The sequence below is a fragment of the Candidatus Microthrix subdominans genome (assembly GCA_016719385.1).
In the GTDB taxonomy this organism is placed as follows: Bacteria; Actinomycetota; Acidimicrobiia; order Acidimicrobiales; family Microtrichaceae; genus Microthrix; species Microthrix subdominans.
In genome coordinates this window covers 230,686-288,356 of the sequence record JADJZA010000010.1, presented here as the reverse complement: position 1 = coordinate 288,356, position 57,671 = coordinate 230,686, and the positions used below count along the sequence as shown (strand labels likewise).

Below are 57,671 nucleotides of genomic sequence, written 5' to 3'. Positions count from 1 at the left end.
ACCTCGGCCCCGGAAAAGATCCTGGGTGACTACGACCTCGTGCTCGCCCAAGGGCGCTCCGCCATCGAAGCCATGGCCGCCGGGGCATCGGTCATGATCGGATCCAGCCGTGCGTTCGGACCCCTCGTTCGACCGGACAACGTGGAGCGGCTCCGAGAGCTCAACTTCGGCATCCGAACCCAGACCCTGCCGGTCGCTGCATCCACCATCACCTCGCAGCTGGCTGGGTACTCCGCCGCCGACGCTTCCGAGGTGTCGTCGTGGATCCGAGACCGGGTCGGCGTTCCGGATGCCGTCAGACAATTGATCACGATCTACGAAGAGGCGATCGGAGCCTTCGACCCGGCGTCGGAGGACGCCGACGAGGCCGCCCGAGCAACCGGCCGGTTCCTCACGCAAGCCACGGCTCAATTCCACGATGTACTTCATAAACCCCCCAACCCCAACCGCCGCCCCCCGGAGGAGGGCCAAACACACCCCAGGCCCCAACGCCACCGGGGGAACAACCCACAAACCCGGGGCGGCCCCGGGGGGCCGGGCGACACGGGCGGGGCGGCCAAAAAGCGGGCGCCCACAAAGGCACGGGGGAAAAACCGGGGGACCAACAACACCGGGGGCGCACCAGGAACCCCGGCCCCAAAGGGAAAGGGGGAACACGCCGGGGGCCCAACACCGCCGGGGGGGCCCCAACAAAAAAAACCGCGCACACCGAAGGGCCCCCAACCGGGGGCAAAGGCGCGGGGGAACCGGACCAAGGGGGGGGGGGCGGCCACGGGGGGGGGGGGGGGGGGGGGGGGGGGGGAGGGGGTGGGGGGGGGAGAGGGGCCCGGGGGGGGGGGGAAGCTTCAGGGAAAGGGGAGGGAGTCCAGGGGGGTACAACGCCGCACGCCCCCAGGCTCGACTCGATGCACGAGGCATGAAGCTTCAGGTCCGGGCGCAGGGGGAACGCAACGACCTCCGAGAACAACTCACCAAGGCCCGCTCCGACCTGGGGCGTGAACGCAGAACCGTCAAACAGTTGCAGCAACGAGTCGATGCTCAGCAGGCCCGTCTCGACGGACTCTTGGCCTCCCGGGCGGTTCGGGCCCAGCGCCGGGTGCGCTCGACCCCGGCGCTCACCAACGCCTACCGAGGGCTGTTGGGCGCACTCGGTCGCCGTTGAGGTCCGCCCACCTCCCGTTGTGTTCGACGATCTCACCCCCCGGGGGCTAGCATCGTCGGGTCGTTCCTCCGGCTTCCTCCACACCCTCGGCGAACCGGATGTGCCAAGCCCCGACATCGAGTACTCGTCGTCCCCCTTTCAGGAGCCCACCCGTGGCAAACATCAAGAGCCAGATCAAGCGCAACCGCCAGACGATCGTGATCCACGAGCGCAACAAGGCCGTGCGCAGCGAGCTTCGCAGCCGCATCAAGGCCGCGGTCACGGCCGCCGACGCTGGCAGCGACGACGCCGAGGCACTGGTGCGCGAGGCTCAGAGCCGCATCGACCGCGCCGTTCTTCGGGGCGTGCTGCACAAGAACACCGCTGCGCACCGTAAGGCCCGCCTGGCGAAGCACCTCGCCGACGCCCAGGCCTGAACCGCCGACGATCCGGCCGTTCGACGGCGGATCGAATTCACCTCAAAGCGCGATCGTCCTGCGCCGGTGTGCCACGCTCCCATGATGGATTGGTCTCCGCTCCACGCGGTTCTCTTTGATCTCGACGGTGTCATCACCCCGACCGCCGTCGTTCACCTTCACGCCTGGACCGAAATGTTTGATGAGTTTCTTGCCGGGTGGGGCAACCAACGGCCCTTCACCGACGCCGACTATGTCGACTTCGTCGACGGCAAACCACGCACCGACGGGGTGCGCAGCTTCCTGCACTCGCGAGGCATCGAGCTTCCCGAGGGCGAACCCGACGACCCGCCGTCCGCCGAGACCGTCACCGGGTTGGGGGCACGCAAGAACCTGCGTTTCAACGAGGTGCTCCAACGCGACGGCGTCATCGCCTACCCCGGATCGGTCACCCTGCTCGACCGGTTGGCCGACACCGACCTCGAGCTGGCGATCGTGAGTTCCTCGCGCAATGCCCGCCAGGTGCTGGACGCCGCAGGCCTCCTCGACCGCTTCGAAGTGATCGTCGACGGCAACGTCGGCGCCGACGCCCACCTGCCCGGCAAGCCTGCGCCGGACTTCTTCCTGCACGCCGCATCGCAGCTGGGCTGCGCAGCGGGCGACGCCGTGGTAGTCGAGGACGCCATCTCCGGCGTGGCGGCCGGAGCCGCCGGCCACTTCGGTCTGGTGATCGGCGTCGACCGGGGCGCAGGCGCCGACGCCCTCCGCACCGCCGGGGCCGACGTCGTGGTCGACGATCTGGCCGAGCTGCTGCCCAGCGCCCCGAAGGGCCAAGCCGACGAGACCTCATCGTGAGCCGCGGCCCCGGGAGCCCGGGCGAGGTCGACCCGGACTACCCCTTCGACATCGATGGCGCCCTCGACCCCGGCCGTTTCCCCATCGACGAATGGGCACTCGAGGAGACCGAGTTCTCCTCCGACGATCTGGGCACCACCGAGACGCTCTTTGCGGTGGCCAACGGTTACCTGGGCCTGCGGGGCAACGTCGAGGAGGGACGTATTGCCCACACCCACGGCAGCTTCGTCAACGGGTTCCACGAGACCTGGCCGATCCAGCACGCCGAGGACGCGTTTGGATTTGCCAAGGTTGGCCAGACCCTGGTGCACGTGCCCGATCCCAAGTTGATCAAGTTGTACGTCAACGACGAGCCCCTGCTGCTGTCCGAAGCCGACTGTGAGGAGTACTCCCGGCGCCTCGACTTCCGCACCGGCAGGTTGGAACGCGACCTGGTGTGGCGCACGCCGAGTGGGGTCCGCCTGCGGGTGCGCTCCACGCGGCAGGTGAGCTTCACCGAACGCCACCTGGCGCTGATGACCTTCGAGGTCACCATGCTCGAGGGGGTGGCGCCGGTGACGATCTCGTCGCAGCTGTTGAACCGCCAGGACGGCGAGGACGAGTACCACGTCGCCTTGGCCGCGCTGGGCGAGGGTGACGATCCCCGTCAGGCCCACGCCCTCGACCATCGCGTGCTGCTGCCCCGCCTGAGCAAAGTCCGGGGGGATCGGGCCTACCTGGGCTATCGGTGCGCCCACTCCGGGATGACCCTGGCCTGCGCCGTCGAGCATCAGGTCGAGTCCGAGGGCGACGCCCGGGTCGACACCGAGGCCGACGACGATCGCTCCAAAACGATCATCCACACACGCATGTCGCCGGGGCAGACGCTGAAGGTCACCAAGTTCGCCGCCTTCCACTCCTCTCGGGGTGTGCCCGCCGATGAGTTGGCCGATCGCTGCGCCCGTACCCTCGACCGCAGCGTCGAGCGGGGCGCATCGCTCCTGGCCGCCGATCAGCGACGCTGGCTCAACGACTTCTGGGCCCGCTCCGACGTCGAGGTGACCGGCCGGCCGCGAACCCAGCAGGCGGTCCGCTGGAACCTGTTTCAGCTGGCCCAGGCGACCGGACGGGTCGAGGAGCACGGCGTGGCAGCCAAGGGGGTGACCGGAGACGGCTACGGCGGCCACTACTTCTGGGATACCGAGATCTATGTGATGCCGTTCTGCTCCTACACCAACCCCCGACAGGCCCGAAGCCTGCTGCGATTCCGCTACATGATGCTGCCCAAGGCCCGGGAGCGGGCGTCGGAGCTTTCCCAACGCGGCGCCCTGTTCCCGTGGCGCACGATCAACGGGGATGAGGCGTCCGCCTACTACGCCGCCGGAACAGCGCAGTACCACATCAACGCCGACGTGGTTCACGCGGCCAGCCAGTACCTGGAGGCCACCGGCGACTGGGACTTCCTCACCCGGGAGGGGGCCGAGCTGGCGATCGAAACCGCTCGGCTGTACGCCGACCTCGGCTTCTACAAGCCCAACGGCACCAAGAGCTTCCACATCTTCGGGGTGACCGGGCCCGACGAGTACACCACCGTCGTGAACGACAACCTGTTCACCAACCTGATGGCCCGCTTCAACCTGCGGCGGGCCGCCGAGGCCATGGAGGTGATACGGGAGGCGGATCCGGTCGCGTACCAGCGCCTGCAGCGGGTCGTCGGCCTACGCGACGAGGAGATCGACGAGTGGCACAAGGCCGCGTCCGCCATGTTCATCCCCTACGACGACGTCCTGGCGGTGCACCCACAGGACGACGCCTTCCTCGACAAGGAGGTGTGGGACCTGCTCGACACCCCGGAGGAAAAGCGCCCCCTGCTTCTGCACTACCACCCGCTCGTCATCTACCGGCACCAGGTGCTCAAGCAGGCCGATGTGGTGCTGGCGATGTTCCTCCAAGGCGAGTACTTCTCCCAGGACGAGAAGCGGCGCAACTTCGAGTACTACGACCCGATCACCACCGGAGACTCGTCGCTGTCCGCCTGCGTGCAGTCCATCCTGGCCGCCGAGGTCGGCTACTCCGAGCTGGCGCTCGAGTACTTCAAACGGGCGCTGTTCGTCGACCTCGCCGACCTGCAGGGCAACACCGTTGACGGGGTACACGTCGCTTCGACCGGCGGGGTGTGGGCCACCTTGGTGCAGGGCTTCGCCGGCATGCGCGACACCTGGGGCGTGCTCAGCTTCGATCCCCGTTTGCCCGCCGACTGGGACCATCTGGGGTTCTCGTTGCACCGGCAAGGCGCACGGCTCCGGGTGGACCTGACCCAGAGCGAGCTCACCCTGACGCTGGTCGGTGGTGGGCCGCTGCAGGTCCGCGTGGTCGACCAGCGGGTGACCGTCAGCGGCGACGCCCCCACCGTGGTGACGCTGGAGGACCAGGGTCCGGTGATCCGGGGCCGGCCGCCTCGCCTGGCCGACATCGGGGTGGTGCCCCACGGCGCACACGACCTCGAGATCGACGACCTCCACCTTCCGGCCACCTAACGTCCGACACGCCCCAGCGCGAGGCTGACCCGCTGACCCGACGCATCGCAGACCGCTGGGGGCGCGAGCTAACCGATCCAGCCCTTCACCTTCTCGATCAGACGGGCCTGACCGTCGAGATCGTTGGCGATCGGCGTGACGTTGAGGACGGTGACGCCAGAGTCGGCGTACCGCTGGATCTGGTCGCGCACAAAACCCTCGTCACCGGCCAGCGAGGTTTCGGCCAGGAACGACTCCGGCACCGCCGCTGCGGCCTCCTGCTTCTTGCCGTCGAGGTACAGGTCCTGAATCTCGGCGGCGGCGTCCTCGTACCCGTAGCGCTGAAACAGGTTGTTGTAGAAGTTCTTGTCGCGTGCGCCCATGCCGCCCACGTACAGCGCCACCATCGGTCGGGCGAAGTCGCGGACCGCCTCGGCGCCCTCGCCGACCGCCAGCAGGCCGCCGGCGATCACGTCCATCGTCCCCAGCCCGGCGTCCCGCTTGGCTTCGCCGGCAGCCAGGTCGGCGCCCCACACGTCTGCGGCCCGATCCGGGTGATACAGGATGGGCAGCCAGCCGTCGGCGATCTCGGCGGTCATCGCCACGTTCCTCGGGCCCAGCGCGGCGACGTGGATCGGGATGTTGGGTCGGGGCGGCTTGGTGATGATCTTGAGCGGCTTGCCCAGGCCTGTGCCCTGGTCCTCGGGCAGCGGCAGTTGGTAGTAGCGGCCGTCGTGAACCACCGGCTCCTTGCGGGCCCACACCTGGCGGCAGATCTCGACGATCTCGCGGGTCCGTCCGACCGGCGCGTCGTAGGGAACGCCGTGAAAGCCCTCGATCACCTGCGGGCCGCTGGCACCGAGGCCGAGAATGCACCGCCCTTTGGACAGCTCGTCCACGCCGGCTGCGGTCATCGCCAGAAGGGTCGGGGTGCGGGTGTAGATCGGCAGGATGCCGGCGGCGATCTGCACGGTGTCGGTCTTGGCCGCCAGGTAGCCCATCAGGCTGACCCCGTCGTAGCCGTAGGCCTCGGCGACATAGACGATGTCCATGCCCGCCTTCTCCAGCGCCTGCACCTGGGCGACCGAATCCTCGAAGCCCCCCGAGTAACCGATCTGCATGGCCAGTTTCATGTCGTCCCCTTCAGTGTTGATCGAGATGGTCGACCAGGTGGGTGAGCCTGCCAGATTGGGCGACCGACGGTCGACTGCTGGATTGGCACCCCGGCGGCGACGGGGCTCAGCCGACCTCGAACCAGTCGGGGCGGGAGGCCAAACAGGCGGCCTCAAAGGCCTCGGCCAGCTCTTGGGCCCCGTCGTCGAGGATCGCCTCGCACTGGAAGTAGTGATCGGCCGAGTCGTCCCAGCGCAGCACGATCACCGTGGTTCCGAACGTGTCTTCGACGATCCGCACCACCCCCGCCGAGCCGGTGACGTCGCGTCGCTCGACCACGTTGTCGCCCTCGTCGAGCATGGTCAGGTAGCCGTCGGGGCCGGTGAGCCGCTCCTCCCAGTCGGTCACCTCGCACAGTCCGTCGCACCCGGCGTCAACCTTCATACGGGTGAAAAACCCGAGGTCGGCGTCGGCCTCCGGCTCGAACTGGACGCCGATGAACACCCTCGAGCTCCAGCCGATCGGGGCGACGAGCGACGCCGAAGCATCGCCGTTCTCGTCGAGGTCGAAGTTGGCCGACTCGAACTCCAGCTCCATCCCGGCCGGCACTGCGTCGTTGGCAGCGGTGGCGTCGACGCCGTCGCTCGGTCGTCCCGAGGGTCGGGCCGGGGGAAACGTGTCGACCGTGATGTCGTCGTCGCCGCCCGTCACGGTGACGGCAGGATCATCGGAGGGTTGGGCGGTGGTCTCCCCGAGCCCCGTCGAGCAGGCGGTGAACGCCATGATCGATGGCACCACCACCGAAGCGGTCCACGCCACCAGCTTGAGTCGTCGCATCAAAGGACCATAGGACGGCCCCGCCTCGAAGGTCGGCCCCCGGCCTGCACCCACCGCTCGATCGACCGGAACCTGGCGTCGGCGCCCGCTGTTGTGCATCGCCTACCGTGACGATCGGAGCGTAACGACGAGGGGGCGACGAGATGGCACACGACCTGGTGATCACGGGCGGCACGGTGGTGGACGGAACCGGGGCCGACCCGGTGCGCGCCGACGTGGCGGTCGACGGCGACCGCATTACGGCGGTCGGCACGATCGATGCCGCCGGGGCCGGACGGGTGATCGACGCCGAGGGCCGACACGTCACGCCCGGGTTTGTCGACCTGCACAGCCACCTCGACGCCCAGGTGGCGTGGGACCCGCAGATGAGCTCGTCGTGTTATCACGGCGTCACCTCGGTGATGATGGGCAACTGCGGCATGACCTTCGCCCCGATGCGGCCGGGCCAGGCCGAGGTGTTGGCCAACGCGATGGAGTCGGTTGAGGACATCCCGGCCTCGTCGATCCTCGAGGGGTTGAGCTGGGAGTGGGAGAGCTACGGCGACTACCTGAACGCCATCGACGCCGTGCCCAAGGGAATCAACGCGGGCGGCTACGTGGGCGACGTCGCCATCCGCCTGTACGTAGCGGGCGACGCCGCCTGCGAGCGCGACTTTGCCGCCACCCCCGAGCAGTTGACCCAGATGGCCGCCCAGGTGGACGAGGCGGTTCGCGCCGGGGCGTTCGGCTACTCGATCAGCCGCAGCCTCTTCCACCGGGTACCCGACGGGCGCAACGTCCCCGGCACCTGGTCGGACCCCTCGGAGTTCTTCGCCACCGCCGCCCCGCTGGGCACGATCGGTCGGGGCGTGCTCGAAAGCGCCCCCCGCTACAACTTCGAGAACGAGCCGGGCGACCGGGTGGACGAGGAACTGGCCTGGATGGCCGAGATCAGCCGCGCCCTCGGCAGGCCGTTCAGCTTCAACCTGCAACAGATCGCCAGCCTGGGCGACCACTACCGCCGGGTGATCGACCTGGCGGCGGAGGCCAATCAGGCCGGTTCGCAGCTGCGCCCCCAGATCACCCCCCGCAGCGTGGGCGTGCTGTTCAGCCTGGCCGCCAACACCCTGATCGACGACCTGCCGGCCTTCGCCGAGATCGCCGATCGGGACCTGGCCGGCCGCCTGGCCGCCATCCGGGACCCGGAGCGACGCGCCCGCATCATCGAGCAGGGGGCGGGCAAGGACGTCGATCCGTTTACCCGCATGTACCTGATGCCCGCCGATCAGCCGGCGCGCTACGACTACTCGAACGACGATTCGATCGCCGCCATCGCCGCCCGCTCCGGGATCACCCCGGTGGAGGCCTACGTCGATGCGCTCGATCGATCCGACGGCCGGGCCATCGTCAACTGGCCGGTGATGAACCAGGACTCGGGTGCCATCGAGGAGATGCTCACCGACCCGACCACCATCCTGGGGCTGGCCGACACCGGGGCGCACGCCACCCAGATCATGGACGCATCCCAGCCCACCTATCTGCTCAGCCACTGGGTGCGCGATCGGGGCGTGCTGTCGTTGCAGGAGGCGATCCGGCGGCTCACCTCCGACACGGCCAGCTTCATCGGGTACGTCGACCGGGGGGTGATTCGCGAGGGGGCCTTTGCCGACCTCAACGTGTTGGACCTCGACACCATGGCTCTGGAGCTGCCCGAGATCGTGCACGACTTCCCCGGCGGCGCCCCGCGGTTTGTTCAGAAGGCGAGCGGCATCGATCACACGATCGTCAACGGCCTGCCGTTCATGGAGGCGGGCCAACACACCGGCGAGTTGGCCGGCCGCCTGCTGCGCTCCACCGACGGCTAAACCCGCTGGCGACGCCGGCTCGACGCTCGCGTGGCCGGAGCGGTCGCCAACAACGCGTTCGGCGGCCCTACCCGCACGACCTGCGGTTGAGGAATACCGCCATCTGTGCCCGCGAGATCTTCTGATTGGGGGAGAATTCGTCCGGAGTGGTGCCGGCGGTGATGCCTTCGCGCACCAGCCAGGCCACCGCCTTGTCGGCGAACGAGTCGGTGTAGACGTCCCAGAACCCGTGGTCGAAGCCGGGGTACACGCTCCCGATCATCCGCCACAGGAACGTCGCCATCTGGGCTCGAGTCACCTGGTCGTTTGGAGAGAAGAAACCCGGCCGGGTACCCGTCGTGATCTCCTGTTCGGCAAGCCAGGCCACGGCCTTGTCGGCATAGCTGCCAGGCGGAACATCATTGAAGTCCTGTGGGCTATTCGCCGTAGGTTGCCCCGCGGTACGCCACAAGAACACCGCCATCTGACCGCGGGTTACCGGGGCATCGGGCGAGTACCTGCCCGGAGAGGTCCCTGTTGTAACACCCTGTTGCACCAGCCACAGCACCGCATTGCGGTACCAGGCCGAACCGGCCACATCGTTGAACGGGTTGGTGCCCCCAACCGCGCACTGCACCGGTTGGAGATTCCAGTTGAGCCTGACGGCGCCCGTGTCGCCCCCGTAGCCGCCGCACGATGAGTTCATCGAGGCGACCGCTGCGGCGCCGTGGGTTCTGACCGACGGCGGATCGAGCCAGGAGGAGTGCGCCGTCCTCGGGGTTCCAACGCTGCTGTGGCGGGCGACGACCGAACGCGATGAGGGCCTGGGGCACAACGTCGTGCTCACCAACTACGACGCTCGGCTGGTCGATGAGGTCACCGCCGACCCCGACCGGTACCGACGCCCCGCTGCCCGGCCCGAGGTCACGCCCAGCAGCATCGTGGTCGACCGGCTCGTGGAGTTGAACGAAAAGGTCGATTAATCGTGTCCGGCGGGCGCCAGGAGGCGGCCGAGGGCGACGGAGTTGGCGGCCTCGCGGGCCACAAGTCGTTCCAGATGATCCGGGAGTTCCCCGGCCCGGGAGACCGCACGGTGCATGGCCCGGACCGCTCCCTCAGCGTGTGGCACTCCAACCGGGAGCGCCGGCATGGCCCCGGCCAGGTCGTCTGAAAGGTCGCCCATCTTGGGCGAGTAGTCGACCAGGATGGCCGGACGGCCGTGGAGCAACGCCGCGACGGCGCCGTGATATCGCATGGTGAACACGGCACGGGCTCGGCCGACGGCGCCCAGGACGGTGTCGACGGTCGGCTCCACAAGTTCGCTGTCGACCGCGATCCGTTCCGCCAGCTGTCGGTGAAGCTCGCCGTCCTGGTCCGCCTCGAACGCAACGAACCTCACCCCGAGCCCCAAATCGGTGGCCACGGCTTCGATGGCGCTCGACATGTGACCCAACCAAGCGTCGTCGAGCGGCGGGGCCGTCGACAGGGTTCGTTGTCCGGGCAGGTTGGGCCGCCGCACCGAGACCGCCAGCACCTCATCGGTGATGCTGGGATCCTCGACCCCGTCCCAGGCGATGACGGGGTCGGCGGCCAGGTCCGAGCCGATCCCCAGCCTCCGAAGCCGTTCCTGGGAGGCCGGGTCACGAACGGTGATCGCCCGAGCACCGACCATCATCCGTCGAACCAGCTGGCGGCCGGTGCGGCGGCTGACGGTGCCGACGCCCAGGCCGACGCCGGCCCACGGCAGGTGGAGGAGCCGGCCGAGTGCGAGCCGACCCAGGTGAAATGGCAGGTTGAGCGGGCCGGTCTCATCCTGGATGAGGCCTCCCCCGCCGAAGGCCACTCCGTCGACCGTGCGCAGCATCCGGATCAGGCCGGGGGTGTCCCGAACCCGGTGGTGTTGTACGCCGGCGATTCCAAGGAGGCCGTCCGTGCGCTCCAGATCGATGGTGATCGCCACCGGTTCGGCTCCGAGATCGGCCAGTTGGCCACAGACGGCCCGGGCGATCAGCTCATCTCCCAGGTTGGTCGAACCGATCCAGCCGGCGACGGCAACCTTCGCATCACCGGTTCGGCGCGACCTCGAGCGATCCGTCGAGGGTCCACACGGTCGAGGATCTCCGGTGGGCGTCACTGGGAGGCCGTTTCCCGGCTTCTGCCCCAAAGCGCCCAGACCAGCACCGGCAGCATCGCCACCGTGGCCACCACCCGCTCGATGGTGGCGGCGAGAAACAGCAGTGCCGCACTGGCACCGATCAGTTCGGCGACCCCGCCGACCAGCGCCTCGCGTGCGCCGATGCCCGACGGGAAGATTCCCAGCGCCGCGGCCGCCGGGACGGTGAACGCCGTCGACATGGCCCCGAGCCACCCCAACTCCGCGCCGAGCAGCAACGCAATCAGCCAGAACCGAGTCGCTCCCACCACCACCTTCACCAGCTCGACCGCCATGAGCGAACCCATCTGGACGGTGAGTGCCGACCGCGGGCGAACCGTCCAGCCGATCACCGCGAACGTCGCGCCGCCGAGCACCCCCAAGCCTCCGACCCACCACCGGTCTGCGACCGCCATCAATGCCAACCCCGACACGGTCAAGCCATTGGCGAGCCACCAGATCCCCGTGATCAGCTGGGCTCGGGCGGCGGGACGCTGAGGAGCACCCCGAGAGGCCAGCACGCGGTGACGCAACACCGGCCCTCCGGGCAGTGGCAACAGGTTGGCCACGTTGGCCCGGCTGACCTGGCGCACCGACTCGACCGGCGGCAGGTCCACCCCCACCATGGCCCCTTGGATGACGAACTCAGCCCCGTCTGCCGCCAGTACCAGCGGAACGGTCAACACCGCCACCGCGATGAGGGCCGGCACCGACACATCATCGAACTGGGCCCCCTGCCAGGCCCGCCAGGAAACCAGGACCACGAGCAGGGTGCCCGCGGCGGCCGCAGCGGGGCGCACCCCTGGAATGGCCGACAGGCGCTTGGACCACGCACCCAGCGTTGCGACCGCTCGTCCGGCGGTCCATTCCAACCTGGACCGCCACGCCGAGCTTGAAGACAGGCGCGTCACGTCCTCACGCTAACCCTCCTCGCTGCGGTACCTTCAACCTCGCACGGCGCACCAGGAGAACGCGACTACCGTGACGATCGCTCCAGCGGGCCGCCGGGGCCCCCAAACCGGCAAGAGTGGAGATCGCGGGTGCGTGACCGGTTGACATCACACACGTTGCGCCACTGGCGATCGTGGGCCGTGTGGATCGCCACGATGCTTGCCGTCCTGGCGTTCATCGGCTTCATCGCGCTGCAGGTGCCGGGCATGGGCCTGGACGAGGGCGCCCACATCACCCACGCCGAGAAGCTGCGACAGGGACACCTGGCCTCCCACGACGACACGATGAGCCCCGGGCTGTCGTCGACCATCCGCTGCGACCGGTATCGGGTGTGGGGCAGCGCCCTCAACCCCGGCTACCCCTCCGGAGCTCGTTACGAGTGCTTTTCCCCTCAGAAGCTGGTCGAGTCGGACGGCCAGTTTGCTGCTCAGCAGGCCCAGCACACGCCCGTCTACTACCTGCCGTTGGCGCTGGCCACCAAAGTGGTGGACAAGTTGACCGACCTCGACCCGCTGGTGGACACCTATCGCGTCGCCGGGTTGATGTTCACGGTGCTGTCCGCCGCCTCGCTGCTCTGGCTGGGCGCCCGGCTGCGGGTGTCGCCGGCGATCGCGGCGGCAACCACGCTCGTCATCGTCGGCACCTCCGGCTTCGTGATGGCCAACTCGTTCGTCACCAACGATGTGCTGGCCATCCCCGCGGGCGTGGCGCTGCTGCTGACTGCCCGACGCGTGTTGGACGGTCGGTCATCCGCCTGGCTGTTGATGGCGGTGTCCTTCGCCGTCGCCATCGCCAAGCCGACGTTTTTGCCGGGGCATCTGGCCTGCATGCTCTACCTGTCGCAACGGCTCGAACCTGGCGATCCTCGCCTGCGGGACTTCGGCGGCCGTCCAAGCCGAGCAGCACTGGTGAGCTACGGACGAAACACGCTGAAACGCCTCGCCCCCATCGGTGCGGTCGGCGCGGGCCTGGTGGCGGGCCTTGTCGCTTTTCAGGTGTGGGTCGGTCGCTTCGTCCCCGGCACCAAGGAACTCTCCGACTACTACGCCACCCGCATCTTCCAGGCCGACTACCTCAAGGGCATCGCCAACACCCTGCAGAACCCGCTCACGACCGAACGGCCGGTCAGCTTCATGGACCCCAGCTATGGGCTCGTGGCGATGACCGTGCTGGAGGCCGCAGTGCTGTGGGGCACCGTCGCGGTGGCCTTTGGGTTGTTTCGTCGAGCGGGTCGAGAGCCGGCGCGCCTGGCGCGCAGTGCACTCGGAGCCATCGTGCTTGGTGCCCTGGTGTTGTTCCTTCAAGGGGCGCTGCGTGGCAACGCCCTGTCATCGGCCAACACCAGATATCTGCTGCCGGTCGTGCCGTTCATGTTTGGAGCGATCGCCATGACCAGCGATCGGTTGTGGAACCGTTACGCCGCGAGAATTCCCAAGGTCACGCTGACCGTGGGGGTTGTGCTGGTGCTCGCCGTGCAGGTGGTCGCCGTCGACCACACCGCCGAACCTCGACTGAACAACGCCTGGACGAGGCGGCAGACGGGGGTGCTGGCCTCGTTCATCAACGACGAGGTCGCCGCCTCCAACACCGGCGACGCACCGACGTCGTGCATCCGCACCGGAGACACCGTGGCGGTCGTTCCGTTCATGCCGGCGCTGTACGCCATGACACCGGGCATCGAGGCACCGGTCGACGCCGACGCCTACTGGATGACGTCGCTGCCCCGCGACCGACGCAAGGAGCCGTTCGCTGCGCTGACCGACTCCGACGTGGACGTGGTGATCGTCAGCTCACCGCTGCTCGTCACCTATGAGCGCACCGCAGCCGCCCGGGTGGCTGCGGAGTGGACGCGCTGCGCCCGCTGGCAGCCGATTGGGCTCGGAGTGGCCCACCCGCCGTTCGAGGTGTACGTCCGCCCGAACGAGAAATGACCCCTGGGCAGGGGACGATCAGGCCGCTCTGACGGCCTTGCGGGCCGCTTTGGCCTCGTCCTTGGTCAACAGCCGGAGCTTGGCGCGATCGATCTGGCCGATGTTGACGCCGTTGGTGAACAGCACGTTGAAGCGCACCCAGGTAAACCCGGTGACCATCATCACCTTGCCCAGCGTGCCCGCAGGGATACCGGGCAGATCCTCGATCAACTCGACGACGTCGTTCTTGACGATGTCGCGGGCCTCATCTGCCGGGGTGATGATTCTGGGTGCCACGGGTGCTCCGCTCGAACTCGGTGGGGTGTCGGTGGCCTTGCGGCCACACCAACTGTAGCCATGAGGAGCGTGGCCCTTCGAGACAACGACTGCACACACGAACGGGCAGCGGGTTTGGCAGTGGTCGTTCGGCGCTGAGATCCCCTCGGGCTAAAACGGCTCGAAGTGCTCGTGGTGTCGATCGTCCTGACCGACCTTCTCGAGCACGCAGAGGTTCTCGGCCCGAAGCCGAAACCCCGACCGGTCACGCCCCAGCGAGCCGTTGGCCACTCGCTTGGCCACCTTGTACATCCGGCGCGGAAGACCCACCTCGCTCAAAGAGTCGACGTGCACCAGCCGATAGTTGCGGTTCTGGCGGATGAACCCGGCCAGCTTGCGCAGGCTCGGCATCCACAGGTCGTGCAGCGCAACCGCACCGCCCACTTCCAGCATGCGGTCGACGTAGAAGAAGTCGATCAACGCCGAGTCGAACAGGTGTCGTCCGTCGATGAACGCGAAGTCGAGCTTGGTCTTGGCGCCCGCCAGCTTGGGCAGCCGGTACTCCGACAACTCGACGTAGGTGTCGACGACGTCGTCGAGCCCGGCGCGTTCAACGTTGAGCGTGCCGATCGAGTGGTAGCCGCTCACCTGTCGCGGATCGATGGCGATGTGGTGACCGCCGTCGACCCTGGCCACCGCATCGGCCAGCCACAGCGTGGACACGCCATAGGCCATGCCGGTTTCCAGGCTCTGGGAATAGCCCCGCCCGACCATGAAATCGTGGATGGCCCGGCCCTCGCCCTCGAGGATGGACATCGGCCTGATCGGGTACTCGGTTCCCTCGGCGTCGGTGACCATCCCGCTGCGGTGGATGGCCACCACTGCCGGCTCGGCGGTCCCGTCACGCGGCGCCGGGCGCAGCACCGTCGATGTTCCCGCCGTGGGGCCGGGCCGGCGGAACCGTTGCACCGACGGGTCGGCGCTCATGACGTGCCCGGATCGGGGGGCAGCCCCAGCACCCGCTCGCCCAGAATGTTGCGCTGCACTTCACCGGTGCCGCCGCCGACGGTCAGCGCCCGGGCGAACAGGTAGCCGTAGTGCCACAGCGCCACCGGGCGGCCCAACGGTCCCCCGTCGGTCAGCATGCCCGCCGGACCGGCCAGGTCCTTGGCCAGCTCCATCACCGCCTGGCCGTGTTCGTCGGCGAGCACCTTGCGCACCGACGCCTCCGGCCCGGGGCTCTTGCCGGCGACCACCGCCGAGATCGTGCGCATGCGGATCAGCCGCAGCACCTCGCCTTCGATCCAGGTCTGGGCCAGGCGCTGGCGCATCACCGGATCGGCCACCCCGCCGGCGGCCCGCACCTCGTCGTACAACGCCTCGGTCTGCGGCCCCTGCCCCCACAGCACGCCGCCGGCCGACAGCGACACCCGCTCGTTGGCCAGCGTGATCTTGGCCAGCGCCCACCCCTGGCCGACGTCGCCCACCCGGTAGGCATCGGGCAGCCGAACGTCGGTGAGGAACACCTCGTTGAACGTGTGGGCGCCGGTCATCTCGGTGATCGGCCGGATCTCGATGCCGTGGGCATCCATCGGACACACGAAGTAGGTGATGCCGGTGTGTTTTGATGCGCCACCTGCACCGGGTGTTTCTGTTCCTGGTGGAGGCCCGGTGCGGGCGATCAGGATGCCCCAACGGGCGTGGTGGGCCAGGCTGGTCCACACCTTCTGGCCGTTGATCACCCACTCGTCGCCGTCGCGCACCGCAGCGGTCGACAACGCCGCCAGGTCCGACCCGGCGCCCGGTTCGGAGAACAGCTGGCACCACAGGTCCTCGCCCGACACCAGGCCGGGCAGCCAGCGCTGCTGTTGTTCGTCGGTGCCCGCCTCGATCAGCGTCGGCCCGGCCCAGCCCAGCCCGATCGGGTTGGAGGGCCGCTTCACGCCGGCGGCGCGGAACTCCTCGTCGATGATCAGCTGATGGATCGGGTCGGCGCCCAGCCCCCACGGCTCGGGCCAGTGGGGCACCATCAGCCCGGCCTGGCCCAGCTGGGCCCCCGTCGGCCTGGGGTGTTCGGCCAGGAAGTCCCGCACCGCCCGACGCCGAGCATCGTCCTCTCCCGGGAGCGCAAAGTCCATGGGCGAACCGTAGCGTCGCCCACCGCCCGCCCCTCGACCGGGTCGCCTTTCGGCCGCTGCCGCAATCGACGCTCGCATCTATGCTGGCGCGCTGAGACGCCGAGAACTGTTGGGGGACAACGATGGCAGGATGGAACTTCGCCGAGCTGTGGGAACGCATTGCGGCACAGCGGCCAGAAGCCGACGCTCAGGTACAGGGCGAGCGACGCATTACCTGGGCCGAGTTCGATCGCCGGGCGAACGGGCTGGCCCGGTACCTGCTCGACCGGGGGGTTCGCCACCAGGACAAAGTGGCGATCTACCTCCACAACTGTCCCGAGTACCTCGAGACGTCCTTCGCTTGCTACAAGGTCGGGCTGGTCCCGGTGAACACCAACTACCGCTACGTCGAGGATGAACTCGCCTACCTGTGGGACAACGCCGACGCGGTTGCGGTCGTGTTTCACGGCACCTTCGCCGACCGCGTCGAGGCGGTGCGCAACCGTGTGCCAACCGTGACCACCTGGCTGTGGGTCGACGACGGGTCAGGGCCGTGTCCCGACTGGGCGGTGCCCTACGAACAGGCGGCCGCCACGCCCACCGACGCCCGCACCGTGGCCGAGTGGGGACGCAGCGGCGACGACATCTTGATGATCTACACCGGCGGCACCACCGGCATGCCCAAGGGCACGATGTGGCGCCAGGACGACCTGATCCGGGCCCTGTGTTCCACCGGTAACCCCGTCCTCGGCGAGGAGTGCGAGACCGCGGGCTACGACGCCGCCCTCGAGGGGATCGGGGCCAACGCCGCCCCCGGGCTGCTCGCCTGCCCGCTGATGCACGGCACCGGCTGGTTCACCGCCAACATGTATCTGACCAGCGGAGGGTCGGTCGTGACGCTGCCCAGCCGCCACTTCGACGTCGAGGAACTGCTCGACGTCATCGAGGCCGAGAAGGTGGGGGCGCTGACCATCGTCGGCGACGCCTTCGCCAAGCCGATGGTGGCCGCCCTCGACGGGGCGCCCGACCGCTGGGACATCACCTCGGTCGTGCTGATCACCTCGTCGGGCGTGATGTGGTCCGAGTCGGCGAAAAGGGGCCTGCTCGCCCATCACCCGGGCATGTTGTTGGTCGACAGCTTCAGCTCGTCGGAGGCGATCGGGCTGGGCCAGTCGGTGTCCGCCGGCGACTCTGCCTCCAGCACCGCCTCGTTTGCGTTGGGCCCCAACGCCCGGGTGGTCACCGAGGACGGACGCGACGTCGAGCCGGGCTCCGGGGAGATCGGGCGGGTGGCCGTCGGGGGACACGTGCCGCTCGGCTACTACAAGGACGAGGCCAAGTCGGCGGCGACGTTCATCATGATCGATGGCCGGCGCTACAGCTGTCCCGGCGACTGGGCCACCGTCGAGGACGACGGCACGATCACCCTGTTGGGCCGGGGGTCGGTGTGCATCAACACCGCCGGCGAGAAGGTGTTCCCTGAGGAGGTCGAGGAGGCGCTGAAGACCCACCCGAGCGTGTACGACGCCGTCGTCGTCGGCGTCCCCGACGACCGCTTCGGCGAGACGATCGCCGCGGTGGTGCAGCCGGTCGAAGGCGCCGAGATCTCGGCCGACGACCTGGTGGCCCACACCAAGGAGCACCTGGCCGGCTACAAGGCCCCCCGGGCGGTGTTGTCGGTCGACACGATCGGCCGCGCCCCCAATGCCAAGGTGGACTACAAGCGATGGAAGGCCTACGCCGCCGACCAGGCGACCGCCTCAACCACATGATCCACCCTCACCCGCCGAGCGACCGGTGGAACGGAGCACCAACGTGACCGAAGCGACCCCAGAGCGCACCCCGGAGACCCCCGCTCCGGCAGTCGACCCGGTGGTGCTGGCGGTCGACCTGGGCACCGGAGGGCCCAAGATCGCGTTGGTGTCACTCGGCGGCTCGATCGTCGGGTCGGTCTACCGCCGGGTGGAGCCCAAGGTGGCAGCCGACGGCACCGCCGTCCAGAACCCCGACCAATGGTGGACCGCGGTCACCGACGGCGCCGCCGAGCTGACCCGGAGCCACCCCGACGCCACCGCAGCGTTGGTGGCCGTCGCGGTCACCGGCCAGTGGGGCTCCACCGTGCCGGTCGACGATCATGGCAACGCGGTCGGCGACTGCATGCTGTGGATGGACACCCGCGGTGCGGACCTGGCGGCCAAGCAGGTGGGCGGCCGCCTGGCGGTCGAGGGGCTCGGGCCCACCAAGGCGGCGTCCTGGATCAGGCGGTCGGCCGGGGTACCGAGCACCGAGGGCAACGACCCGCTGGGCCACCGTCTCTACATCGCAGAACACCAAAAGGAGCTCTACGAGCAAACCCACGCCTTCGTCGAGCCCCTCGACTACCTCAACGCCCGGTTCACCGGCCGCGTGGCCGCCTCCCGGCTGTCGATGGCCCTGTCGTGGCTGACCGACAACCGCGGCGAGGAGGCCGGGTACGACGACCGGCTGGTCAAGCTGTCCGGCACCCCGCTGTCCAAGCTGCCACCGATGCTGCCGATGGGCTCGATCGTCGGCACCGTGCTGCCCGAGGTGACCGAGGCGATGGGGCTGCCCAAGGACCTGCCGGTGCTGACGGCGATCCCCGACCTGCATGCGGTCACGCTCGGATCGGGTGCGGTCGGCAACTACGAGGGCCACGTGTCGATCTCGACCTCGGCCTGGATCGGCTGCCACGCCCCGGCCAAGAAGACCTCGATTCTGAAGATGATGGCCACCGTGCCCGCCGCGCTGCCCGGCCGCTACGTGCTGGCCAACAACCACGACACCGCCGGGGTGTGTTTGGAGTGGGTCAAGGGCGTGCTCATCGACGCCGACGACGGCCTGACCAGCCCGACCGTCGAATCGTTTACCGAGTTGGTGAATGCGGCGGCGACCGCCGAGCCCGGAAGCGGCGGCGTGCTGTTTGCCCCGTGGCTCAACGGCGAGCGCTCGCCGGTGGCCGACGCCAACCTGCGCGGCGGGTTTCACGGGCTGTCGCTCGCCACCACCCGCTGCGACCTGGTCCGCTCGGTGCTCGAGGGCGTCGCCCACAACGCGCGCTGGCTGCTCGAGGCGTCGGAATCGTTCCTCGGGGAGTCCTTCGGTGAGCTGCGGGGCGTGGGCGGCGGCGCCGTGTCCGACCTGTGGTGCCAGATCCATGCCGACGTGATGAATCGGCCGATCCATCGCATCGAGCAACCGCTGATGGCCACCGTGCGGGGCGCTGCCCTGTTCGCCGGCATGTCGCTGGGGCTGATCGGCGAGGACGACATCGCATCGTCGGTGCCCGTCGAGCGGGTCTTCCGGCCCGATCCGGCGACCCGCCGGGTCTACGACGGCATGTACGCCGAGTTCGTCAAGCTGCACAAGATCGAGGGAAAGATGTACTCGCGGCTGGCCAAGCTGCGATGACCGCCCAGGTGGGGGTGGGCGACCACCTGGGCCCGTCGGTCGGGCTGCTCGGGCGCACCTACCCGGTGCTGCTCCCCCGGCGGGGCGACCCGCGGCTGGTGGTCGCAGCGATCATCATCAGCGTCCAGGTCCTCGGCCAGACCGTGCTCGGCTTCAACCTGTCGATCGCCCAGATCCTCATCTCCCTGGGCGTCGCCGGCGGGCTCGACCTCGTGTTGACCGCCTGGGAACGCGGGGTGATCGCCTGGCCTGCCTCCGCCCTGCTCACCGGCAACGGCGTCGCACTGATCATGCGGGTGCCGGGCACCGAACACGGGGACTGGTGGAGCACGAGGGGCTGGCCGATCTTTGCCGCCACCGCTGCGGTGGCGGTGTTGTCCAAGTACGTCACCCGCATCGGTGGCCGCCCGCTACTCAACCCGTCCAACGCTGCGCTGGTCGTGGCGTTTCTGGTCTTCGGGTCCGGCCTGGCCGACCCCCAGGACCTGTGGTGGGGCCCCTGGTCGCCCGGCCTGGCGCTCACCTACGCCGTGATCGTGATCGGCGGGTTGACGATGACGAGGCGCCTGCGGCTGCACCGCATCGTGTGGCCGTTTCTCATCACCTACGGGGCCGCGACGGCGGTGGTGGCGCTCTCCGGCCACTCGATGACCGCCCGTTGGCACGTCGGCCCGGTGACCGGCTGGGCCTGGTGGTGGGTGGTGGTCGCCTCGCCCGAACTGTTGATCTTCCTGTTCTTCATGATCACCGACCCACCCACAGCCGCCAAGGGTCGGGTGGGCGGGGCGGTGTACGGGGTGGCGGTTGCCCTCACCGCAGCCGCGTTGATGGCGGCCCAGGGCACCGAGTTCGCCACCAAGGTGGCACTGCTCGGCGCTCTCACGCTGGTGTGTGCGTCCCGTCCGCTGATCGAGCGGTTCGCACCCGAGCCCGGCGCCGGCGACGACACCCTTCGGAGTGCGGCGCGCCACATCGCCCGGCGGGTGAGCCCGGCCCACCCCCGCCCCGCGTTCGCCGGATTGGCCGCAGTGGCGCTGGTGAGCGGCGCAACACTGCTGGTCGGTGCGGGCACTGGCCAAGGCCAGAGCCCGACGGGGGTCGACGTCGAGCGTCCCGACGTCGCTGCGCTGATCGGTGACCTCCCCGAGGTATCGCTCGACCCGGCGGTCGCCGACGTGATCCCCGGGTTTGATCAGGCCCGGGCCGAGACGGTGGTCGCCGACCTGGCCGCCGACCTGATGATCGAGGCCGAGTCGATCGACGCCGGCGAGGCCGCAGCACTTCCCTCGGCGCTGACCGGACCACGGCTCGCAGCCGCCACGGCCGTCTTCGACCCTTCGTCGCTTGGCGACGTCGCGCCGCCCAACGCCTCGCCGTCGACGTCTGAGCAGGCGGATACGGGGCTGCCGGGAGCAGGGCAGCCGGGGGCGGAACCCGTGGCGCCTGAGGCTGACCCCGACCAGGGCGTCCCGCCGACCCCGGGCCAGCGGGTGACCCTCGGCGAGGCCGAGGTGACGATCGTGCGCACCAGCGACAGCCCACAGGCGCTGCCCAGCCTGGGCGTGATCGCCGGCGGCACCGTCGACGACGCGGCGGGCGGGGGCGCCGCCTTCACCTCGGTGTTCGTCCTGGCCGCACCGGGCGACGACTGGCTGCTGGCCGACGTGCTCGACCCCGATGCGCTGCCCGGGGGCTGAGGGGCTGCGACTTCCGGGCGGTGGCGGGGCCGTCGGTAGTGTGTGGGCCTCAACCCGACCCCGTCTACGCACTTGGAGCAACACATGGCTGATCTCGGTTTCGACAACAAGGTGGCAATCATCACCGGCGCCGGCGGCGGCCTGGGCCGGCAGCACGCCCTCGAGCTGGCCCGACGCGGCGCCCGCATCGTCGTCAACGACCTGGGCGGTTCCCTCGATGGCCACGGCCACGCCGACGGGCCCGCCGACCAGGTGGTCGCCGAGATCGAGGCGCTGGGCGGCGAGGCGATCGCCAACACCGACTCGGTCGCCACCCCGGAGGGCGGCGAAGCGATCGTCGCCGCCGCGGTCGAAGCGTTCGGCACCGTCGACATCGTGGTCAACAACGCCGGCATCCTGCGGGACAAGACGTTCCACAACATGACCCCCGACCTGATCGACGCCGTGATCGATGTGCACCTGCGGGGCGCCTTCTACACGACCCTGCCCGCCTACAAGATCATGCGGGAGAAGAACTACGGCCGCATCGTCAACACCTCCTCCAACTCGGGTCTGCTGGGCAACTTCGGCCAGAGCAACTACGGCGCCGCCAAGATGGGCCTGGTCGGTTTCACGCGCGTGCTGGCCAACGAGGGCGCCAAGCGCAACATCAAGGTGAACGCCATCGCCCCTGTCGCCAAGACCCGCATGACCGAAGAACTCTTCGGCGCCGCCGGCGACCTGATGGCACCCGAGGCGATCTCTCCGACGGTGGCATTCCTGGCGCACGAGGACGTGCCGGTGTCCGGCGAGGTGTTCTCGGTGGCCGGCGGCTACGTCGCCCGCTACTTCGTCGGGCTGACCGAGGGCTGGTTCTCCCCCGGTCACACCGTCGAGGACGTTCGCGACAACTTCGACGCTATTCGTGACGACTCCAACTACGACATCTTTGCCGACCCCTCCGGCGAACTCGGCAAGCTGCTGGCGTTGTTCAGCCCGTCCGAGGACTGAGATGGCGATGACCAGCGGCTGAATTCTGGCCGCCATTCACATCCAACCTTGTCTTTCGTCCGCGCCGTCATTAGGTTCCCCGCTAGCCGCTGACAGATCGTTGGGGCTTGGGGGGTTGGGGCATGTCGAATATCAGGCACGGCGTACGTTTACGCCGACGCAGAAGGATGGCGACGTGGACGCTGGCAGCGTTTGCGGTGGTCGCCGCTGCTGCCTGTGCCCCGATGGTGCCGCCGACCGACGGGGTCGACCTGAGCGTCGCGGTCTCGGACAATGTGGGAGCGACGATCGGTTCCACCGTCACCTACGACGCGACGGTGTCGAGTGTCGGCACCGCAGCGACGACCGGCCCGGTCGCCGCCACCGTCGTGGTGCCGCCCGGCCAAACGGTGACCGCAGCGGCCGGCACCGGGTGGACCTGTACCAACGATGCTGCCCAGGCCACGTGTCGCATCGACGATGCCGACGTTCAGCCGGGTCAGGCGCTTCCGAAGATCAGCGTCACGGCAGACGTAGCAGGCCCAACCCTCATCGCCCAGGTGTACGTGGCGATCAGCTCCGACGGGGACGTGAACCCGGCCAACGACGAAGCGCTCGGCAAGGTCACCGTCACACCAGCCATCGAAGGTGACCAGCTGTTCGTCCAGGTTGCCGGTGCCCTGTCGATGCGTAACGGCGGCACCGTCAGCTCGGGCGACGTGTCGATCACAGCTGATCCGGCCGGCAGTCTCGGCGGTGCGGACAGACTCCAGATCGATGCATCGGTCGGGAGCACCCACGTGCTCGCCGACCTGCAGCGGACCAACCTCACCCTCTTCACCGGCACGATCACCGTGACCGACCCCGCACTTCAGGGCGGAGTTCCGCTGACGGTGGACTGGCGCGGACCCGTGTTCAGCAACGGGCTCGCCCCCTGGCGCAGCCTGAGCAGCGAGCTGCTCGGTCTGAGGATCCCATCACTGGACGTCGGCGGAGTGACGGGTGCGCTCGCCAATGGTTTGACGTACACCCTCAACTTCTCTGCAGCCGACTACGCACCCGAGGCCCCAGCGGCCGGACAGCCACCGCTCAGCTACTTCGCCAACAACCCCTCCAACATCAGCCCGTCGCTGAACCCGCCATCGCGGGTGGTCAGCGGCGCCGAGGTCACCCTGCCGGTCGAGATCAGCCCTCGAGGTGGATCCACCGTCGGCCCTGTTGCTGCGACGGTGGACCTCCCACCGGGACTCGAGTACGTGCGTGCCGGAAACGGTTCGACCTGCACGTCGCTTCCGGCCGTACAGCGCCGCTTGCGCTGCACCCTCAACAGCAGCATCGCTGCATCACTTCGGCCGAACCTCGTCGGAGGCCTCGCCGGAGTGGTGCTCCCCGTTTCCCCCGAGAGCATCGACCTCCGGGTGCGGGCGACAACACCTGGGGTTCCTCTGAGGGTCTCGGCGACTGTCGGCTCCGCCAACTCGGCGAGCCAGTCCACCGACACCACCATCAACGCCAGTCCCCCGGGACCCGAGGTCGGGCTCACCATGAACGGTGCCGAACTCACGCCCAACCTGTACTTCCGGGAGGGGACCGGGCTGTCAGCCAACCAGTACAACTTTGCGGTCGACAACGTCGGAACGGCAACGTCGGCATCCCCGACCGTCACGGTCACGCTTCCCGAGGGCGTCACCTACCGCGGGTTCACCAACCCGACCCTCCAGCTCGGCAACAACCGCTTCATCTGTAGCGCCGCCGGACAGGAGGTCACGTGCACCCGATCGAATGGGGTCGGGGTCACCTCGCTGACCAGTCCTGCACCCGGCTTCGCCATCCAGGTCGACGTGGCTGCCCCGACAAGCCCGACCGTGACGGCAACCGCAGCGCTCACCAACAGCAACGATGTCAATCCGGGCGGGCCGGACAAGTCGGCCACCGCGACGACCCGGGTCGCCGCCACCGGCGCGCCCACCTACGACGTCTCGCTGTCCAACGGGGCATTCGCAGCAACTGGACGGCCGGTCCTCGAGGGTGGCTATGCGTTCACGACCACCCCGTCCGGACGGGTCGACGGCATCAACGGCTGTGGCACCTCGATGAACTACGTGCCGCCGGTCCTGGTCGTGCCCATCGTGGGTCCCACGCTCGTGCCGGCCGTCTTCGCTGACAACACCCTCTGCGTAGACGTCAGCCGAGTGGCGGGAACGAACAACTTCTCCGGCACCGTGCGCACGGACTTCGTCACCGCCCCGGTCTTCCTCCCACCGCCGGTCCCCCAGGAGCTTCCGCTTCCGCCGGTTATCGGTCCGCGCGAGGTATCGGTCAACGCTGACCAGAACGTGACGCTGACCGGCCTGCTCGATGGCGCCGTCTCCGGCAGTGCTGATGGTTCGAGCCTGCAGTTGGTGCTCAACGGTGGTGCCGATTTCACCACCAGCTGGTCACTGACAGCGCCGCCCGAGGCCACGTGCATCGACATCAACACCTGTCCCTGACCCCCACCCACAACTGAGGCGCTGACGTCCGACCGATCAGGTCGGGGGGCGCCAAACACCTGCACTCGCCGACCGGGTTCCGGTCGGCGAGTGTCGCGCTCGGGGTCAGCCGGCCCGATACCAGTCGACGTCGGTCATCGGGGCCAGGCCTTCGTTGCCCAGGATCACATCAGCGGCCTTTTCGGCCAGCATCATCACCGGCGCATAGATGTTGCCGTTGGTCACGTACGGCATCGACGAGGCGTCGACCACCCGCAGACCCTCGGTGCCCCGCACCCGCAACGTCTCGGGGTCGAGCACCGACATGTCGTCGGTGCCCATGCGGGCGGTGCACGACGGGTGCAGCGCCGTCTCGGCGTCCTTGGCCACCCAGCCGAGAATCTGCTCGTCGGTGACCACGTCGGGCCCGGGTGACAGCTCGCCGCCATCGAACGGGCCGAACGCCTCCTGGCCGAGGATGTTGCGGGTCACCCGGATCGCCTCCACCCACTCCCGCCGGTCCTGTTCGGTCGACAGGTAGTTGAACCGGATCGCCGGGTGCTTGCGAGGGTCGGTCGAGGTGACCTTCACCGTGCCGCGGGCGTCGGAGTACATCGGCCCCACATGCACCTGGTATCCGTGGCCACTGGTCGGGGTGGTGCCGTCGTAGCGCACCGCCAGCGGCAGGAAGTGGTACATCAGGTTGGGGTAGGCAACGTCGTCGTTGCTGCGGACGAACCCACCCGCTTCAAACTGGTTGGACGTGGCCGGCCCCTTGCGGAACAGCCATTGCAGGCCGATCCACGGGCGGCGCCACTTGGCCAGGTGCGGCTGCATGGACACCGGCTGGGTGGACGAGTGCTGGATGTACACCTCGAGGTGGTCCTGCAGGTTGGCGCCCACGCCGGGCACGTCGGCGACGACGTCGATACCCAGGCTGCGCAGGTGATCGGCTTCCCCCACGCCGGACAGCTGCAACAGCTGGGGCGAGTTGAACGCCCCGCCGCACAGGATCACCTCGTTGGCCGTGGCCGTGTGGTGGCGGCGCCCGTGGGTGAAGCTGACGCCGGTGGCCCGGGTGCCGTTCCACTCGATGCCGGTGCTCAACGCCCGGGTGAGCACGGTGAGGTTGGGGCGGTCGAGCACCGGGTGCAGGTAGGCCCGGGCCGCCGACAGGCGCCGGCCGCGATGCACGTTCCGGTCAAACTCGGAGAAGCCCTCCTGCTGGTAGCCGTTGACATCGCTGGTGCGCGGGTAGCCGGCCTGGGCGGTCGCCTCGAGGAACGCCTGGCACAGCGGGTTGTCGGCGTCGCCGCGCTCGAGGATCAGCGGACCGTCGTCGCCGCGAAACTCGTCGCCGCCCGCCAGCGTTGTCTCCATGCGCTTGAAGTAGGGCAGGCAGTGGGCGTAGTCCCACGTGTCCATGCCAGGGTCGGCCGCCCAGCGCTCGTAGTCCATCGGGTTACCCCGCTGGAAGATCATGCCGTTGATCGACGAGGACCCGCCCAGCACCTTGCCGCGGGCGTGGTACACCCGACGGCCGCCCATGTGGGGCTCGGGCTCGGTCTCGTACTTCCAGTCGTAGAAGCGGCTGCCGATCGGGAACGAGAAGGCTGCCGGCATGTGGATGAACACGTCCCACTTGGAGTCGGGACGTCCGGCCTCGAGCACCAGCACCAAGTTGTCCGGGTCGGCCGACAGCCGGTTGGCCAGCGCCGAACCGGCCGAGCCGCCTCCGACGATCACGTAGTCCCAGTTGGTCGTCTCGACGTCGGTCATGTCGTTGCGCGGCATCATCGGCCCGTCCTTTCGTGCTGTTCGGTTCGATCCGCCCCTTCGTAGCGCTCGCCTTGTTTCAGCGCGCCCATCAGTAGGGCGCCTCGACGTCGCCGGTCTCGACGTACACCGCCTTGCGTTGGGTGTAGTGCTCGAAGGCCGCCATCGAGTTCTCCCGGCCGATGCCCGATTGCTTCACGCCGCCGAAGGGCATCTCGATCGGGGTCAGGTTGTAGTTGTTGATCCACACGGTGCCGGCCTGCAGCGCGGCCGCAACACGGTGGCCACGGGCCAACTGCTGCGTGAACACGCCGGCGGCCAGGCCGTAAGGCGTGGCGTTTGCCCGCGCGACCACCTCGTCCTCGGTGTCGAAGGCGAGCACGCCCATCACCGGGCCGAAGATCTCCTCGGTGATGATCGTCATGTCGTCCGAGCAGCCGGTGAACACGGTCGGCTCGACGAAGTACCCGTCGCCCAGCGGCCCGTCCGTCACCCGGCAGCCGCCCGCGGCGACGGTGGCGCCCGAGTCCCGCCCGGCATCGAGGTAGCCGCTCACCTTGGCCAGGTGGTCGGCGCTGATCAGGGCGCCAACGTCGGTGGCCGGGTCCATCGGGTCGCCGACCACCATCCTGGCAGTCCGCTCGACCAGCTTGGCGACGAACTCGTCGTGGATGCCGGCCTGGACGAACACCCGGGTGCCGTTGGAGCACACTTCACCCTGGGTGTAGAAGTTGCCCATCAGCGCCCCGGACACGGCGTTGTTGACGTCGGCGTCGTCAAAGACGATCAGCGGCGACTTGCCCCCCAGCTCCAGGGTGACCGCCTTCAGGGTCTCGGCGGCGGCGGCCATCACGGCCTTGCCGGTCCCCACCTCGCCGGTGATGCTCACCTTGGCCACGTCCGGGTGGGCCACCAGCGCCCGACCGGTGCGGGCGTCGCCCTGCACCACGTTGAACACCCCGGGCGGCACGCCGGCCTCGGTGTAGATCTCGGCCAGTTCCAACGCGGTCAGCGGGGTCAGCTCGGCGGGCTTGAACACCATCGTGTTGCCGGCGGCCAGCGCCGGGGCCGACTTCCAGCAGGCGATCTGGATCGGGTAGTTCCAGGCGCCGATGCCGGCGCACACACCCAGCGGCTCGCGGCGCACGTAGGCGAAGTTGTCGCCCAGCGTCACGTGCTCGCCGGTGAGCGTGGCGGCGGCGCCGGCGAAGTACTCGACCGCCTCGGCACCCGAGATCACGTCGACGGTCGACGCCTCGGCGATGGGCTTGCCGGTGTCGGCCACCTCGATACGGGCCAGCTCGTCGTTGCGCTCGCGCAGCAGGGAAGCCGCCCGGTTGAGGATCCTGCCCCGTTCGGCCCCGGTGAGGGCGGCCCAGCCGGGGAACGCCGCCTTGGCCGAGGCGACGGCTGCGTCGACATCGGCGTCGTTGCTCTGGTGCACCTGTGCCAGCACCGCGCCGGTGGCGGGGTTGAACGTCGGAAACCGCTCGCCCGAGGTCGCCGCTGTCCGCCGCCCGTCGACGTACAGCTCGGCCTCCGACCGAAGCCGAGCCTCGCTCGGGGGGGTCGTGGGGGGCTCGGCGGAGGCATCGCTCATGGGGTCGACCCTACCGGTACTGGGGAAACGCGCTCGTTGGTCGGGTCCGCTGGGGCGGCCGCCACAGTGGCCCACCACCCGTTACTCAGCCGCACGCCCACGGGCGGCCTTCCGGCAGCAGCTCCCCGATGCCCAGGCCCCAACAAACCGCACTATCTTCTTCAACAAGATCGTGGCGGGATCCACGAAGCGACCACGGGACCGGTTCCAGCAGGGGTCGGCCCCGTCGTCGCGATCTGGGTTACCCAGTGTCTGTCGGGAGGCCGACCCGGGCTCGGGGTCGCCGGTACGCTGCGACCTATGAGCCACCAACCGCTGTCCCATGAGGTGAACCCGAGCGACGTGTTGGCGTTGGACGCCCTGCTCGACGACGACGAGGTGCTGTTGCGCGACACCGTGCGGCGCTTCGTCGGCGACCAGATCCTGCCCGACGTCGCCGATTGGTACGAGCGGGGCACCTTTCCCAAGGAGATGGCCACCGAGTTCGGGAAGCTCGGCCTGCTCGGCATGCACCTCGAGGGCTACGGCTGTGCCGGCACCAGCGCCACCGCCTACGGCCTGGCCTGCCTGGAGCTGGAGGCAGGCGATTCGGGGGCTCGCAGCTTCGTGTCGGTGCAGGGCAGCCTGGCGATGTTTCCCATCTGGGCTTTTGGTTCCGAGGAGCAGAAGCAGCGCTGGCTGCCGGCGATGGCGGCCGGCGAGGCGATCGGCTGCTTCGGGCTGACCGAGCCGGACTCGGGGTCGGACCCGTCGTCGATGCGCACAGTCGCCCGCCAGGTCGAGGGCGGCGACTGGATCCTCGACGGGACCAAGATGTGGATCACCAACGGCTCGGTCGCCGACGTGGCCGTCGTGTGGGCAGCCACCGACGACGGCGTGCGGGGCTTCGTCGTCCCCACCGACACGCCGGGCTTCTCGGCGCCGGAGATCCACAAGAAGCTGTCGCTGCGGGCGTCGATCACCTCCGAGTTGGTCATGGAGCACGTGCGGCTGCCGGCCGACGCAGCCCTCCCCGGCGTCCGAGGCATGAAGGGGCCGCTGTCGTGTCTCAACGAGGCCCGCTTCGGCATCCTCTTCGGTGCCTGCGGCGCCGCCCGGGCCTGTTACGAGGCGGCGTTGGACTACGCCAACGATCGGGTGCAGTTCGATCGACCGATCTCGTCGTTCCAGCTCACCCAGCGCAAGCTGGTCGAGATGATGGTGGCAGTCCAGCGGGGCACGCTGGTGGCGATTCACCTGGGGCGCATGAAGGACGCCGGCACGCTGGCGACCCCGCACGTCAGCTTCGGCAAGATGGACAACGTCGCCATGGCTCGGGAGGTGGCGAGCACCGCACGCTCCGTGCTGGGCGCCAACGGCATCACGCTGGAGTATCCGGTGATGCGCCACATGAACAACCTGGAGTCGGTGTACACCTACGAGGGGACCAATGAGATCCACACGTTGATCCTCGGCCAGGCGATCACCGGCCAGGCGGCGTTTTCGTGAGCAACACCACCACCGCCGGACCTCCCCAGCCCGGCCACCCGACCGCCACGATTACGTCGGCCGATGGCCTGGAGCTGGGGCTGTGGCACCTCGGCGGCGAGGGCCCGCCCCTGTTGCTCGCCCACGCCACCGGGTTCGCCGGTGGCCTGTGGCAGCCGGTGGCCGCCCATCTGACCGGCCAGGCCTCGTGCTGGGCGGTCGACTTTCGGGGCCACGGCCACTCCCCCGCCACACCAGACGACATGGTGTGGACCCGGGTCGCCGAGGATGCCATCGCCGCCGCGGAGTACATCGTCGAGGCCACCGGTCAGCCTGTCGGTGCGGCCGGACACTCGATGGGTGGCGCCGCCGTGCTGGCTGCGAGCGCACGCCGACCGGAGCTGTTCACCGCAATCTGGGCCTACGAGCCGATCATCTTTCCGCCGATCGAAGAGTTTGACCTCCCTCCCGGCATCGACCTGCCCGACCCCGAGGACAACCCGCTGGCGATCGGCGCCCTGCGCCGCCGGGCAACGTTCGACGACCGTGTGTCAGCCCGCACCAACTTCTCCACCAAGGCGCCGCTCAACGTGTTCTCGGCGGCGGCAATGGAGGCCTACCTCACCTGGGGTTCGGCCCCGTCGATGCCGGCTCGGACGCGCCGGATGGTGCAATCACGCTGCGCTGCGCACCGGAGGTGGAGTCCCGCACCTACGTCGAGGGATCGAGGCACTCGTTCTGGCACGAGGTGCCCTCGATCGAACACCCGGTCACCGTGGCACTGGGGCGTGTCGAGGCCTTCACCCCATCGGGCTTCGCCGGCCACATCGCCGATCACATCCCGGGCGCCGTGCTCGAACCGCACCCCGACCTGGGCCACTTCGGCCCCATGCAGGTGCCCGACGCCATCGCCGCCTCAATCGCTACCGCCGTGTTGCCGGCCTGACTGCGACGCCGCAGTAATCGCACCCATGCTCGATCTGGGTGGCTTTACGTCCTAGCGGGTGCAGTAAAGCCACCCAGATCGACTGCGGGTGCCTTTGCTGTGGCCGATCACAACTCCGCGGGTGTTGCCAGTGACCGGCGGAACCGCGGCTGCCGTCGGTACGCGACGCAGGCCGACCTGGGAGCGAAGCGCTCGCAGGTCGGCCCGGGTCGTTGGGGAGAGCTGTTGCTGCTAGGCCTTGAACTGGTCCGGGAACTGGGCGATCACCCCGGCGCTCAGCATGTCGGCCATCTCCACCATGTGCGCCTCAGCCAGGCCGTAGTTGGCGATGGCCTGGGCGTAGTCACCCTGGAGCATGTCGGTGGCATAGACCAGGGTCTGGTCGATGTGGGTTGCCATCATGGCTTCCATATCGGCCTTCGGCCAGTTGGTCGGGTTGGCGTCGGCCAGGAAGTCGCCGATGGCTTTGGCGTTGGCGTACTCAGCGGTCACGGCCTGGTTGAGGGCGTTCGAGTCACCGGCCTTGGCGGCGGTCAGCACGGCCACGGCTCCCGAGATGTGCTCCTGGAGCAGGGTCGTCAGCTGGTCGGCAGCGGCGTCACCGTAAAAGGGCCTCACGGCGTTGCCGATATCCACCTGGTTCTGCAGGAGCCGGTCGGCGGTGGCCGGGAACCCGGGCGAGTCGACCGCAAAGGCGGCGACGGCTGCGTACGTCCACTCCATGTGCTGCATCCACAGGGTCTGCATGCCCTGGTAGAGGGCGTTCTCCGAAGCGTTCCGGGTTCCGGGCGGCATCGGCATGGGGTCGGTCGTGGTCACCGTGGTGGAAGTTGGATCTGTCGGCGTCGGGGCGCTGGTCTGGCCGGTTTGGCAACCGACGAGCAGGCTCGCTGAGAAGACGGCGGCGGCGCCGAGAGCGACGAGCCGACGTGGCGTTTGGCGATGTGAGTCGTGCTGGCGGTTGGAACGATGGATGTTCATGAGTGGAGGTCCTTTTCTCTCGTTGGGCGCCGGAACGAATTCCGGTCGCAGGCCAGTCGCTGCCCACTGCCAATGTGCGGTTCGAACATCGTGTGGGTTCGGTTGGTCACAACAAGTAGGTGTGCCGCCTCGGCAGGTTCTTACCGCGTTGCACCGACTTTTCTGCTGAGCCGAACCGCACACCCCGGCCGTCCTTTCGCCGTTGCGGGTCGATGTCCGTTCGGTGATACTGGTGGCAAGGACCCAACGTGGAGCAAGGACCGAGTGCCTGTGCCTGAACGCATTGCCAGCGAACTCCTCGACTCGCCCGCTCCAGCCGTCCCGGTGGCCGACGTTTCCAATCAGGTGTGGCCCGAGTTGTTGCTCGCCACCGGTCCCGCCTACGACGCAGCGGTGCGGAGGCTCCACGAGTTGATGACCAAGGCGGCCCATCACCAGGTGTCCTACATGTCGCCGGACCTTCCGGTCATCGGTGGCGTCCGGGTGGACGAGATCGTCAAGCAGGCGGCGGACGAGGCCACCGTGGCGGCCCTTGGCAAGCTCGCTTCCTTCGAGGGGCGGAGCCGGTTCACGACGTGGGCCTACAAGTTCGGCATCCTGTACGCCTCCAACGAAGTGCGTCGCAACATGTGGCGCCATCGCGAGGTCAACCTCGACAACCTCCCGGAGTTTGCCGGCGCCTTCACCTCCCCCGAGCAACACGTCGAGCACCTCGAGTTCGCCCGAGCCGTGGAATCCGCCATCGAGACGGTCCTGACCCCGCACCAACGCAAAGTGGCCGTCGCCCTGCTCGTCGAGGGGATCCCGATCGACGTCCTTGCCGAGCGGATGGGCACCAACCGAAATGCTCTCTACAAAACCGTCTTCGAAGCCCGGGCCCGCCTTCGTGCCCACCTCACCGCAGCGGGCTACTTCGGCGGTCCGATCGCAGTACAGGTGAGCTCATGACCTCCAGACCTCTCCCCCACCTCACCGACGAACAGGCCCAGCGCTTCGTGGTGGATGCCCGTCCGTGGATGTCATGCGACGAGTGCTTTGAGCACCTCGATGAGTACCTCGACTGCTCGGCGACGACCGACTTCGAGTGGCTGCCGGCCATGACGGCGCACTTGACCGGCTGCCAGGTCTGTCGTGAAGAGGTGGAATCGATGCGCGTTCTGCTCGCCGACACCAACTGACAGTTCGAGCATTCTCGAGCGGACGCCCGGATCGCGAGGCGCCCTGGCGGCCCCGGTCCGGACTTCACGTGGGTTCCTGCCAGCCTGCCATATTCAGGCGGGTTACTCCTGCTGCGTCGCCGAGCTGGGTTAGCCTCCTTGAGTCATGGATCGCCAGATGGCGCACCTCGATGTTGGGCTTCGGTCAAATCTCGGTGAAAGCTGTTGGCTGAGCGCTCCTAGCCGAGGCCGGTCCCATCTGCCCTGCCGTCCTCGCCGAGGGGGTGACCGACGTTGGTACTGCGCCATTGGCCTGCCAGAGCGGCCCATTGGTACTGAAGACGGGTCCAGCGGTGGCGGCCTGTTGGCTCTTCGGCTGCCAGCCCGGTGTCGGAAGCGGTGCGCATCGAAGAGGTTGACGATGACAGCGACCTCTAAGGGCGCTACCCATCGACGTCCGAGAACCCTCCTCGCCTCCCCAGCCGGACTGCAGATGCGTTCCTGAACCTGGGGTGCGGTGGGTCGAGCTTGGGGTGTCTGGATGCGAGCAGATCGAGGGTGGACGAAATCGGGACTGGGCGATCGATCGGAGCCGCTCGGATCCGTGGCGACATCGGGGCTGCTCCCAAGGTTGATTGCATAGGTCGGGTAGTTCGGCAGAGGACGGTCGAAGAGATGGACCGGCAGGTTGGAGGTGATGCCACCGTCGGAGAACCAGCTTCGAACAATTGTTTCTCCAGACCCGGCTGCGGTGTCAGACCGTACAGAGGTGCGGAAGCCCGGGAACGAGGCTCAAGCGGGTCCGATGAGCGAGTTCGGGGAGTTCGGGCAGCAGGCGTAGGCGCCAACGCCGGCGTTGTCTGGCCAGGGTCAACCGCGTGCCCCAGTCGATGCTGACAACGCAGCGGAGTCCGGAGACTCCTCCGGGTCGAACGCCCAGATCCGGCTTCCGATGGCGTGTGCTCCGCCTCCTGGCTACAGGTTGGTGGTGATGGCGACAAACTGGGCTCCGGCACCTGCTACCTCGCCGTGGGTGACGGGCACCGAGGTGAGCTTTGCCTGGGACCCGTCGCCACGCCCGGCCAAGCGCTGCAGCCCGTCGTAGAGCCAGTCCGTGAGAGTGTGATGCCCTCGCACAGGCCGGCGTTCTTCGTGGAAGGGTTCGACAGAAACCGCCACGACTACTCCATGGCGACCGCCACGGACGAGGTCGAGGCGCTTCTGACGATGAGGACCCCGGACGCGTCGCCACCAACCCGCTGGTCGGCAATGGTCCCGATGCCAACGGATTCCGGTACTCGAGCAGGAGCTCGCAGGACCAGGCTGTGGCGTCGACCGACCGGACTCTTGCCATAAGGGTGCCCAAGCAATCGGTCATCCCAACTTCTTCGACCTTCAGGGGGTCGAAGATCGGACGTGTCCGCCGTCCACCGTGCATGGAGGGACCTGGTGTGATCGCAAAGCCCGGCAGCGGCGAGGAGGCCGAACCTTGCCGTCCCGTGGTCCCTCGGCGAGACACACGAACGGTCGCCGTGGGCGAAGACGTAGCAATCGCGAAACCGGTGGATTCGGCAAGTGGTAGGCCCCCCCCCCCCTGAGGATCACCCTCGGTTCTGGTCGAGCACGGCCGTGCTCTGACCGCCCCCCCCAACCTCCTGATCCGTAGTCAGATGCTCACGGGCTGGCGGCCGCCTCGGCTTCTCTCCTCGCCTTGCGGGCGCGTTTCGCGGCCCTGACGCCCTGGGAGATCGTGCGCCACATGTGATCCGGTCCGAGGATCTCGTGGACGCCCGAAGCTTCGAGCACATTCCGGGTCCCGTGGATGACCCTGACGAGATGCACGTCGATCCCGTGTCGATGCAGGTGCTTGATCAACTCCGCCAGCGCGTCGGCACTGGTGGTGTCGAGCTGGTTGGTGGCCTCCAGGTTGATGATGACGGCATCGGTACCGGGCTCGGCCTCGATCTCCGTCGTGATCAAATCAACTGCGGCGGCCGCGTTCACCCAGAACACCGGCTTGGTGAGCCGAAGCACGAGGATGCCGCTCACGGTGCGGTTCTTGGGATTGCGGTCGACCGACCCCCACGCCGCCTTCTCCTCGCGCACCTTGCCCAGCACATCGACTTCGATCCGGCTAGAGCGATAGATCAGGCCCAGGATCGATTGAGCGATGGCCGCCAGAAGCCCGTACAGGGTGCCCAGGGCCAGCACGCCGACGAGCGCCGCCATGGATCCCACAAAGTCGTTTCGGCGGATGCGTTTGTAGCGGCGGATCGAGTTGAGGTCCATGAGCGGCCACACCGCATGAACGACGACGGCCGCCAAGACCACCCGGGGCAAAGCACCCAACGATGGGGCGAAGAACAACACCACGAAGATGACCAAGCCCATGGTGGCCAGGCTGGTCAGCGGGCTGCGGCCTCCGCTGTTGTCGGCCGCAGCGGTCTTCGACAGGCTCCCGCCCACACCGATCCCGCCGGAAAATCCTGCGGCGACGTTGGCCGCCCCGGTGCCGATGAACTCACGGTTGGCATCGATGTGGTAGCCGTTCTGGGCAGCGAACAGTCGGGAAGCGCTCAAGGTTTCGGCCAGGCCCACCATGGCCAGGGCGGCACCGCTGGTGATCAGACCGCCCATCTCGGCAGGGACAGGTCGGGCACGGCGAGGCCCGGCAGGCCGCCCGGCACCTTGCCGATTTCGGCGATCCCCGCGGCCGGGAAGTCGACGAACCGGGCGATCACCAGCCCGCCGACGACCACGATCAGACCCCAGGGCACCACCTTGTTGATGCGAGGTCCCAGGAACAGCACAGCGAGGGCCACCCCGCCGACCGCTGCATTTCGGGGTTGGATTTCGTCCAGGTGTCCGGCGATGCCACTGATCCTGTCAATGAAGTTTCCAGAGCCGCGGGGCAACCCCAGCAACGTGGGGATCTCGCCCACCACGATCAGTATCGACAAACCGAACACGAAGCCCGTCACGATTGGTTTGGAAAGAAAATCGGCCACCCAACCGAGCCGGAGCAGCCCTGCGACGATCAGGATGAGCCCCGAGACGACCGCCAACGCCGTCACCAGCGCCAGCGCCTCCTCGGGGGATTTCGCCCCGTGCGACGCGACGATCGACCCGGTCAGCACCGAGACGGTGGAGACCGGCCCCACGATCAACTGGGGGGAGGATCCGACAAAGGCGTACACAAACAGCGCCAACGGCAGGGCGTAGAGGCCTGCCTGGACCGGCGCGCCGGCAAGCGCGGCATAACCGAGGGACTGCGGCACCATCAGGGCCGTCACGACGAGCGCCGCAATGAGGTCTCCGCGCAGGGTCGAACGGTTGAAACGACGCCGGAGAGCCGCGCCAAGGGTGCCTGAGGCCGCGAACGGTGGCCGGCGAGATTCCTTTGTAAGCGCGGTCACCAGATGAACCTACCGCCGCCGGGGGCCGAGCGGAGGCTCTTTGCGTCGGTTGGTCGAGCCGTCCGCGACGTCGAGCGGTCAAGACTGTCACCACCCTCTCGTACCATGGACGCCATGGCCTTCGATCTGCCCACCACCCTCAGCCCGTCCAAGGTCGCCACCTTCACCGACTGTGCATTGTCGTTCCGGTTCTCCGCCGTCGAGCGGCTGCCCGAGCCGCCGTCGATTCCGGCCGAGCGCGGCACCCTGGTGCACCGCGCTCTCGAGCTGCTTTTTGTTCTCCCCCCGGCGGAACGCACCCCTGAGGCCGCAGCCGCCTGCCTTGACCAGGCGGCGCTCGAGGCGTGGGACGATCCCGACGTGCAGGCGCTTGGCCTCGACGACGCCGGCCGGGCCGAGTTTCAGGCCGAGGCGGCCGAGATGACCCAGCGGCTGTTTCTGCTCGAGGATCCCAGCCAGGTGAACGCGGTCGGCCTCGAGCTGCGCATGGAGACCGAGCTGGCCGGTACCCGGCTGCGGGGCATCATCGACCGCCTCGAGCTGACCGTCGACGGCGAACTGGTCGTCACCGACTACAAGACCGGACGCCCACCGTCGGAGCGCTACGAACAGTCCAAACTGGGTGGCGTGCACTTCTACTCGCTGCTGTGCGAGCGGGTGCTGGGCCGCCGCCCCGCCCGGGTGCAACTGCTGTTTCTGGGCAAGAACCCCCAGGTGATCGTCGCCACGCCCAGCGACCAGTCCACCCGTGGGCTGGAGCGACGCGTCGGAGCGATCTGGTCGGCGGTCGAGCGGGCCTGCGAACACGAGGACTTCCGGCCCAAGCCGGGCCCGCTGTGCAACTGGTGTGCCTTCGCCAAGTACTGCCCCACCCAGGGCGGCGATCCAGCGCAGGCCGTCGTCGAGCTGGGCGTGAAGCCGCCCCGAGCCGCCTGAGGCAACACGCCCGGAACCGCTGCCCGGCCAGCCGTCTAGCTTGATGAGCTTCGCAGGCACCCAACGGGTATCGGGTGCCGAGCCGCCCGACCTTCCGGAGCCAACGTGAGCACCCTCCCAGCTGATCCCATTCCCGAGCCCGGCCAACCGGTTGGAGTTGCCCTCGAGCCCAAGTCCAAGGGGATCATCCCGGTTCCGGCCTGGATGGACCACCTCGATGGGACGATCGACTCGGCCTGGGACCGCCTCCGGGGCCATCACCCGGTCGACCGGGCGGTGTTCGGCCTGACCGAGTCGGCCAACCACAGCCTGGTGTGGGCGGTGCTCGGCGCGGCCCAATCGCTGCCCCGCCCCGATCGTTGGAAGCGGGTGGGGCGCTTTGCCGCCGCAATGGGCATCGAATCGGCCCTGGTGAACGGGCCGCTGAAAGCGCTGGTGCTCCGGCCTCGCCCGGTTCCCCGATTCAAGGAGTGGACGCTGCGCACCCCGCGAACCTCGTCGTTTCCCAGCGGCCACTCCAGCGCAGCATTCTGCGCTGCGGTGCTGCTGTCCGACGACAGCGACGTGCCCACGCCGGTGTGGTTTGGCCTGGCCGGGGCGGTGGCGCTCAGCCGGGTGCACGTCGGCATCCATTGGATGGTCGACACGATTGGCGGCGGGTTGATCGGATACGCACTCGGCAAGGCGGCGCTGCGCTTCGTGCCGCTCGACGACTCACGGCAACCACCCCGGACCGCCTGAGGAGTGCGCGGGGTGCCCGAGCGCTCCCCCACCACAGCGGCAGAACCAAACCAGGCGCTCAGCAATCGCCCAGCAACCTCACCTCGGCACCACGGCTGTCGGCCTGCCTACCCTGTGTGGATGGCCGACAGCGATCAATCGTCTCAGCAGGCCGCCGACACATCCGGCGACCGGACCCCGGCGTCCGGGGTCGAGCGCATGAACGACCTCGAGTACCTGATGTGGCTACTCGAGTCCGACCCGCTGCTGACCGCCCAGTTCGCCAACCTGACCAAGCTCGACTCGGTTCCCGACATCGAGCGGCTTCGGGCCCGCCTGGACCGGGCCGCCCAGATCGTGCCCCGGCTGCATCAACGGGTGGAGGAGGCACCGGCGCGCCTGGCGGCGCCGTCCTGGCGTCGCGACCCCGACTATCACATCGATCGCCATTTCCGGGTCACCGCGCTGCCCGAGCGCTACCGCCGACCGGGCGGGCTGGAACAGTTCGCCTCGGACCTGGACGGCGAGCCGCTGCCCCGCGACCGGCCGCTGTGGGAGTTCGTGCTGGTCACCGGGCTGGAGGACGGCCGAGCGGCGATGGTGCAGCGCATGGATCACACCGTGACCGACGGCGAAGGCGGACTGCGCATGTCGATGGCCTTCATCGACCTGGAACGCGATGCCCCCAACCCGCCGCCGGTCGAGCTGATCGAGCAGGCCGCAGGTGGCCTGCCCCTCGGCGAACTGTTCGAAACGATGGGCCACGCCACCCGCAAGACACTCGACCGCACCAGGACCAGCATTGCCGAGGTGTTGGATCACGTCCGCCACCCCACCCGGCTGGCCGAGACCGGCGCCGACGTGATCGACATCGCCTCCTCGCTGGCCCGCCAGGCCAGAAGCGTCGAGCGGCGTCTGAGCCCGCTGTGGACCGACCGCTCGACCGGCCGGGCGATGGCAACGATGGACTTCCCGCTCGACCGGGTGATCGAGGCGGCGCGCTCCGCCGGCGTGACGGTGAACGACCTGTTCTCCACCGCCGTCGTCGAGGCGGCGGTCCGCCTTCACGTCGACGCCGGTACCACGCCGACCGAGTTTCGGGTGGCCGTGCCGATCAGCACGCGAAGCGGCACCTCGGGCGGCAACCTGTTTGCGCCGACACTCACCATCCTCCCGGCCAGCCCCGACCTCACACCGGTGCAACGCCTGCAGGCCATCTCCGAGGTGATGACCAAGGCCAAGGGTGAGCGCTCGGTGGCTGCGATGGGCTCGCTGGCCTCGGGCGCCCGGCTGGTGCCCACCCCCCTGCTGACCCACGTTGGCAAATGGGTCACGTCCAACATCGACCTGGTCTTGTCCAACCTGCGCGCCGCGCCCTTCGACACGTTCATGGGCGGCGCTCTGGTCGAGGCCAACTACCCGCTGGGCCCGCTGACCGGGGCGGCGGTGAACGTCACCACCATGAGCTATCGCGGCGTGATGAACGTTGGGATCCACGCTGATACAGCGGCGGTCAAGCGACCCGATCAACTCGCCGAAGCGATCGCCGATGCCTTTGAGGTGCTGACGGCCTAGCCCGGTCGGCACCGACCCCGCGAAGCGCGCCCAACCCCGATCCATCGTGCGGCAGCTGCGGCCCGCCCAGCCGCTGTCCGATCAGTTGACCAGGGACTCGCTTTCGAGGTCCTGCAACAGCATGCGCACGTCGAGCAGCAGGTCGGCGACCTCGCCGGCCGGCATGAGGCGCCGCTCGTTGATCCCGCCCAGCCCGCGATCGACGAGGGCCTTCAACTCGGACAGGGTGCTTTCGGTGGTGGAGTCAATGGTCGTCTCGGTCACGTTGGTCAGTCTACGCGGGAATTCCAGAGCGACAAGCAGCCCCTCCACGCGGGGCTTGGGTACCGTGCGGCGATGACCGCTCACACCGTCACCGAGCCGACCGCCGCACCCGACGCTGTACGACGCCGAGCGCCGGGAATCACCTTCGCTTCGTTCCAGCCGCTCGGCATCGACGCCGGCCTCACGGCGGCGCGCTGGGCCGAGGAGCTGGGCTTCGCCAGCTTCTGGACCGCCGAGACCACCGGCCTGGAGGCCTTTGCCACCCTCTCCGCCGCCGGTTGCGCAGCCCCGACGCTGGCACTGGGCACCGGCGTGCTGGCGCTGCAGCTTCGCACCCCGCTGCTGGCCGTCCAGGGAGCGGCCACGCTGCAGGCGCTGTCACCCGAGCGGGAGATCAACCTGGGCGTGGGCATCTCCTCCACGGCGGTCGTCGGCCGCTGGCACGGCGCCCGCTACGGCGACCGGCCGCTGGCCCAGACCAGGGAATGGCTCGAGCTCGCCCGGCCGCTGCTCGGTGGCGACAAGGTGACCCACGATGGTGACCACTACGCCGTGGGCCCCACCCGGCTGGGCGTGCGCCTGGGCGAGCGGCGGCCCCGCCTGGTGCTGGCTGCACTGAACGAGAGGATGCTGCGCCTGGCCGGCGAACTCGCCGACGGGGTGCTGTTGAACTACCTGCCGGCCTCGGCGGTGCCCTGGTGCGTCGAGCAGGTGCGCCAGGGCGAGTTGGCCGCCGGGCGGCCGCCCGGTTCGGTGCGCGTGTCGGCCTACGTGCACGTCGGCGTGTGCGATCCGGGGGCCGCCCGAGCCAAGGCCCGTCGCGACCTGTTTGGCTACGCCGTCGTGCCCGCCTACGCCAAGGCGTTCGCGCGGGCCGGCTTCGCCGACGAGGTGGCCGCGCTCGGCGCCGCGTTCGAGGCCGGCGATCGCAGCGCCGCCGAGGCGGCGATGAGCGACGAGATGATCGACGCCATCAACATCTGCGGCGACGCCGAGACCGTCGCCTCGGCCGTCGATGCGTACGAGGACGCCGGCGTGGACGAGGCGGTGATCATGCCGCTGCCCTGGGGCGAGGACCGCCTGGGAACGATCCGGCTGACGATGGAGGCGGTGGCGCATCGCGACACGGGGCGGAGCGGCGACGCCCGGCGGGAGCGCCTCGAGCTGGCCGAGTCGGCGTTCCGCACCCACGGCCACCAACTGATCGACTGGGTGGCCGACTACTGGCGTCGCACCGACGACCTGCCGGTCGGCCCGTCCGTGGAGCCCGGGTGGGTGCGGGACCAGCTCGACGCCCACCCGCCCGAACACGGGGGCGACCTGGCCGGTGCCGTCGCCGACCTGGACCGGGTGATCGTCCCGGCGCTCACCCACTGGCAGGCGCCCGGCTTCTTCGGGTACTTCCCCGCCAACGCCAGCCCGCCGGCGGTGCTGGCCGAGCTGGTCTCGGCCGGGTTGGGCGTGCAGGGCATGTTGTGGGCCACCTCCCCGGCGGTCACCGAGCTGGAACAACACGTGTTGGACTGGCTGGTCGAAGCGTGCGGGCTGCCGGAGGACTTCCGGCACCGCCGCAGCGACGGCACCCCCGGGCCGGGCGGCGGGGTGATCCAGGATTCGGCCTCGTCGGGCACGCTGTGCGCCATCCTGGCCGCCCGCCACCGCCTGGGGGTGGGTGTTGCGACCGTGAGCACCGAGGGCGGAGCCACCGCCGACGCCGTGCCCGACAACCCATCGTCGGCCGACCCGGTGTCCATCGAATCGCTTGTCGTCTACGGCACGTCCGAAACCCACTCGTCGCTGGAGAAGGACGCCCGCGTCGCCGGCATTCCTGCGGCGCGGGTGCGGGCGGTGCCCACCGACGGCGTGCTGGCGATGGACCCCGAGGCGCTGGCCACCCTGATCGAGGAGGACCGGCGCGCCGGCCTGGTGCCGCTGCTGGTGTGCGCCACCTCGGGCACCACCTCGACCGGGGCATTCGACCCGGTCGAAGCGATTGCCGACGTCACCGAACCGCTCGGCATCTGGTTGCACCTCGACGCCGCCTGGGCCGGATCGGCCGGGGTGGCGCCCGAGCTTCGCTGGGTGAGCGACGGGGTGGAGCGCGTCGACAGCTACCTGTTCAACCCGCACAAGTGGCTGCTCACCAACTTCGACTGCTCCACCCTGTGGGTGCGCAACCGGGCGGCCCTGACCGAGGCGCTCAGCATCGTCCCCGAGTACCTGCGAACCGCCCAGTCCGAGGCGGGCGAGGTGGTCGACTTTCGAGATTGGCAGGTGCCGCTCGGCCGGCGCTTCCGGGCCCTCAAGCTGTTCTTCGTGATGCGCCACTACGGCCTGGAGGGGCTGCGAGACCACATCCGCACCGCCATCGCCGATGCCGCCTGGCTGGAGGAGGCCATCGTCGCCCACCCCACGCTGGAGCTGGTCGCACCGAGATCGCTGGCGCTGGTGTGTGTCGCCCATGTAGACGGTGACGAGGCCACCGGGCGGCTGCTCGAAGCGATCGCTGATGATCCCCGTTACCTGTGCACCCGCACCGTCGTCGCCGGCCGCGTGGCCGTGCGGGTGGCGGTGGGCAGCCCCGCACCACCCGAACGACGATCGAGGAGTTTTGGGCGTTTTTGGCGGCCGCAGCCGCGTAGGGTTCGGAGATGGAACTCGCCGAGCAAACGATCGTGATCACCGGCGGAGCGAGCGGCATCGGTGCCGCCCTGGCCCGCCGCTTCGCCGAGGAGGGCCCGGCCAACCTGGTGCTGGCCGACCGCAACCTCGACGGTGCGCGGGCCGTCGCCCAGGCGGTGGCCCCCGGGGTGTCGGGCCAGTGCGTGCCCCGGCAACTCGACGTCGGCCGGGACGGGGCCAACGAGGCGCTCGTCGCCGACGTCGAGAACAACGTCGGCCCGATCGATCTGTTCGTCGCCAACGCGGGCATCGCCACCGGCGCCTCCGAGCAGGCGGACGACGGCGTCTGGGGCTCGATCTGGGACATCAACACCATGGCCCACGTGCGGGCCGCCCGGGCCCTGGTGCCGCTCTGGCTGGAGCGGGGCGGCGGCTACCTGTTGACCACCGCCTCGGCCGCCGGCCTGCTGACCAACCTGGGCGACGCCCCCTACTCGGTCACCAAGGCCGCTGCGGTGGCGTTTGCCGAGTGGATCTCGATCACCTACGGCGACCGGGGCATCAAGGTGTCGTGCCTGTGCCCCCAAGGGGTTCGCACACCGCTCCTGTTTCCCCCGGGCGAGGACGGCGAGGACACGCCGCTGGCCGCCGACGTGGTGCGGTCGATGAACATCATCGAACCGGAGGAGGTCGCCGAGACGGTGCTCGCCGGGTTGGCCGACGAACGGTTCCTGATCCTGCCCCACGAGGAGGTGGGCCGCTACGCCGCCCACAAGGGCACCGACCGGGAGCGGTGGATGGCCGGCATGCGCAAGCTGCAGGCCTCACTGGAAGGCTAGGGCCCGGGGGGTGCCTGGATCGTCGCCGGGTTGCCCAGCTGGGTCAGCTCGAGCACCCGGGTGACATCGCTGGGCGACACGATGCCCGCCAAAGTGTCACCGTCGTACACCAGCGCCCGCTGGTCGGCCGATCCACTCAGCCGGGTGATGACCGGCCACAGGGGCTCGTCGACCTGACAGGTCACGAGTTCCACCGGCGGCGCTGCGATCTCCATCGCCGGTGTCGTGGCCCGGCGATCCGCCGGAACCGACTTGACGCGGGCAATGGTGACGAGGCCGGTGACGGCGCCCTCCCGATCGACCAGCGGAAAGGTGGAGCATCGATGATCGAACATCCACCCGTCGATCAACTGGCCAACGGTGACGGTTGCGGGAACCACGACCGGGTTCGGTGTCATGGCGGACCGCACGGTCACTCCATGCAGTTGATCGTCAAGCATGGACTGCGAGGCCTCCGCCTGAGCGGCCGACAACAGGAACCACCCCAGGAACACAAACCAAAGCCCACCGACGAACCCGCCGATGAGGAACTGCAGGAGCCCCAGCCCGATCAGCACGTAGGCAAAGAGCCTCCCGGCGTTCGCGGCACTGGCCGTGGCACGGCGCTTGTCCCCATGGCGACCCCACAGCCACGCGCGCAGCACCCGCCCTCCATCCAACGGGAAGGCCGGCACCAGGTTGAACACCGCCAGGCTGCCGTTGAACCAACCCAACCAGCCGAGCGCTGCACCCGCCAAGGCCGAGCCGCCCACGCCGTCGACCAGGCGGGTCAGCGCGAAGAACCCGACGGCGATCCCCATGCTGGTCGCCGGACCCGCCGCCGCAATCTTCAGTTCGGCTTGGGCCGACGGCGGGTCTCCGGTGAACTTCGATACCCCACCGAAGAGCCACAAAACGATGCCCTCGAGGTGCACGTCGTATCGGCGGGCGACCACCGAGTGGGCCAGCTCGTGGGCGAGCAGGCACATGAAGAAGGTGACCGCCGCCAGCACGCCGGAGATCCAGTACGAGGTGGTGCTGTAGCCGGGTGCGACCACCGGGAAGCGCTCATCGGCGAGGCTCCACGCGATCAGCCAGAGGATCACGATGACACTCCAGTTCGCCCCCACCTTCACGCCGAGGATGCGACCGAACGAGAAGCTTTGATGCATACCTGGTCCTTTCAAGTTGAGCGTCGATCCCTTCGGCGACCCAGCCGTTCAGCAACGCCTCCAGGTGATCGGGGCCACCGTCGTTTCCGTCCCAGGACACCGCCTCCACCCGGTACCCGGCGGGGGTCCGCTGGCCCGTTCCCGAACTCACAGCCCCAACCGGACCATCCGCAAGCCCGGCCCCGCAAACCGACCGAGGTTCTCATCCGCCATGGGCGTCAACCTAGCGATGCCTCTGCGTCGGCGTGAGGCCAAGGGTCCCCAACCAGACGGAGGCTACGCTGATTCGGCGGACGGTGGAGGACCGCACGTGACCGGGCGACGCGAGCCAACCAGACGTGACGGCCTGACCGAGGCGGAGGTCGCCGCGCAGCGGGTTCGGGTCGGGCCCAACGAGATGCCTCCTCCCGAGCGGGTTCCGGCGTGGCGCAAGCTCGTTGCCCAGTTCGTTCACTTCTTCGCCCTCATGCTGTGGGCTGCGGGCGTGTTGGCGATCCTGGGCGGACTGCCGGAGTTGGGCGGGGCGATCTTCGTGGTCATCGTGATCAACGGCGTCTTCGCATTCGTCCAGGAGCATCGGGCCGATCGAGCCGCCGAGCGTCTCCGGGACCTGCTGCCTCAGAGCGTCACGGTGATCCGTAACGGCGTCCCTACTACGATCCTCGCCACCGAGGTGGTGCCGGACGACCTGGTGGTGCTCGCCGAGGGTAACCGGGTCAGTGCGGATCTTGAGTGTGTCGAGAGCCACGGGCTTTCGGTGGACGTGTCGACGCTGACGGGCGAGAGCGTTCCGGACTCGGTGGCTGTGGGCGACACGCTGTACGCCGGTTCGTTCCTGGTCGAGGGTCAAGGCCTCGCAGTGGTCAGCGCCACGGGTTCCCGCACCCGTTTGGCCCAGATCGCTGTACTGACCGAGAGCACCGATCGCCCTGATACGCCGCTCACGCGGGAACTGCACCGGCTCGTTCGAACCGTTGCTGCGATTGCCGTTGGCGTCGGGGCGACGTTTTTCGGGCTGACAGCGCTCCTGGATACCCCCGCCTCCGATGGGTTCATCTTTGCGATCGGGATCACCGTGGCGCTGGTGCCCGAAGGGCTGCTGCCGACCGTCACGCTGTCGCTGGCCATCGGCGCCCAGCAAATGGCCGATCAACATGCGCTGGTCCGACGGTTGGAGTCGGTCGAGACGCTGGGGTCGACCACCTTCATCTGCACCGACAAGACCGGCACGATCACCCAGAACCGGATGAGCGTTGCTCAGGTCTGGACCAGCGAAGGCCTCGTCCGCATCGACGGCAGCGGCTACGAACCCGCTGCCACGGTTGAGGCCGACGGTCCCGCCGCCCGCCGCGTGGCCGCCGACGCGGCGATCACAGCGCTCGCCTGTTCCACCGGTCGGGCAGTCGAGAACAGCGGGGTCTGGGTCGCTCACGGCGATCCGATGGAGGCCGCCATCGATGCGCTCACCCGCCGCCTTGGCCTCGATGCGGGCATGCCCGAGGCAGCGATCACGAACAAGTTTCCCTTCGATCCGCACCGTCGGCGGGCCTCGGTCGTCACGGACACCGAGGTCTTGGTCAAGGGGGCCCCCGACTCCGTCTTCGAACGCTGCGACGCCCTCGATCCATCGGCCCCGGCGGCCTTGGCGGCGATGGCCGAGCGTGGCCTGCGGGTGCTGGCCGTCGCAGCAGCGGGTCCACGGCCGGAGCGGGTGCCGACCACTGCCGATGAAGCCGAGCACGGTCTCAAGTTGCTCGCGCTGCTGGGATTCCAGGACCCACCCCGCCCGGAGGCTCGCGGGGCCATCGATGCGTGCCGTGCGGCGGGAATCGGTGTTGCGATGATCACCGGTGACGACCCGCGTACCGCTCGGGCGATCGCTGAGCAGGTTGACCTGCGAACCAGCGACGCACCCGTGCTGTCGGGGACCGACCTTCCCGACGATGATCAGCTGCTCGGCGCACTCATCGATCGGGACGGCGTGGTCATCGCACGCGTCAGCCCTGAGCAGAAGCTGCGCATCGCCAAGGCACTTCGTGCCCGGGGGCACGTCGTGGCCATGACCGGCGACGGTGTCAACGACGGGCCCGCCCTGCGCGAGGCGGACATCGGCGTGGCCATGGGCCTCACCGGCAGCGACGTGGCGCGGGAGGCCGCCGATCTTGTGCTGCTCGACGACAACTTCGCCACCATCGTCGCCGCAGTCAGACAGGGCCGGGCGACCTTCGAGAACGCTCGTCGGTTTCTTACCTACCACCTCACCGACAACGTCGCCGAGCTGACGCCCTTCGCCATCTGGGCGCTCTCCGGCGGCCGGTTTCCGTTGGCGCTCGGGGTCCTGCAGGTGCTGGCACTCGACATTGGCACCGACACCCTGTCGGCCGCCGCCCTCGGCGCCGAGCCGGCGACCGAGGGCGTCATGGCCCAGCCACCAAGTTCGGGGCGATTACTCAACCGAACGACGGCAATCCGAGCCTTCACAGTGGCCGGGCCCACGGAGGCCGTCTTCGAGATGGGCGCATTCATCGTCGGGCTCATGGCCGCCGGCTGGCGCCCGGGCGACCCCTTCCCGACCGGGATTCAACTGGCAGCGGCATCCGGAGCGGCGTTTCTCACCGTCGTCGTCGCCCAGAGCGCCAATGCCTTTGCCTGTCGCAGCCTCACGCGCCCGGCATGGAGGCTCGGATGGTTCACCAATCGGTTCCTCCTCGCCGCCGTCGTCGTCGAGGTCTGCTTAGCGGGGCTGTTCATCGCTGTGCCCGCACTCGCCAACTTCGTTGGGCAACGCCTCCCACCCGCCGCCACCTGGCCCGTCATCCTGCTGTCCGCACCGGCGGTTCTCGTCGCCGACGCCATGTGGAAGCGTCGCGCCGTCCGTGGGCCAGTGCGAGAAGGAAGCGAGCTACCACCCGAGCACGAGAAGCAGAGCTGACGATCGGCGCTCGACCGACCGCACGTGGCGGTCGGTCCGCATCGCTGCGTTCAGCCGAGGTTGGCGCTCGCCCCCCAGACACAGCGGCCGTCGGGAAGAGCGATCTTGACGAACCCGTTGCTCGCCGAACCCTGGACCACCGACACCTGTCGGCCGTTGGCTCCCATCGCCACCACTGACGCACCGCTCGAGGGACCCGAGCGCAGCTTGTAGCTGTAGCCGGAGGGCGCCCCCGAGATCACCCGTGTCGAACGGGGCCCCGAGCAGTCGCCGTTGGCGCGCTCGTCGGTGCCCGTCGACTTCTTCTCGGTCGTGACAGGTCGCGTGGACGGCGGGGCAATCGGAATGGTGGTCGGCGCCGTCGGTGCCTCGGCGGGGAAGGTGTCCCTGGGGACCAGCATCACCTCGGCATCGGCGACGAGATCCAACTTGGAGAGGATCGCGCCGACCGGCTTGCGGGCGGCCTTGGCCTTCTTACGGCTGGCGAAGGGACCGAGCACCACCGCACCCGAAGCCCGGTCGGCGACGAAGGACGGATGGGACGGGTCGACGACGCCCACCCGCCCAAACTTGGTCAACCCCGCTCGACCCCCCAACTGGGTGGCGTCGGTGTCGCTGCCGTTGCGCTCGAGCAGCAACGCCCAAGCCAGCTTCATGCGGCTGCCGGCGTTGGCGTCGCAGGTCGTCGTGGGCCGCTCTGGCCGATCGATCATCTTTGCGGCGAGGTCGCGCACCAGCGCCGCCTCCTGGATGGCCATCGTGTCGCCCTGACCGTCGGTGAGGATCACCATGCCCGCCACCCGGCCCCGGCCGTCAACGAAGGGCGCACCCATGTGACCGGGTCCCGACCGGCCCGCCGCCGCCGCCTTCACCTTCGACATCGGCACCCAGCCTGCATCGACCGGCCCGATGACCTGCGCGGCCAACAGGTCGGATCCACCGTCGGAGGTAGCCGGAGAGCCGACGACGGCACCCCAGGCATCGGCGGTCGGGCGCGCCTCGTCCCAACTCAGCGACCGGTCGAGCGCTGCGTCGACCTCGATGACGGCCACGCCGGGCGACGTTGAGGTGCCGACCACCTTGCCCCGCACCCAATCGCCACTTCCCAGGTGCAGCCACGGCGCGGGGTCGACCCCGCTGGCCGGGTCACTACCGTCCTCGGCCACCGCAGAGGCCACGGTGACGAGATGATGCTCGTCGACGGCGAACGCTGTCGACGCTTCGATACCGCCGTCACAGCGGCGGGCGACGACGGTGGCCACGGCCGGTTCGGTGATCGAGACCATCCGATCGGTATCGAAGGGAACCGCCGAGTCGCCGCTCATCTGCGGCAAGGTGGCAGCGGGGGCCCTCAGGCCGTCGGTGGACACGCCGGTCACCGGCTGCGGGGCGGTCGTTGACGAGGATGACGAGGATGGCGAGCCCCTCGACGGCACCGTGGTGGTCGGCGACACCTCGCGCATGGACGGCTTGGGGCTCGCGGAGGATTCGGGAGCGCCGCTGCACCCGGCCAGCACGACGATCAGCCCGACGGCCGCGACCGTCGCCCGGCGGCCGAACACTTCGATCCCGGCGGCGGGAGTTGGAGCGCGCATGCTGAGAAGACCTCCCGGTCAACCGCCCGCTGCCCTCCAGTGTGCCGCGCGCCGCGGTCAATCCGGTGGACGGTCGGGCGGCGGGCCCACGCAACCGGCGATCAGCCGCTGTTGGTACACGGCGCACCGCTCGGCGTGACTCCCGACGCGAGCGATCGAAGCTGCCATAGCGTGAGCGAACCAGGACGGAGACACTCGACATGACCCAGACGGCGCAACCCCAGACCACCGAGCCCGACCCACCCCACGGGGAGGCGGACCAGGGCAACGACGAGCTATCGATGAGCGATGGGGCGCTGGCGGACTGGAGCCGGTGCGAGGTGCCCCACCTGCTCGGCCAGTACCGACCGGTCCATGATGAGATCGACGCCGACCGCCTCGAGGTGATCGGCGAGTTGCCGCCCGCCCTGGTGGGCACCTACGTGCGCAACGGACCCAACCCCCTGCTCGCTCCCAGTGGTGCCTACCACCTCTTCGATGGCGACGCGATGCTGCACGGCGTTCGCCTCGACGGCTCCGGCGCCGCTTACCGCAACCGTTGGGTGCGCTCCAAGGGCATGCTCGCCGAAGCGGAGGCCGGCCGGCCGCTGTTCAGCGGGCTGGCGGGCTTCGAGCTGCCACCGGCCGACGTGGTCGCCAACGTGGGCATGATGAAGAACACCGCCAACACCCACGTGATCAGCCACGCCGGGCGGATGCTGGCCCTGATGGAGGCCTCGCCGCCCACCGAGATCGACCCCGACTCGTTCGCCACGCTCGGCGAGTTCAGCTTCGGCGGAGCGCTCAGCGGCCCGATGACCGCCCATCCCAAGGTGGACCCGGCGACCGGCAACCTCTGCTTCTTCGGCTACTCCCCCGTGCCGCCCTACCTGCGCTACCACGTCGCCTCACCCGACGGCACGCTGCTGAGCACCACCGAGATCGAGCTGCCCCGACCGGTGATGATGCACGACTTCGTCATCACCGAACGTCACGCCGTGTTCTTCGACCTTCCGGCGGTGTTCGACCTGACCGCCCTGATGGAGGGCCGACCCTTCACCCGCTGGGAACCGGAGCTCGGCGCCCGCGTCGGGGTGATGAACCTCGACGGCACCGGCGACGTCGCCTGGATGGAGATCGACCCCTGCTACGTCTTCCACTTCCTCAACGCCTCCGAGGGGGCCGACGGCGTGATCGACGTGGTCGGCTGTCGGTCCTCGGCGCTGCCGGTGAGCTTCGGAGATCAGGCCCCGGCCGACGTGTCCCCAACGCTGCATCGCTGGAGGATCGATCCGGCCGCCGGTCGGGTGAGCGACGAACAACTCGACGACCGCCCCGGCGACTTCCCCCGCATCAACGACGCGCTGACCGGGCGGGCCAACCGCTACGGCTACGTGGGCCTGGTGCGCGACGTGGTCGGGGGCGACGCCACGTTCGCCGGCGTCGCCGCCTGGGACCTCGAGCGCTCTGAGTCGACCGCCTGGTGGTGCGGCCCCTATGAGGCGTGCGGCGAGGCGGCGTTTGCCCCCGACCCCGCCGGGACGTCCGAGAACGACGGCTGGCTGACCACCTTCACCACCGACCTGGCCCGCGACCTCAGCTACCTGGACATCGTCGACGCACGCGACGTCGCCGCCGGACCGGTCGCCCGGGTGAAGCTGCCCCGCCGGGTGCCCTTCGGGTTCCACGGCAACTGGTTCGCCGAGGGCTGATCACGCTGGTTGCGGCGATCAGCCGGCGGCGGCCAACGCCCGGGCTGCAGCCCGCTCGTCATAGCCGAAGGGCAACAGCGCCACCACCGGAGTGGTCACGCCGGCATCGACGTAGGCGTCGAGATGCTCCCGGCACGTGCCCGCCGAGCCCCAGATGATCAGCTCGTCGACCACCGAATCGGGGATGGCCTCCAGGGCGGCCTTGCGATCGCCCTCGCCCCACAGCCGCCACATCTCACCGAGCTGCTCGCCACGACCCAGCCACTCGTGAAATGCCCGATACACCGGCACGTTGAGGTAGGCGGCGATCGCATGACGCCCGAGCGCCATCACCGTGTCCCGGTCCTCGGTGACCGCCACGAACAGGCGGGCGACCACCTCCACATTTTGGGGGTCCGGCCGCCCGGCACCCTCGGCGGCATCGTGGACGATCTTGGTCACCGTCGGCACATCGCTCGCGGCCAGCCAGTTGAGGATCACGCCGTCGGCCTCGCGCCCGGCCAAAGCCAACATGCCCTCCCGCAGCGCGGCGATGTGGATCGGCACCGGCTCGCTGGGCACCACGCCCAGGCGGAACCCCTTGATGCTGGTGCCGTTAACCTCGGCGCTCACCTTGTCGCCGGTCAGCGACGCCCGCAGGAAGCGCACCATGTCGCGCACCTGGTAGTACGGCCGATCGAAGTCGATGCCGTTCCAGCGCTCGACGATGACGTCCGACGACGTGCCCAGGCCGAGGGTGAAGCGGCCGGGTGCCGCCTGAGCGAGGGCGCCAACCGACTGGGCCAGCAGCGCCGGGCCCCGGGTGAAGGCGGGGACGATGGCGGTGCCGAGGCGCATCGACGGCGTCCACACCGAGGCGAGTGCCAGCGGCGTGAAGGCGTCTGCGCCCATCGCTTCGGCCGACCACAGGTCGGTGTATCCGGCATCCTCCAGCTCGACGAACCGGTCCCGCTGTTCCCCCAGCGGTACGTTGTCGAACGGAACGGTCATCCCCAGGCGAGTCATGTGCTCACCATAGGACCCGGGAACGGCCGTTTTCTCCGCTACGACCCTGGAACTGCCGGGCTACTCGGACGTCCCGGTCGGGGCACGATCCGACGCAGCCTCGATCTCACGCGTCATCCAGGGCGGCAGCCTGCCCGGGGTGGGCTCGGACACCTCCCGCACGATGGCTGACTGGCTGGCGATGCCCATCAGCGTGCCGTCGCTCGACCACTGGTAGACGTCGCCGTGACCGAAACCGTGATGCACGGCCTGGATGCGCACGTCCAACAACACCCAGTCGGTCGGGACCACCTGGATCACCCGCAGGGTGTTGTCGAGGCTGTTCGAGCGCGTCCACGACCCGAACGCCTGGCTGATCCCCCACGGCACGTAGTCGCCGAGCACCGCCAGGCTGGCCGCCGACGGATCGACGTCGCGCAGGCGCACCCACATGGCGGCCCGGCCGTCCTCGGCGGGCTCGCCGTTGAGCTGGTCCCACTGTTGGCCGACCGCCAGGCGGCTCTCGATGCGCGACATGATCGACGATCCACCGCCGCCGGTGGACTCCCGGATCTCACAGTCGTCGGGGGCGGGGACGTCGGGCATCTCGGTCCACTGGCCCGTCCGGTCGAGCTCCCGCTCACCCAAAGCGGCGTTGACGGTGAGGATCTCCCGATCACCTACCCGCCCGACAACGCGGGCCTGGGCGGTATTTCGACCGGCGGCGGGGATCGTGACGTCGAGGTCGACGATCTCGCCGATCATCGCGTAGCTGAGGTACTGGGCGGTCGCCCAGACCACCGGCCGCTCGGTCGTCCGTTCGAGCGCCAGAATCGATGCCCCCAGGCCGGCCCCACCAAAGAGAAACTTGCCCAGGGTGGCCAGGCCGGGCGCCACCGGCAGGTACCAGCGATGGGGGTTGTGCGTGGCCTCGAGGCCCAGAAACTCTCCGACGTCCACGGGACGGGATCGTACCGGGCCCGCCGGTGCGGTCGGGCGCAAACGGACCTCGCCGTCGGCCGAGGTGTTCTACGTTTGCGCCATGACCGACGCACCGTGGACCGGGGATGCCAGCTCGCTCGTCGAAGCCTTCCGATCGGGGGAGCGTTCCCCCGCCGAGGAGATGGAGGCGACGATCGAAGCGGCGGAGGGCACGGCACTCAACTGCTTCAGCCACCTCGACGCCGAACAGGCGCTCGCCAAGGCGTCGCTGGCCGATGTGTCCAAGCCTTTCGGTGGGGTGCCGCTGGGGGTCAAGGAGCTCGATCATTACGCCGGCTGGCCCGCTACCCAGGCCAGCCTGTTGTACGCCGACGAGATGGCCACCGACACGTCGATCAACGTGGCCCGCACCGAGGAGCGCGGCGGGGCGGTGCCCTTCGGGCTGACCACCGCCAGCGAGTTTGGCGGCCTCAACGTATCCAACACCCGGCTGAACGGCATCACCGGCAACGCTTGGAACGCCGACGCCACGCCAGGGGGCAGCTCTGGCGGATCGGCAACGGCTGTGGCGGCGGGCATCTGTGCGCTGGCGACCGGTGGCGACGGCGGCGGTTCGATCCGCATCCCCGCCGCCTTCTGCGGCCTGCCCGGCCTGAAGACGACCGCCGGTCGCATCCCGAGGGGACCCAACGCCTCGGTGCACCCGATGACCGTCGTCAACGGCGTGCTGGCCCGCTCGGTGCGCGATCTGGCCCGCCACCTGGACGTCGCCTCCGGCTACGACCCCGCCGACCCCTACTCGCTGCCCCGCCGCGATGGCTGGGAAGCCAACCTGGGCAGCTATGGAGAGGCGATGCGGGGCCGCAGGGCCGTGATCGCGCCCGACCTGGGCGTGGCGACGGTCAACCCCGAGGTGGCCCGCCGGGTGCGCGAGGCCGGCGAGGCGTTGGCCGCCGACGCCGGCCTGGAGCTCGTCGACGTTCCGGTGGAGCTGCCCGGCCTGGGCCTGGAATGGGCGATGGGCAACCTGTGCCACCTGCGCCACGAGCTGGGCGACGACTGGCGGGACAAGCTCGCTGAGCTGACCGCCGCCACCGCGTTTGGCCTGGAGATGGCCGACTCGGCGATGGACCTGGACACGATGGGTGCAGCCGAGGCAGCCCGCACCCGGGCCAACGCCACGCTGGCAGCACTCTTCGACCAGGTGGACTTCATCATCTCGGCCACCAACCCCGATACCGCCTTCCCTGCCCGCCTCGAGGTGAACACCCGGGTGGCGGGCGAGAAGGTCGACCTGGGCAACAACGGCGCCCTCACCATCCCGTACAACATCGTGGGCAACCCGGCGGTGACGATCCCGATCGAACAGCTCGACGGCCTGCCGGTCGGCATGCAGGTGGCCACCCGACACCACGCCGAGGAGCTGTTGTTGGACCTGGCCGCCACCGCCGAGTCCCAGTGCCCATGGCCGCTGGTGGCGCCCGGCGCCCCCGTATAGGGCCAACCGGGTGAACCAGCGGGGCGGGCAAACCTGGGCCCCGGGGAGCGGTCCCCATGCCTGGTTGTCACAGGCCGTCGTCAAGATGGCGACATGGGTACACAGCTTTCGCTCCTCGATCTGATCGCCGACGGCTCCGAGCTCGCGCCGCAGGTCGACGCGCCCCAGGCCGGCGCATCGCCGGTGACCGCATCGCCGGTGACCGCACCGCCGGCCACCGGCGGCGACCCACGGGTGGCCGCCGCTCGCGCCTCGTTGGGCCAAGCGGTTGAGCGCCGACGCAGGCCCGAGGCCGGCACCGCCTGGAGCGCCGTGCGCCTCGACGCCGACACCTGCGAGCTGGGCCGCCGTCGGGTGGCCCGGGCTCGCGAGGTCATCGCTGCGGCCCGCCAACGCGCCGAGGCCGAGGCGCAGGCCGAGGCCGCCGCTCGACAGCGGGCCGCACTGGCCGGGGCGATCAGCGCCGGGCGCCCCACCGGGCTCGACGAGGCGCTCTCGCTCCCGGCACGGCGCATCCGCCGGTCCCGCTCGGCCGCCTAGCAACGTCCGGCCCGACGGTGAAGCGGCTCGCCCTGGTCCTCGCTCTCGTTGCGACCATCACCACCGTTGCCACCGTCCGCGCCGGCGGGGGCTCCCAGCCCCGCTTCTCCGGCCCCGGCGTCGCCCAGGTGCGCACCGTGGCCGACGGCGACACGATCGACGTCAGCCTCAACGGACACACCGAACGGGTACGCCTGCTCGGCATCGACACCCCAGAGACGGTCGACCCGCGCCGCCCGGTCGGCTGTTTCGGCCCGGAGGCCAGCCACGAAACCAAGACGATGCTGCCGAGCGGCACCTGGGTTCGGCTGGAACGCGATGCTGAGCTGCGCGACCGCTATGGACGGCTCCTCGCGTACGTCACCCGGCTGCCCGACGAGGTGTCGGTCAACGAGCACCTGTTGGCCAACGGGTTTGCCGACACGTTACGGATCGGTCCCAACAAGGCCTACGTGGGCGACTACGCCGCCGCCCGCAACCGGGCGCGGGCCGAACGCATCGGTGCATGGGGTGCCTGTCCCCATCCATTTGCGTGACCGCGTGCCCGCAGCGGCCCCGAGGCGCCGGGTCAGCCCCGGTGGACGCCGTTGCGACGGCCCATCGCCCGGCGCAGGTCGGCCCAGCCGATCGGTTTGGCGCCGGCCCGCTGCATGAGCACCGAGATGTCGGCGTCCATCACCACGTCCAGGTCGCCCACCCGGTCGGCCCAGTCGTCGCCGAGGGCCCGCAGCTCGGGCGTGTCCAGCGCCGGTCGAAGCCGCAGCTCGGTCACCCCGGGTTCCAGGGCCGCCAGGGCTCCCTCGATCGTGCGCCGGGCCGACCCGCCGCGCACCGCCACCACGTGATCGGGGGTGAGCACACCCGCCTGGGCGGCCAGGCTACTGAGGGGCACCCCCAGGTTGCGCTGGTCCTTCGCCGACGGCAGGCGCACGGGCAGGCGGTACTCCTCGGCCAGTTCCAGGTACACGCCAAAGAACTCGCTGCGTCGCTCCATCGCCCCGAGGTGCGACGACAGATACGAGATGTCGAAGCCCCACAGGATGGCCCGTTCGATCTGGGCGTGGGCCTCCCGGTACACCTCGTCGAGGTCGGCGTGGTCCCACAGGTCCTCGAGGGTCCGGGGAAACCCGCCGTCGCCGTCGAGCAGCGACGGGGCGCTGGTCAACGGGCCCCAGCGGTACAGGTCGGACTCGGCGATCAACGTGAGCAGCAGGCCAACCTGCTCGCCCCGGTAGCGCGCCGCAGCGTGCCGGGCCCACGGGGCGGGCACCATCAGGCCCGCCGACGTCGCCAACCCTCGGCGCAGCGCCGAGTACACCCCGGCGTTGGCGGCATGGCTACGGCCCAGCCCATCGACGGTGAAGATCACCAACCGGTCGTCGGCCGACCGTCCCATCGCCTCACAGAGTTCGCTCACCACCCGGCAGCGTACCGGCCAGACCCCTGGGTGTTCCCCACGGCGATCCTGCGTTCATCTCGACAGGCTCATCCGCAGCGGCCCGGTGGCCGGAGCGGTGCCGGCGGTGGATTGCTCGTCGCCGCCGGTCAACCCCGCAATCCGGCGAACAGGTCGCCCTCAAATCCGTTCGGCCCGTCCTGACCGTTCGCAGATCCAACGGTGGATCGTTCGAGCACGAACGTGTCGTAGGGCTCGACCCGGTCGGAGATCTCATCGGGAACCCCGAACCAGAACCCCACATTGGGGTCGATCTGGGTGGCGTGGGCCAACAGTGCGCCCTCGCGCACCCAGTAGTAGCCCGACACGTCGATCAGCGTGGTCACCCGATGGTCCTGGTCGAAGTCCGACCAGCGCTTGCGCCAGCCCTCGTCGAAGGGTGACTCCAGGCCGGCCTCCCCCATCGCCAGGTGCAGCGCCTCCATGCGCTTGCGGTACCACACCGAGGAATACACCTTGTCGACCTCGTGTGGGCCGCCCAGCTCGGGGCGATAGCCGGCGTCGGCGGCGGCCTCGATGGCGGGCAGGGAGATGTCATACACCCGGAGGTGGTCGGGATGGGCGTATGAGCGCTGGTCGTCGCCGTAGGTGATCACCACCTGGGGCCGTTCGCGTCGCAGGATGGCCACCAGCCGCCCGACCGCCTCGTCAAAGGGGGCGTTGGCGAAGTTGCCGGGGTGTGCGTTGGCCTCCGTTCCTTCCATGCCCGAATCGCTGTAGCCGAGCAACTCCACCCGGTCGAACCCGATGATCTGGGCCGATCGGCCCAGCTCGACCATGCGAATCGCCGGCAGGTTCTCGGCGATCCCCGGCCGGTCCATCGCCGGGTTCAAGATGTCGCCGGCCTCGCCGCCGGTGCAGCACACCAGGGTGGCGGCGATGCCGTCGTCGACGTACTTGCGCACCGCCCCCGCCCCCTTCGACGCCTCGTCGTCGGGGTGGGCATGAATGCTCAGCAGACGAAGCGGCTGCCCCCGCCGGTCGACCGGGGCATCGCTACGCCCGGCGGACGATCGCTTGGAATCGGCCTCGCCGGGAACGGAGGTTGAACTGGTCGGATCGCTGCTCACCGTCGGGAGGCTACCGACCGTCTCTCGCCCAGAACACCAGGGGGGCGGGTTGGTACCGCCCGGACCGGCGATCTAAACCATGGCCCATGTCCAACCCCTCCCCGGCCCCCTCCTCCCCCCGCGTCAGCTCCGGCACTCGCCGTTTGTTCCCCCTGGCGGCGCTGGTGATCGCCGGCGCGTCGCTGGCGGTCGGTTGCTCCTCGGACGACACGACCCCCGAGGCCAAGGCGTCGAGCACCGAGGTCACCGCCGAGTCCGGCGGGACCGAGGCGAGCGTCGGCGACCTCAAGATCTCCAATGCCCGCATCGGCGAACCCGCCGGACCGAACACCGGGATGTTTCTTTCGATCACCAACGACGGCGACACCGCCGACCGGCTGGTGGCGGTTACCACCGGGATCTCTCCCGAGGTGCAGCTGCACGAGACGGTCACCGATGGTGACCGAACCTCGATGCAGGAACTCCCCTCAGGGATCGACGTGCCCGCCGGCACGACGACCGTCCTCGAGCCGGGCGGGCTGCACGCCATGTTCATGAAGGTCGAGCCGTTGACGGCCGACGAGCAGGTTCCGGTGACGCTGAGCTTCGACAAGGCCGGCGACGTCGAGGTCGAGGTGCCCGTCATCCCCCTCACCGAGCTGGGCGGCTCCATGGGCCACAGCGACATGGACTCCGACGGCGCCGACCACGGCGGCATGGACCACGGCTGAGTCGGCCCTCCCCGAGCCACCAAGCGCCGTCCGGCACACTTGGACGTGTGACGCCTTTCCCTGTCCAGGTGACTGGGACGGCCTCCTCTGCCCGCCTAGCGTGGCGCCATGAACCGCCCGAGATCGCACCCGCTTGCGTCCCACGCATCCG

General features: G+C 69.2%; 50 protein-coding genes (2 of these 50 only partly in view). 29 read left to right on the top strand and 21 right to left on the bottom strand.

Annotation, left to right across the window (positions count from 1 at the left end; genetic code table 11):
* From IPN02_18710 to IPN02_18690, 5 genes are all read left to right on the top strand, one after another.
* A protein-coding gene (locus tag IPN02_18710) for a glycosyltransferase family 4 protein (protein ID MBK9298820.1) crosses the window boundary here: on the top strand, positions 1–999 show its 3' portion. 564 nt of this gene lie to the left of the window's left edge; 999 of the gene's 1,563 nt are visible here — the last part of the coding sequence; its start codon lies off the left edge, out of view; it ends in the stop codon at positions 997–999.
* The gene (locus IPN02_18705; GenBank protein MBK9298819.1) at positions 917–1,162 is read left to right on the top strand and encodes a hypothetical protein; all 246 of its coding nucleotides are present in this window, start codon (positions 917–919) and stop codon (positions 1,160–1,162) included. Before IPN02_18710 ends, IPN02_18705 begins: the two co-directional genes overlap by 83 nt.
* Before the next feature lie 152 nt (positions 1,163–1,314).
* Entirely contained in the window at positions 1,315–1,578 is a 264-nt protein-coding gene (gene rpsT, locus IPN02_18700; GenBank protein ID MBK9298818.1) for a 30S ribosomal protein S20, read from the top strand.
* Between the two features lie 84 nt (positions 1,579–1,662).
* Positions 1,663–2,412, top strand: a complete 750-nt coding sequence (locus tag IPN02_18695; GenBank protein MBK9298817.1) for a beta-phosphoglucomutase family hydrolase — start codon at positions 1,663–1,665, stop codon at positions 2,410–2,412.
* Positions 2,409–4,928, top strand: a complete 2,520-nt coding sequence (locus tag IPN02_18690) for a glycoside hydrolase family 65 protein (GenBank protein ID MBK9298816.1) — start codon at positions 2,409–2,411, stop codon at positions 4,926–4,928. Before IPN02_18695 ends, IPN02_18690 begins: the two co-directional genes overlap by 4 nt.
* Positions 4,929–4,996: 68 nt before the next feature.
* Here the strand turns inward: IPN02_18690 and IPN02_18685 are convergent, their stop codons facing one another.
* Both IPN02_18685 and IPN02_18680 read right to left on the bottom strand, forming a co-directional pair.
* Positions 4,997–6,040 carry an LLM class F420-dependent oxidoreductase gene (locus IPN02_18685; GenBank protein MBK9298815.1) on the bottom strand — a complete coding sequence of 348 codons (1,044 nt, stop codon included), beginning with the start codon at positions 6,038–6,040 and terminating at the stop codon, positions 4,997–4,999.
* Between the two features lie 106 nt (positions 6,041–6,146).
* A complete protein-coding gene (locus tag IPN02_18680) occupies positions 6,147–6,857 on the bottom strand; it encodes a hypothetical protein (protein MBK9298814.1) in 711 nt (236 codons plus the stop codon).
* A 143-nt stretch (positions 6,858–7,000) separates the two neighbouring features.
* Here IPN02_18680 and IPN02_18675 point away from each other — a divergent pair, with 143 nt between their 5' ends.
* Positions 7,001–8,701, top strand: a complete 1,701-nt coding sequence (locus IPN02_18675) for an amidohydrolase family protein (protein ID MBK9298813.1) — start codon at positions 7,001–7,003, stop codon at positions 8,699–8,701.
* Between the two features lie 67 nt (positions 8,702–8,768).
* On the opposite strand, the gene IPN02_18670 is transcribed toward IPN02_18675, so the two are convergent.
* Positions 8,769–9,386 carry an S-layer homology domain-containing protein gene (locus IPN02_18670; GenBank protein MBK9298812.1) on the bottom strand — a complete coding sequence of 206 codons (618 nt, stop codon included), beginning with the start codon at positions 9,384–9,386 and terminating at the stop codon, positions 8,769–8,771.
* A gap of 133 nt (positions 9,387–9,519) precedes the next feature.
* Between IPN02_18670 and IPN02_18665 the strand changes: the two genes are divergently transcribed.
* Complete coding sequence (locus tag IPN02_18665) at positions 9,520–9,663, top strand: hypothetical protein (GenBank protein MBK9298811.1); 144 nt, start codon at positions 9,520–9,522, stop codon at positions 9,661–9,663.
* Here the strand turns inward: IPN02_18665 and IPN02_18660 are convergent.
* Both IPN02_18660 and IPN02_18655 read right to left on the bottom strand, forming a co-directional pair.
* Positions 9,660–10,814: a polysaccharide pyruvyl transferase family protein gene (locus tag IPN02_18660; protein ID MBK9298810.1), complete on the bottom strand. Its 1,155-nt coding sequence runs from the start codon at positions 10,812–10,814 to the stop codon at positions 9,660–9,662. The two genes, IPN02_18665 and IPN02_18660, sit on opposite strands and share 4 nt — an antisense overlap.
* A complete protein-coding gene (locus IPN02_18655) occupies positions 10,811–11,743 on the bottom strand; it encodes a hypothetical protein (GenBank protein MBK9298809.1) in 933 nt (310 codons plus the stop codon). The genes IPN02_18660 and IPN02_18655 overlap by 4 nt, the downstream gene beginning before the upstream one ends.
* 195 nt (positions 11,744–11,938) lie before the next feature.
* Between IPN02_18655 and IPN02_18650 the strand changes: the two genes are divergently transcribed.
* On the top strand, positions 11,939–13,714 hold the full coding sequence (locus tag IPN02_18650; GenBank protein MBK9298808.1) for a hypothetical protein: 1,776 nt from the start codon (positions 11,939–11,941) through the stop codon (positions 13,712–13,714).
* A gap of 18 nt (positions 13,715–13,732) precedes the next feature.
* Here the strand turns inward: IPN02_18650 and IPN02_18645 are convergent, their stop codons facing one another.
* The 3 genes from IPN02_18645 to IPN02_18635 form a co-directional block, all read right to left on the bottom strand.
* A complete protein-coding gene (locus IPN02_18645; protein ID MBK9298807.1) occupies positions 13,733–13,990 on the bottom strand; it encodes a hypothetical protein in 258 nt (85 codons plus the stop codon).
* A 150-nt stretch (positions 13,991–14,140) separates the two neighbouring features.
* Entirely contained in the window at positions 14,141–14,956 is an 816-nt protein-coding gene (locus tag IPN02_18640; GenBank protein MBK9298806.1) for a class I SAM-dependent methyltransferase, read from the bottom strand.
* Entirely contained in the window at positions 14,953–16,107 is a 1,155-nt protein-coding gene (locus IPN02_18635) for an acyl-CoA dehydrogenase family protein (GenBank protein MBK9298805.1), read from the bottom strand. Before IPN02_18635 ends, IPN02_18640 begins: the two co-directional genes overlap by 4 nt.
* Before the next feature lie 122 nt (positions 16,108–16,229).
* On the opposite strand from IPN02_18635, the gene IPN02_18630 reads away from it, so the two are divergent.
* From IPN02_18630 to IPN02_18610, 5 genes are all read left to right on the top strand, one after another.
* Positions 16,230–17,858 carry an acyl-CoA synthetase gene (locus tag IPN02_18630; GenBank protein ID MBK9298804.1) on the top strand — a complete coding sequence of 543 codons (1,629 nt, stop codon included), beginning with the start codon at positions 16,230–16,232 and terminating at the stop codon, positions 17,856–17,858.
* A gap of 43 nt (positions 17,859–17,901) precedes the next feature.
* Positions 17,902–19,515, top strand: coding sequence for an FGGY-family carbohydrate kinase (locus tag IPN02_18625; GenBank protein MBK9298803.1), 1,614 nt, complete (start codon positions 17,902–17,904; stop codon positions 19,513–19,515).
* Positions 19,512–21,212, top strand: a complete 1,701-nt coding sequence (locus IPN02_18620) for a hypothetical protein (GenBank protein ID MBK9298802.1) — start codon at positions 19,512–19,514, stop codon at positions 21,210–21,212. Before IPN02_18625 ends, IPN02_18620 begins: the two co-directional genes overlap by 4 nt.
* 72 nt (positions 21,213–21,284) lie before the next feature.
* Positions 21,285–22,202 carry an SDR family NAD(P)-dependent oxidoreductase gene (locus IPN02_18615; protein ID MBK9298801.1) on the top strand — a complete coding sequence of 306 codons (918 nt, stop codon included), beginning with the start codon at positions 21,285–21,287 and terminating at the stop codon, positions 22,200–22,202.
* Positions 22,203–22,369: 167 nt separating this feature from the next.
* Positions 22,370–24,673, top strand: a complete 2,304-nt coding sequence (locus IPN02_18610; protein ID MBK9298800.1) for a hypothetical protein — start codon at positions 22,370–22,372, stop codon at positions 24,671–24,673.
* A gap of 105 nt (positions 24,674–24,778) precedes the next feature.
* On the opposite strand, the gene betA is transcribed toward IPN02_18610, so the two are convergent.
* Both betA and betB read right to left on the bottom strand, forming a co-directional pair.
* Positions 24,779–26,431 (bottom strand): choline dehydrogenase, encoded by a 1,653-nt coding sequence (gene betA, locus IPN02_18605; protein MBK9298799.1) that lies wholly within the window; start codon positions 26,429–26,431, stop codon positions 24,779–24,781.
* An 88-nt stretch (positions 26,432–26,519) separates the two neighbouring features.
* Complete coding sequence (betB, locus tag IPN02_18600; GenBank protein MBK9298798.1) at positions 26,520–28,028, bottom strand: betaine-aldehyde dehydrogenase; 1,509 nt, start codon at positions 28,026–28,028, stop codon at positions 26,520–26,522.
* Positions 28,029–28,328: 300 nt separating this feature from the next.
* Here betB and IPN02_18595 point away from each other — a divergent pair, with 300 nt between their 5' ends.
* On the top strand, positions 28,329–29,516 hold the full coding sequence (locus tag IPN02_18595) for an acyl-CoA dehydrogenase family protein (protein ID MBK9298797.1): 1,188 nt from the start codon (positions 28,329–28,331) through the stop codon (positions 29,514–29,516).
* Positions 29,513–30,496 (top strand): alpha/beta fold hydrolase, encoded by a 984-nt coding sequence (locus IPN02_18590; protein MBK9298796.1) that lies wholly within the window; start codon positions 29,513–29,515, stop codon positions 30,494–30,496. The genes IPN02_18595 and IPN02_18590 overlap by 4 nt, the downstream gene beginning before the upstream one ends.
* 176 nt (positions 30,497–30,672) lie before the next feature.
* On the opposite strand, the gene IPN02_18585 is transcribed toward IPN02_18590, so the two are convergent.
* Positions 30,673–31,260, bottom strand: a complete 588-nt coding sequence (locus IPN02_18585) for a hypothetical protein (protein MBK9298795.1) — start codon at positions 31,258–31,260, stop codon at positions 30,673–30,675.
* Between the two features lie 432 nt (positions 31,261–31,692).
* Between IPN02_18585 and IPN02_18580 the strand changes: the two genes are divergently transcribed.
* Both IPN02_18580 and IPN02_18575 read left to right on the top strand, forming a co-directional pair.
* On the top strand, positions 31,693–32,370 hold the full coding sequence (locus tag IPN02_18580; protein MBK9298794.1) for a sigma-70 family RNA polymerase sigma factor: 678 nt from the start codon (positions 31,693–31,695) through the stop codon (positions 32,368–32,370).
* Positions 32,367–32,600: a hypothetical protein gene (locus IPN02_18575; protein ID MBK9298793.1), complete on the top strand. Its 234-nt coding sequence runs from the start codon at positions 32,367–32,369 to the stop codon at positions 32,598–32,600. The genes IPN02_18580 and IPN02_18575 overlap by 4 nt, the downstream gene beginning before the upstream one ends.
* Positions 32,601–33,554: 954 nt before the next feature.
* On the opposite strand, the gene IPN02_18570 is transcribed toward IPN02_18575, so the two are convergent.
* From IPN02_18570 to IPN02_18560, 3 genes are all read right to left on the bottom strand, one after another.
* On the bottom strand, positions 33,555–33,758 hold the full coding sequence (locus IPN02_18570) for a hypothetical protein (GenBank protein MBK9298792.1): 204 nt from the start codon (positions 33,756–33,758) through the stop codon (positions 33,555–33,557).
* Between the two features lie 495 nt (positions 33,759–34,253).
* A complete protein-coding gene (locus IPN02_18565; GenBank protein MBK9298791.1) occupies positions 34,254–35,216 on the bottom strand; it encodes an STAS domain-containing protein in 963 nt (320 codons plus the stop codon).
* A complete protein-coding gene (locus IPN02_18560) occupies positions 35,204–35,872 on the bottom strand; it encodes a hypothetical protein (GenBank protein ID MBK9298790.1) in 669 nt (222 codons plus the stop codon). The genes IPN02_18565 and IPN02_18560 overlap by 13 nt, the downstream gene beginning before the upstream one ends.
* Before the next feature lie 237 nt (positions 35,873–36,109).
* Here IPN02_18560 and IPN02_18555 point away from each other — a divergent pair, with 237 nt between their 5' ends.
* The 3 genes from IPN02_18555 (at position 36,110) to IPN02_18545 (ending at position 39,226) form a co-directional block, all read left to right on the top strand.
* Positions 36,110–36,931 carry a PD-(D/E)XK nuclease family protein gene (locus IPN02_18555; protein ID MBK9298789.1) on the top strand — a complete coding sequence of 274 codons (822 nt, stop codon included), beginning with the start codon at positions 36,110–36,112 and terminating at the stop codon, positions 36,929–36,931.
* A 105-nt stretch (positions 36,932–37,036) separates the two neighbouring features.
* Positions 37,037–37,672, top strand: a complete 636-nt coding sequence (locus IPN02_18550; protein MBK9298788.1) for a phosphatase PAP2 family protein — start codon at positions 37,037–37,039, stop codon at positions 37,670–37,672.
* A gap of 120 nt (positions 37,673–37,792) precedes the next feature.
* On the top strand, positions 37,793–39,226 hold the full coding sequence (locus IPN02_18545; protein ID MBK9298787.1) for a DUF1298 domain-containing protein: 1,434 nt from the start codon (positions 37,793–37,795) through the stop codon (positions 39,224–39,226).
* A gap of 81 nt (positions 39,227–39,307) precedes the next feature.
* Here the strand turns inward: IPN02_18545 and IPN02_18540 are convergent, their stop codons facing one another.
* Positions 39,308–39,490, bottom strand: coding sequence for a hypothetical protein (locus IPN02_18540; GenBank protein MBK9298786.1), 183 nt, complete (start codon positions 39,488–39,490; stop codon positions 39,308–39,310).
* A 72-nt stretch (positions 39,491–39,562) separates the two neighbouring features.
* On the opposite strand from IPN02_18540, the gene IPN02_18535 reads away from it, so the two are divergent.
* Together IPN02_18535 and IPN02_18530 are read left to right on the top strand one after the other, a co-directional pair.
* Entirely contained in the window at positions 39,563–42,169 is a 2,607-nt protein-coding gene (locus IPN02_18535; protein ID MBK9298785.1) for an LLM class flavin-dependent oxidoreductase, read from the top strand.
* A complete protein-coding gene (locus IPN02_18530; protein ID MBK9298784.1) occupies positions 42,142–42,951 on the top strand; it encodes an SDR family oxidoreductase in 810 nt (269 codons plus the stop codon). The genes IPN02_18535 and IPN02_18530 overlap by 28 nt, the downstream gene beginning before the upstream one ends.
* On the opposite strand, the gene IPN02_18525 is transcribed toward IPN02_18530, so the two are convergent.
* On the bottom strand, positions 42,948–44,102 hold the full coding sequence (locus tag IPN02_18525) for a site-2 protease family protein (protein MBK9298783.1): 1,155 nt from the start codon (positions 44,100–44,102) through the stop codon (positions 42,948–42,950). The two genes, IPN02_18530 and IPN02_18525, sit on opposite strands and share 4 nt — an antisense overlap.
* Positions 44,103–44,331: 229 nt before the next feature.
* Between IPN02_18525 and IPN02_18520 the strand changes: the two genes are divergently transcribed.
* Positions 44,332–47,034: a cation-transporting P-type ATPase gene (locus tag IPN02_18520; GenBank protein ID MBK9298782.1), complete on the top strand. Its 2,703-nt coding sequence runs from the start codon at positions 44,332–44,334 to the stop codon at positions 47,032–47,034.
* Between the two features lie 50 nt (positions 47,035–47,084).
* Here the strand turns inward: IPN02_18520 and IPN02_18515 are convergent, their stop codons facing one another.
* Positions 47,085–48,629 carry an SH3 domain-containing protein gene (locus tag IPN02_18515; protein ID MBK9298781.1) on the bottom strand — a complete coding sequence of 515 codons (1,545 nt, stop codon included), beginning with the start codon at positions 48,627–48,629 and terminating at the stop codon, positions 47,085–47,087.
* 200 nt (positions 48,630–48,829) lie between these two features.
* On the opposite strand from IPN02_18515, the gene IPN02_18510 reads away from it, so the two are divergent.
* Entirely contained in the window at positions 48,830–50,320 is a 1,491-nt protein-coding gene (locus IPN02_18510) for a carotenoid oxygenase family protein (GenBank protein ID MBK9298780.1), read from the top strand.
* Positions 50,321–50,338: 18 nt separating this feature from the next.
* On the opposite strand, the gene IPN02_18505 is transcribed toward IPN02_18510, so the two are convergent.
* Positions 50,339–51,325 carry an LLM class F420-dependent oxidoreductase gene (locus IPN02_18505; protein MBK9298779.1) on the bottom strand — a complete coding sequence of 329 codons (987 nt, stop codon included), beginning with the start codon at positions 51,323–51,325 and terminating at the stop codon, positions 50,339–50,341.
* 60 nt (positions 51,326–51,385) lie between these two features.
* Positions 51,386–52,264 carry a thioesterase family protein gene (locus IPN02_18500; protein MBK9298778.1) on the bottom strand — a complete coding sequence of 293 codons (879 nt, stop codon included), beginning with the start codon at positions 52,262–52,264 and terminating at the stop codon, positions 51,386–51,388.
* An 82-nt stretch (positions 52,265–52,346) separates the two neighbouring features.
* Here IPN02_18500 and IPN02_18495 point away from each other — a divergent pair, with 82 nt between their 5' ends.
* The 3 genes from IPN02_18495 (at position 52,347) to IPN02_18485 (ending at position 54,820) form a co-directional block, all read left to right on the top strand.
* Entirely contained in the window at positions 52,347–53,744 is a 1,398-nt protein-coding gene (locus tag IPN02_18495) for an amidase (protein ID MBK9298777.1), read from the top strand.
* 93 nt (positions 53,745–53,837) lie between these two features.
* Positions 53,838–54,284, top strand: a complete 447-nt coding sequence (locus IPN02_18490) for a hypothetical protein (GenBank protein ID MBK9298776.1) — start codon at positions 53,838–53,840, stop codon at positions 54,282–54,284.
* A 17-nt stretch (positions 54,285–54,301) separates the two neighbouring features.
* Entirely contained in the window at positions 54,302–54,820 is a 519-nt protein-coding gene (locus IPN02_18485) for a thermonuclease family protein (protein MBK9298775.1), read from the top strand.
* Between the two features lie 32 nt (positions 54,821–54,852).
* Here IPN02_18485 and IPN02_18480 read toward each other — a convergent pair whose 3' ends face one another.
* On the bottom strand, positions 54,853–55,701 hold the full coding sequence (locus IPN02_18480; protein ID MBK9298774.1) for a ChbG/HpnK family deacetylase: 849 nt from the start codon (positions 55,699–55,701) through the stop codon (positions 54,853–54,855).
* A 128-nt stretch (positions 55,702–55,829) separates the two neighbouring features.
* Positions 55,830–56,810 (bottom strand): PIG-L family deacetylase, encoded by a 981-nt coding sequence (locus IPN02_18475; protein MBK9298773.1) that lies wholly within the window; start codon positions 56,808–56,810, stop codon positions 55,830–55,832.
* Between the two features lie 86 nt (positions 56,811–56,896).
* Here IPN02_18475 and IPN02_18470 point away from each other — a divergent pair, with 86 nt between their 5' ends.
* Both IPN02_18470 and IPN02_18465 read left to right on the top strand, forming a co-directional pair.
* Positions 56,897–57,520 carry a copper chaperone PCu(A)C gene (locus tag IPN02_18470; protein ID MBK9298772.1) on the top strand — a complete coding sequence of 208 codons (624 nt, stop codon included), beginning with the start codon at positions 56,897–56,899 and terminating at the stop codon, positions 57,518–57,520.
* A 108-nt stretch (positions 57,521–57,628) separates the two neighbouring features.
* Positions 57,629–57,671: the start of an SCO family protein gene (locus IPN02_18465; protein MBK9298771.1), read on the top strand. It continues 1,100 nt past the right edge of the window; 43 of the gene's 1,143 nt are visible here — the first part of the coding sequence; the start codon lies at positions 57,629–57,631; its stop codon lies beyond the right edge, outside the window.

Bases quoted from the DNA above. Each gene is read 5' to 3' on its own strand.
- IPN02_18470 (MBK9298772.1), top strand. From the start codon at position 56,897: ATGTCCAACCCCTCCCCGGCCCCCTCCTCCCCCCGCGTCAGCTCCGGC.
- IPN02_18680 (MBK9298814.1), bottom strand. From the start codon at position 6,857: ATGCGACGACTCAAGCTGGTGGCGTGGACCGCTTCGGTGGTGGTGCCA.
- betB (MBK9298798.1), bottom strand. From the start codon at position 28,028: ATGAGCGATGCCTCCGCCGAGCCCCCCACGACCCCCCCGAGCGAGGCT.
- IPN02_18515 (MBK9298781.1), bottom strand. From the start codon at position 48,629: ATGCGCGCTCCAACTCCCGCCGCCGGGATCGAAGTGTTCGGCCGCCGG.
- IPN02_18565 (MBK9298791.1), bottom strand. From the start codon at position 35,216: ATGGGCGGTCTGATCACCAGCGGTGCCGCCCTGGCCATGGTGGGCCTG.
- betA (MBK9298799.1), bottom strand. From the start codon at position 26,431: ATGACCGACGTCGAGACGACCAACTGGGACTACGTGATCGTCGGAGGC.
- IPN02_18520 (MBK9298782.1), top strand. From the start codon at position 44,332: ATGCCTCTGCGTCGGCGTGAGGCCAAGGGTCCCCAACCAGACGGAGGC.
- IPN02_18505 (MBK9298779.1), bottom strand. From the start codon at position 51,325: ATGACTCGCCTGGGGATGACCGTTCCGTTCGACAACGTACCGCTGGGG.
- IPN02_18575 (MBK9298793.1), top strand. From the start codon at position 32,367: ATGACCTCCAGACCTCTCCCCCACCTCACCGACGAACAGGCCCAGCGC.
- IPN02_18595 (MBK9298797.1), top strand. From the start codon at position 28,329: ATGAGCCACCAACCGCTGTCCCATGAGGTGAACCCGAGCGACGTGTTG.
- IPN02_18685 (MBK9298815.1), bottom strand. From the start codon at position 6,040: ATGAAACTGGCCATGCAGATCGGTTACTCGGGGGGCTTCGAGGATTCG.
- IPN02_18635 (MBK9298805.1), bottom strand. From the start codon at position 16,107: ATGGACTTTGCGCTCCCGGGAGAGGACGATGCTCGGCGTCGGGCGGTG.
- IPN02_18620 (MBK9298802.1), top strand. From the start codon at position 19,512: ATGACCGCCCAGGTGGGGGTGGGCGACCACCTGGGCCCGTCGGTCGGG.
- IPN02_18530 (MBK9298784.1), top strand. From the start codon at position 42,142: ATGGAACTCGCCGAGCAAACGATCGTGATCACCGGCGGAGCGAGCGGC.
- IPN02_18650 (MBK9298808.1), top strand. From the start codon at position 11,939: ATGCTTGCCGTCCTGGCGTTCATCGGCTTCATCGCGCTGCAGGTGCCG.
- IPN02_18535 (MBK9298785.1), top strand. From the start codon at position 39,563: ATGACCGCTCACACCGTCACCGAGCCGACCGCCGCACCCGACGCTGTA.
- IPN02_18640 (MBK9298806.1), bottom strand. From the start codon at position 14,956: ATGAGCGCCGACCCGTCGGTGCAACGGTTCCGCCGGCCCGGCCCCACG.
- IPN02_18675 (MBK9298813.1), top strand. From the start codon at position 7,001: ATGGCACACGACCTGGTGATCACGGGCGGCACGGTGGTGGACGGAACC.
- IPN02_18610 (MBK9298800.1), top strand. From the start codon at position 22,370: ATGGCGACGTGGACGCTGGCAGCGTTTGCGGTGGTCGCCGCTGCTGCC.
- IPN02_18670 (MBK9298812.1), bottom strand. From the start codon at position 9,386: ATGAACTCATCGTGCGGCGGCTACGGGGGCGACACGGGCGCCGTCAGG.
- IPN02_18630 (MBK9298804.1), top strand. From the start codon at position 16,230: ATGGCAGGATGGAACTTCGCCGAGCTGTGGGAACGCATTGCGGCACAG.
- IPN02_18545 (MBK9298787.1), top strand. From the start codon at position 37,793: ATGGCCGACAGCGATCAATCGTCTCAGCAGGCCGCCGACACATCCGGC.
- IPN02_18510 (MBK9298780.1), top strand. From the start codon at position 48,830: ATGACCCAGACGGCGCAACCCCAGACCACCGAGCCCGACCCACCCCAC.
- IPN02_18705 (MBK9298819.1), top strand. From the start codon at position 917: ATGAAGCTTCAGGTCCGGGCGCAGGGGGAACGCAACGACCTCCGAGAA.
- IPN02_18495 (MBK9298777.1), top strand. From the start codon at position 52,347: ATGACCGACGCACCGTGGACCGGGGATGCCAGCTCGCTCGTCGAAGCC.
- IPN02_18555 (MBK9298789.1), top strand. From the start codon at position 36,110: ATGGCCTTCGATCTGCCCACCACCCTCAGCCCGTCCAAGGTCGCCACC.
- IPN02_18695 (MBK9298817.1), top strand. From the start codon at position 1,663: ATGGATTGGTCTCCGCTCCACGCGGTTCTCTTTGATCTCGACGGTGTC.
- IPN02_18490 (MBK9298776.1), top strand. From the start codon at position 53,838: ATGGGTACACAGCTTTCGCTCCTCGATCTGATCGCCGACGGCTCCGAG.
- IPN02_18525 (MBK9298783.1), bottom strand. From the start codon at position 44,102: ATGCATCAAAGCTTCTCGTTCGGTCGCATCCTCGGCGTGAAGGTGGGG.